The sequence below is a fragment of the Myxococcales bacterium genome, assembly GCA_012517325.1.
Classification (GTDB): Bacteria; Lernaellota; Lernaellaia; order Lernaellales; family Lernaellaceae; genus JAAYVF01.
Genome location: JAAYVF010000122.1, coordinates 1 through 57,671, shown reverse-complemented (window position 1 = coordinate 57,671; position 57,671 = coordinate 1). Strand labels below are relative to the sequence as shown.

The 57,671-nt window shown below is 64.0% G+C and carries 40 protein-coding genes (1 of these 40 running past the window's edge); 15 read left to right on the top strand and 25 right to left on the bottom strand.

Features of this window, described 5'->3' with window-relative positions; translation table 11 throughout:
- The 3 genes from GX444_20075 to GX444_20065 form a co-directional block, all read right to left on the bottom strand.
- Positions 1-1,516: the 5' portion of a hypothetical protein gene (locus GX444_20075; GenBank protein NLH50880.1), read on the bottom strand. It extends 170 nt beyond the left edge of the window; the window shows 1,516 of its 1,686 coding nt (coding positions 1-1,516); the start codon lies at positions 1,514-1,516; the stop codon falls past the left edge of the window.
- Between the two features lie 166 nt (positions 1,517-1,682).
- Entirely contained in the window at positions 1,683-2,585 is a 903-nt protein-coding gene (locus GX444_20070) for a hypothetical protein (protein ID NLH50879.1), read from the bottom strand.
- A gap of 24 nt (positions 2,586-2,609) precedes the next feature.
- Positions 2,610-3,332, bottom strand: coding sequence for a rhodanese-like domain-containing protein (locus GX444_20065; protein NLH50878.1), 723 nt, complete (start codon positions 3,330-3,332; stop codon positions 2,610-2,612).
- 121 nt (positions 3,333-3,453) lie between these two features.
- Here GX444_20065 and GX444_20060 point away from each other — a divergent pair, with 121 nt between their 5' ends.
- Positions 3,454-3,747 (top strand): hypothetical protein, encoded by a 294-nt coding sequence (locus tag GX444_20060; protein NLH50877.1) that lies wholly within the window; start codon positions 3,454-3,456, stop codon positions 3,745-3,747.
- Between the two features lie 215 nt (positions 3,748-3,962).
- Here the strand turns inward: GX444_20060 and GX444_20055 are convergent, their stop codons facing one another.
- The gene (locus GX444_20055) at positions 3,963-7,322 is read right to left on the bottom strand and encodes a hypothetical protein (protein NLH50876.1); all 3,360 of its coding nucleotides are present in this window, start codon (positions 7,320-7,322) and stop codon (positions 3,963-3,965) included.
- A 233-nt stretch (positions 7,323-7,555) separates the two neighbouring features.
- On the opposite strand from GX444_20055, the gene GX444_20050 reads away from it, so the two are divergent.
- The 8 genes from GX444_20050 (at position 7,556) to GX444_20015 (ending at position 20,069) form a co-directional block, all read left to right on the top strand.
- The gene (locus tag GX444_20050; protein NLH50875.1) at positions 7,556-8,590 is read left to right on the top strand and encodes an HlyC/CorC family transporter; all 1,035 of its coding nucleotides are present in this window, start codon (positions 7,556-7,558) and stop codon (positions 8,588-8,590) included.
- A gap of 92 nt (positions 8,591-8,682) precedes the next feature.
- Positions 8,683-9,465 (top strand): DUF2225 domain-containing protein, encoded by a 783-nt coding sequence (locus GX444_20045; protein ID NLH50874.1) that lies wholly within the window; start codon positions 8,683-8,685, stop codon positions 9,463-9,465.
- Positions 9,466-9,593: 128 nt separating this feature from the next.
- Positions 9,594-12,371 (top strand): hypothetical protein, encoded by a 2,778-nt coding sequence (locus GX444_20040; GenBank protein ID NLH50873.1) that lies wholly within the window; start codon positions 9,594-9,596, stop codon positions 12,369-12,371.
- Between the two features lie 137 nt (positions 12,372-12,508).
- Positions 12,509-12,742, top strand: coding sequence for a zinc ribbon domain-containing protein (locus GX444_20035; protein ID NLH50872.1), 234 nt, complete (start codon positions 12,509-12,511; stop codon positions 12,740-12,742).
- Positions 12,743-12,912: 170 nt separating this feature from the next.
- Positions 12,913-15,540 carry a penicillin-binding protein gene (locus GX444_20030; protein ID NLH50871.1) on the top strand — a complete coding sequence of 876 codons (2,628 nt, stop codon included), beginning with the start codon at positions 12,913-12,915 and terminating at the stop codon, positions 15,538-15,540.
- A 3-nt stretch (positions 15,541-15,543) separates the two neighbouring features.
- On the top strand, positions 15,544-17,103 hold the full coding sequence (locus GX444_20025; protein ID NLH50870.1) for a hypothetical protein: 1,560 nt from the start codon (positions 15,544-15,546) through the stop codon (positions 17,101-17,103).
- Between the two features lie 54 nt (positions 17,104-17,157).
- A complete protein-coding gene (locus GX444_20020) occupies positions 17,158-19,014 on the top strand; it encodes a glycosyltransferase (GenBank protein NLH50869.1) in 1,857 nt (618 codons plus the stop codon).
- Complete coding sequence (locus GX444_20015; protein ID NLH50868.1) at positions 19,011-20,069, top strand: hypothetical protein; 1,059 nt, start codon at positions 19,011-19,013, stop codon at positions 20,067-20,069. Before GX444_20020 ends, GX444_20015 begins: the two co-directional genes overlap by 4 nt.
- Here the strand turns inward: GX444_20015 and GX444_20010 are convergent.
- The 7 genes from GX444_20010 to GX444_19980 all read right to left on the bottom strand — a co-directional run bounded on the left by GX444_20010 (position 20,066) and on the right by GX444_19980 (position 28,895).
- Positions 20,066-20,758 (bottom strand): spermidine synthase, encoded by a 693-nt coding sequence (locus tag GX444_20010; protein NLH50867.1) that lies wholly within the window; start codon positions 20,756-20,758, stop codon positions 20,066-20,068. The two genes, GX444_20015 and GX444_20010, sit on opposite strands and share 4 nt — an antisense overlap.
- Positions 20,759-20,761: 3 nt before the next feature.
- Positions 20,762-22,519, bottom strand: coding sequence for a response regulator (locus tag GX444_20005; GenBank protein NLH50866.1), 1,758 nt, complete (start codon positions 22,517-22,519; stop codon positions 20,762-20,764).
- Between the two features lie 15 nt (positions 22,520-22,534).
- Entirely contained in the window at positions 22,535-23,461 is a 927-nt protein-coding gene (locus GX444_20000; GenBank protein NLH50865.1) for a radical SAM protein, read from the bottom strand.
- Positions 23,462-23,557: 96 nt separating this feature from the next.
- Positions 23,558-25,081 carry a hypothetical protein gene (locus GX444_19995; GenBank protein ID NLH50864.1) on the bottom strand — a complete coding sequence of 508 codons (1,524 nt, stop codon included), beginning with the start codon at positions 25,079-25,081 and terminating at the stop codon, positions 23,558-23,560.
- A 9-nt stretch (positions 25,082-25,090) separates the two neighbouring features.
- Entirely contained in the window at positions 25,091-25,900 is an 810-nt protein-coding gene (locus GX444_19990) for an ABC transporter permease (protein ID NLH50863.1), read from the bottom strand.
- The gene (locus tag GX444_19985) at positions 25,897-26,823 is read right to left on the bottom strand and encodes an ABC transporter permease (protein ID NLH50862.1); all 927 of its coding nucleotides are present in this window, start codon (positions 26,821-26,823) and stop codon (positions 25,897-25,899) included. The genes GX444_19990 and GX444_19985 overlap by 4 nt, the downstream gene beginning before the upstream one ends.
- Positions 26,820-28,895 (bottom strand): hypothetical protein, encoded by a 2,076-nt coding sequence (locus tag GX444_19980; protein ID NLH50861.1) that lies wholly within the window; start codon positions 28,893-28,895, stop codon positions 26,820-26,822. The genes GX444_19985 and GX444_19980 overlap by 4 nt, the downstream gene beginning before the upstream one ends.
- A gap of 118 nt (positions 28,896-29,013) precedes the next feature.
- On the opposite strand from GX444_19980, the gene GX444_19975 reads away from it, so the two are divergent.
- Positions 29,014-29,835 carry a hypothetical protein gene (locus GX444_19975; GenBank protein ID NLH50860.1) on the top strand — a complete coding sequence of 274 codons (822 nt, stop codon included), beginning with the start codon at positions 29,014-29,016 and terminating at the stop codon, positions 29,833-29,835.
- A 112-nt stretch (positions 29,836-29,947) separates the two neighbouring features.
- Here the strand turns inward: GX444_19975 and GX444_19970 are convergent, their stop codons facing one another.
- The 5 genes from GX444_19970 to GX444_19950 form a co-directional block, all read right to left on the bottom strand.
- Entirely contained in the window at positions 29,948-32,161 is a 2,214-nt protein-coding gene (locus GX444_19970) for a 4Fe-4S dicluster domain-containing protein (protein NLH50859.1), read from the bottom strand.
- Between the two features lie 82 nt (positions 32,162-32,243).
- On the bottom strand, positions 32,244-33,212 hold the full coding sequence (locus tag GX444_19965) for an electron transfer flavoprotein subunit alpha/FixB family protein (GenBank protein ID NLH50858.1): 969 nt from the start codon (positions 33,210-33,212) through the stop codon (positions 32,244-32,246).
- A gap of 46 nt (positions 33,213-33,258) precedes the next feature.
- Positions 33,259-34,044: an electron transfer flavoprotein subunit beta/FixA family protein gene (locus tag GX444_19960; GenBank protein NLH50857.1), complete on the bottom strand. Its 786-nt coding sequence runs from the start codon at positions 34,042-34,044 to the stop codon at positions 33,259-33,261.
- Between the two features lie 61 nt (positions 34,045-34,105).
- On the bottom strand, positions 34,106-34,708 hold the full coding sequence (locus tag GX444_19955; protein NLH50856.1) for a TetR/AcrR family transcriptional regulator: 603 nt from the start codon (positions 34,706-34,708) through the stop codon (positions 34,106-34,108).
- Positions 34,709-35,002: 294 nt separating this feature from the next.
- On the bottom strand, positions 35,003-36,205 hold the full coding sequence (locus GX444_19950; protein ID NLH50855.1) for a glycosyltransferase family 4 protein: 1,203 nt from the start codon (positions 36,203-36,205) through the stop codon (positions 35,003-35,005).
- A gap of 210 nt (positions 36,206-36,415) precedes the next feature.
- Here GX444_19950 and GX444_19945 point away from each other — a divergent pair, with 210 nt between their 5' ends.
- Genes GX444_19945 through GX444_19925 form a run of 5 tightly spaced genes read left to right on the top strand, consistent with a single transcriptional unit; the run spans position 36,416 to position 43,686 of the window.
- The gene (locus tag GX444_19945; GenBank protein ID NLH50854.1) at positions 36,416-37,831 is read left to right on the top strand and encodes a radical SAM protein; all 1,416 of its coding nucleotides are present in this window, start codon (positions 36,416-36,418) and stop codon (positions 37,829-37,831) included.
- A gap of 3 nt (positions 37,832-37,834) precedes the next feature.
- The gene (locus GX444_19940; GenBank protein ID NLH50853.1) at positions 37,835-39,271 is read left to right on the top strand and encodes a B12-binding domain-containing radical SAM protein; all 1,437 of its coding nucleotides are present in this window, start codon (positions 37,835-37,837) and stop codon (positions 39,269-39,271) included.
- Positions 39,268-40,848: a B12-binding domain-containing radical SAM protein gene (locus GX444_19935; protein NLH50852.1), complete on the top strand. Its 1,581-nt coding sequence runs from the start codon at positions 39,268-39,270 to the stop codon at positions 40,846-40,848. Before GX444_19940 ends, GX444_19935 begins: the two co-directional genes overlap by 4 nt.
- Positions 40,849-40,852: 4 nt before the next feature.
- Complete coding sequence (locus GX444_19930) at positions 40,853-41,830, top strand: radical SAM protein (protein ID NLH50851.1); 978 nt, start codon at positions 40,853-40,855, stop codon at positions 41,828-41,830.
- Entirely contained in the window at positions 41,827-43,686 is a 1,860-nt protein-coding gene (locus GX444_19925; protein ID NLH50850.1) for a YgiQ family radical SAM protein, read from the top strand. Before GX444_19930 ends, GX444_19925 begins: the two co-directional genes overlap by 4 nt.
- Before the next feature lie 3 nt (positions 43,687-43,689).
- Here the strand turns inward: GX444_19925 and GX444_19920 are convergent, their stop codons facing one another.
- The 9 genes from GX444_19920 to GX444_19880 all read right to left on the bottom strand — a co-directional run bounded on the left by GX444_19920 (position 43,690) and on the right by GX444_19880 (position 56,954).
- Positions 43,690-45,096 carry a hypothetical protein gene (locus GX444_19920; GenBank protein NLH50849.1) on the bottom strand — a complete coding sequence of 469 codons (1,407 nt, stop codon included), beginning with the start codon at positions 45,094-45,096 and terminating at the stop codon, positions 43,690-43,692.
- Positions 45,097-45,112: 16 nt separating this feature from the next.
- Positions 45,113-47,251 carry a PAS domain-containing protein gene (locus tag GX444_19915; protein ID NLH50848.1) on the bottom strand — a complete coding sequence of 713 codons (2,139 nt, stop codon included), beginning with the start codon at positions 47,249-47,251 and terminating at the stop codon, positions 45,113-45,115.
- A gap of 169 nt (positions 47,252-47,420) precedes the next feature.
- Positions 47,421-48,173: an ABC transporter ATP-binding protein gene (locus GX444_19910; protein NLH50847.1), complete on the bottom strand. Its 753-nt coding sequence runs from the start codon at positions 48,171-48,173 to the stop codon at positions 47,421-47,423.
- Positions 48,174-48,175: 2 nt separating this feature from the next.
- Entirely contained in the window at positions 48,176-48,949 is a 774-nt protein-coding gene (cbiQ, locus tag GX444_19905; GenBank protein ID NLH50846.1) for a cobalt ECF transporter T component CbiQ, read from the bottom strand.
- Complete coding sequence (locus GX444_19900; protein ID NLH50845.1) at positions 48,946-49,269, bottom strand: hypothetical protein; 324 nt, start codon at positions 49,267-49,269, stop codon at positions 48,946-48,948. Before GX444_19900 ends, cbiQ begins: the two co-directional genes overlap by 4 nt.
- Positions 49,266-49,916 (bottom strand): energy-coupling factor ABC transporter permease, encoded by a 651-nt coding sequence (locus tag GX444_19895; protein NLH50844.1) that lies wholly within the window; start codon positions 49,914-49,916, stop codon positions 49,266-49,268. The genes GX444_19900 and GX444_19895 overlap by 4 nt, the downstream gene beginning before the upstream one ends.
- A gap of 148 nt (positions 49,917-50,064) precedes the next feature.
- Complete coding sequence (locus GX444_19890; GenBank protein NLH50843.1) at positions 50,065-51,525, bottom strand: radical SAM protein; 1,461 nt, start codon at positions 51,523-51,525, stop codon at positions 50,065-50,067.
- A gap of 757 nt (positions 51,526-52,282) precedes the next feature.
- Positions 52,283-52,951 (bottom strand): transposase, encoded by a 669-nt coding sequence (locus GX444_19885; protein ID NLH50842.1) that lies wholly within the window; start codon positions 52,949-52,951, stop codon positions 52,283-52,285.
- Positions 52,952-53,492: 541 nt separating this feature from the next.
- Positions 53,493-56,954 carry an RHS repeat protein gene (locus GX444_19880; protein ID NLH50841.1) on the bottom strand — a complete coding sequence of 1,154 codons (3,462 nt, stop codon included), beginning with the start codon at positions 56,952-56,954 and terminating at the stop codon, positions 53,493-53,495.
- Positions 56,955-57,671: the final 717 nt, after the last annotated feature.

The window sequence follows — 57,671 nt, the reverse complement described above, 5'->3', positions numbered from 1 at the left end:
ATAAGTTGATGAAAATCGCCAGATTGTTCACCCCCGGCCGAAAGGCGGCGAAGAAGCCCAGGGAATCGCGGTAGAGCCAATCCATCGTCTGATCGAGGCGCAGGAAAAACGCGTCACGGGACGAGGCCGGGAACCAGACCGCGGGCGAGGCGGCGTCGCCCAGTTCGAGCGGCGGTTGCGGCGGCGGCAAGGGCAGGAGATCGGACATCACGCGCGGTTTCGCGGCCAGGTGAACCGCGGCGCCCTCGTACCAGGCGTTGCCGAATGAAGCCAGCAGGGCGACGACAAAGAGGACGCGCAGAACGTTTTTCCAGAGCTGGCCCTTCATGTCCCACAGGTGATACCCGAGGAAAAACGCCAGCCCGATCAGGTACGGAAACCAGAACGGCAGCGTGGCGCCGGCGTCGAGTTGCGCGGGGTCGAGAAAATTGCGGGCGACCGCGCGCAGGCCGACGGCCAGCCAGAAAAACAGGCCGAACAGGCGCAGGGGATATTTGGCTTCGCTGTCGCCGCGCATGACGAACGCCCCGAGGATGCCGAAAAACAGGGGCGGAAACCAGCCGAAGACGCCGTAGAAAGGCAACGTCCGCAAGGTCTCGGGCAGCGCGCGGGTCAGGATCAGCGTTTCGGAAATGCGGCCGGCGTTGAACAGCCAGAAGCCCAGGCCGCGCAACAGGTACTTGAAAAGAAAGGTCTCGGTCGAAACGGCGGGCGAGTAATACTCGAAGCGAAAATGTCGCCAAAGCGGCAGGCCGTCGGGCGCATTCAGCGGGCCGCCCCAGGCGGCGGTGTTGATCAGCAGAAACGCGGCCACGCCCAGCGTCAGCGGCAGCAGAAAGGCCAGGGCATAGCTGGGCCGATGGAGAATCCGGCGGACCCGCGTCAACACCCAGAGCAGGAAAAGCGGCCAGATCAGCAGAAACGGATCGTCCAGCAGCGGCATCAGTCCCAGGCCGGCGCCGAGCATCAGGCGCAGAACCAGCCGGTCGTCCTGGACGGTCAGTCGGAGAAGAGGATAGATCGTCAGTCCCATGGCCAGCAGTCCGAAGACGGGCGGGGCCAGGCGGGAGGCGTACACGGTAAGCGGTGAGGCAACGGCGATCAGCAGCACCGCGAGCACCGCCGGACGCGGGCGCAAGCCGATCAGCAGGCCGCTCAAACCGACCAAAAGCAACGCCGTGGCCGCCGCGATCGGCGCGGCCAGGGCGGTGATTTGCGCGGTGAAGCCGAACGGATCGGCGGGGTTGTCGGCGAAAATCGCGCCGATGATCCGGCCCGCCCAATAGAAAGGCAAGGCCGCCAAGGCCGCACCCGGACGTTGGCGAAAAGCCGGCGGGAGGCCGCCCGGCGTCGCGGGAAGCAGATCGGCGGCCGTGGGCTCGACCGAAAAACGCGCCAAGGCGCGCACCTGCGCGTAGGTTTCGCGCTCCAGCGGCGTGGTCAGGCCGCCGATGCCGGCGGCAAACCAGATCGCCAGGGCAAACCACAGCAGAATGCGGGTCTGGGGACGGATCATCTGGCCTCGGCAAGTTCGCTGCGGCCGACACCAAGCCGCCGATTTTCGGTTTAATCAAATCATCCTAGCAAATTTGGATTCGTTTGCGGAAGCAATTCCCCGCGGCACGCGTAAGAATTGTTTGTTTTGCCGCGACGGATGGCAGGCGGTGAAGTAATGATCGCGGCTACCGCTCGCGTCGCCGTTCGATGAACCGCCGCCGTTCGCCGCCGGCGCGGCGGTCGGGCATGACGGTCGGGTCGTAGGCTTCGCTTTCGTAGGGGATCATCCAGCGGGCTTGGTCCTTCTTGCGGAAATACAGCTTCAGGTGGTTGAGGATCACGCCGCGCGAGGTGCCGACCGTGCGGGAGTATTTGAAGCGGGTGTCGGAGCCCACCTTGATGCGGCTTTTGAGCAGGCCGTGGATTTCCGCGAAATTCAGATTCTGCCCGAAGCTCAGGTAGGCCGAGCCGACCTCCATGACGCGGTGCGCGTCCGAACCCGCGCTGACGGACTTGTCGAGAATTTCGCTGAGCATGAACGCCTTGAAATTGCGGCTGTCGGCGATGTGGCTGTTGATGACCTCGACCAGATCGAGGTGCTTGAGAAAATCGGGGTCCATCAGCAGTTGTTTGCGGCTTTTGTTGAAATTGAAGTTCTTCCAGCCCGGCGCGAACGGATGGGGCAGGCAGACGATCGCCCCGTATTCCTTGGCGGACGGCACCAGCGTGGTGAACGACCGGTCGAGCACGGCGAAGAACCGGCTGCGCTTGTGCGGTTCGACCTGGTGAACGTAATAATCCTCGAGCTGCTCGGGCGAATCGAAATAGAGCAGAAATTCCATCCGTTCGCGGCTACCGATTTCAATGGCCGGGATGGTGACGGCGCGGCCGGTTTCCCAGAGGGCGATGGAGCCGCGGATCTCGTTGTGGTCGCAAACGCTGATGCCGTAGCGGCGGCGTTCGGCCACTTCGACCAGTTGGGGGACGGTGATCTGGGCGTCGGAGAAATTCGTGTGGACGTGCATGTCCATCGCGGGAACGCGCGGTCCGTCCACGACCGGTTGGTGACTTTCCTCCCCTTCGGACATTTTTTTCTTCTCCTTACGAGCGTTTTATTTCGCCGGCCAGCCGTTCAGGCCGGCCGCAAAAACCCGCACGTCGCGCCGGCCCCAGGCGCGCAGGCAATCGGCCACGCGATAGGGTCGGCCGTCCCAAAGGCCCTGGCCGAACACGACGACGGTTTCGTCGGCGGCGGGCGGCCAATTCGGCGCGCCCGGCTTGCAGGCGGCCAGGGTCAGGTTGACGGCCTGGGGCAGGGTGCGGCCGGCGAATTCGGCGGCCGGGCGGGCGTCGATCAATCGCAGGTTGGCGCCGGTCGCCAGCAACGCCGCCAAGTCTGGCTGGGCGATCCGCGGCACTTGCTCCTGCTTTGTGCCCACGATCTCCTGACCCCGCTTTTTCCAGCCGTCGATGCCTTCCTCGTAAACGTAGACCCGCGAGTAGCCGAAATCGAGCAATCGCTCGGCGACATAGGAGCCGATGCCGCAGTGACCGCCGTTGCAATAGGTGACGATCGGCAAATCGCGGTTGGCGGGCAATCCGGCCGGCTCGGCTTTGTCGAACTGATAGCCGGGCAGATTGACGGCGGTCGGAATGTGTCCGGCGGCGTAGGGTTCCTCGGCGCGCGTGTCGACCACCAGCAGCGGCCCCCCCGCGTCGATCATCGCCGTCAGCCGGGCGAAGTCGATCCGTTCGTAGGAATCGCTCGCCACGGCCAGGAGCGGCAGCAGCGACAGCAGGAGGATCAGAAACGAAAAACGGGTGACTCCGTTCACCTTGCCTCTCCAGGTTAGTTCCGGTATAAACATGACCGTTTGCGGCAAACTTGACAAGATGGGCGGGCGAACCCTAGAATCCGCCCCCGGCTCGAAAAATTTCGTTATGCAAGGAGAGGCGATGGATAAGCAAGCGTTGTTGAAATTGACGGTGGTCAAGCTGCGCGAGGAAGCGCTGAAAATTCCGAATATCTCCGGCGTGCACGGAATGAACAAGCAAACGCTGCTCGACGTGTTGTTCGATCACTTCGGCATTCCGAAGGACGTCAAGGAAAGAAAAGACCACGGCGAATTGAAGAAACAGATCGTGGATCTGCGCGCCAAAAAAGCGGAAGTTCGGGCCACCGGCGATAAAAAGCAACTGAAAAAGGTGGCGAAGCGGCTGCACAATCTGAAGCGTCGGACCCGCGACTAACCGCCGATTCGCTCGAGCCGGTTGACGAAACAGACCAAATGAGAGGGCCTGCCTCCCTCTCATTTCTATTTAATCGGCGCGTTACCGCCGCTCGAATTTTCTCATCCCGGATCGTTTTCAGACGGCAAAAAGTTAAAAATAAAACCCCGTCTCGCGAGACGGGGTTTTGCGTGTCCGAAGCGGGCGTGGTCGCCCGCTTTTTTTAAGCGGAACGATCAGCAGCCGCAGCCGCTGTCGTCGTCATCGTCGTCGTCATCGGTCGCCACATCGTTGTCGTCATTGTCGTCATCGTCGACCGAACCGGTATCGTCGTCATCGGGACTGACGTCGTCGTCCGGGGTGGTATCGTCATCGTCGTCGTCATCGTCCGGGCTGGAATCGTCGTTGTCGTCGTTGTCGTCGTTATCATCGTTATCGTCGTTGTCATCGTTATCGTCGTCGTCGTCGTCGTCGACCGGCGTGCCGCCCTCGTAGCCGAGCACTTCGATATCGTCCACTCCCCAATACCAGTCGTATTGACCGTAGTAAGAGAATTGGATGCGCACATCGCTGTGGTTATCGGCGTAATCGCTCAGATCGACCTCGGAAATTTCCTCCAGGTCGTCGGTGTAACTGGCGACTTCGACCCAGGCGCCCTGGTTGACGCTGACCAGAACCTTGGAGAGCTGCTCGCCCATGAAGAGGTTGAAATTGGCGAAGCGCAGGAACACGCCCTGGTAGTAGCCGCAATCGATGCTCGGGCTGTTCAATTGTTCGTTGAGAATGGGCAGGCTGCCGGCGCAATCGGAGTCGGCGATCATGAAGGCGCCGCTCATCACCGACGAACTCCGTTCGCACTCGTTGGCGACATTCCAGGTCTTGTTGTTGCTGCCGCCGTTGACGATTTCCCAATCGCCGATGCTCTTGCTTTCCCAATCCTCGAAGAAAATGGTATTGGGACCGATCGGCGTTTCGGCGATTTCCACCACGTTCGTTTCCTGGTTGCCCAGGCCGTCGGTGGCGCGCACGACGTAGAAATATTCGGTGTTGTTGACGACGGTGTCGTCGTTGTAGGTCAGCGCGGAGGTCGTGCCGATCGGCGAGCCGAACTCCTGGCCGCCCGAGGTTTCGGCGCGATAAATCCGATAGGTGATCGGACCGTGATCGTCCGTGGCCGCGTCCCAGCTCAGAACGATCAGGTTGTCCATGCCCGTCGAATCGGTGACGCCCGCGAAGTCGGGCGGCGTCAGATCGACCGCGACGTCGGCGGTTTTGTCTTCCGGATCGCCGCTGCCGGTGTCGGCGTCATGGTACAACACGGTGACGGTGTCGTTTTCCTCGATTTGAATCTGGCCGTCGCTCTTACGGGCATCCGCGGCGGTGTCGATGGTGCCGCCGAACGCGCCAGTGTCGGGAGCCAATTCGGTCAGGGTGACGGTTTCGCCGGAGGGTTCGGCGTCGCTGGTCACCGAAACGGTCATCGTTCCGTCGCCGGACAGGTCGGCGTCGGCCACCATGATGTGGATGGTGTAACCATCGCCCACGAGGGCCGGGGTGACGTTCAGCACGCCGTCGGAACTGGCGGAAGTGACCACCACTTCGTCCTGGTTGGGCAGGTAATTTTGCGCGGTGACGGTCAGCAGGTAATCGCCGGGGGAGGCGATCGGGGTGTCCCAGGTCAGGTTGACGGCGCCGGAGGCGTCGGTGAGCGCCGCGGCGATCACGTTGCTGTCAACGCTCAACGCGACCAAGGCGCCTTCCACCGGGCCCTTGGCGCTGGTGACGCCGGCGCTGTAGGTCGTCGAACCGTAGAACAGCACACCGGTGTCGGCAACCGTCAGTTCGCTGGGCTGATCGGTCCACAGCGGCACCGTGGCGTCGCCGAGGATGATGTACTTTTCGAAGTATTCCTGCGACAGGCCGCCGCCGCTCAGGTAGGTCCACAGTTCCATCATGCCGTAGGTGGTGAACTCGCCGAGCGTGTAATAGTGCCGGGCCAGCGAGGTGTCGAAGAGGCCGTCGAAGTAACGGCGCTCGAGGATGTCGTCCTCGGTCCACTGCGTGTAGGTCGAGGCGCCGTAGAAGGCGAAGCCGCCGGCGGCGATGCGCACCCAGGTCTCGCCGAAGCATTCGTCCATTTCGTAGCTGTTCGTCAGGCAGGCGTGGCTGGCGACGAACGGATAAACCGTATTGGTCAGGCTGCGTACTTGCGTTTGGCTGACCGGCGGACCATCGGCCCAACTGGTTTCGGAACCATGGCCGCTGTAAATCAGGTAATCGAGGTTGGCGTTGATGTCGGCCAACACCTGGGCGGTCGTGGCGCCGCTGTGGGTGTAGCGCTTGGTGGAGACGAAAGGCACGTCGTCCAGATAGGTGCTGATCACGTAATTGTGGGTGCCTTCCGAGATGGAATAGTTGTCGTTCGAAGCCATGAAGGTGGCGTCGAGGAAGTCGGCCGGATTGGTCCAATCGCCCCATTCGTAAGCGAGGGTTTTGTTGACCATGTTGGCCAACTGGTCGGCGGTGCGGACCGGGAAGCGGCTGTAAAACATTTCGGGGAAGTAGTCCGTGTCGTCCACGGTGACGTAATAAAGGTCGGAAACCTCCAGCACCTGCCAATAAGGAATGGTGTTGGTATCGCCGATGAACAGCACGAAGGCGGGCGGAATCGTCCAGTTTTCGTAGGCATCGACGATGTAGGCTTTGATCGCTTCCTTGGTCGTGCCGGTTTCGTCGGTGGAAACCAGCGTGACGTCGAAGCCCTTCTGACCCTTCCAGGCCAGCAGGTCTAAAAGGTCGCCGTTGGCTTCAAAGGCCGGCGCGGTGATGACGAGCAAGCCGCCGGGCACCGTCATCGGCGGCACGGTCGGTTTGGCGCCCGCGGCGCGGATGGCCAGGTGATTGATGAAGAGGCCTGCGGCCAGGCCGTCGAACGCCGGCTGCGCCAACGCGGTGTCGGTCAGATCGCCGGCTTTCTGGGCCGACGAGGCGAAGTCGACCCGGACCACCATTTCAACCGCGACTTTCAGCAGATTGTCCGCCGGGTTGTATTGGAACGGCGAAATGGTCAGCGGCATGAACCGCATGCCGCGCATCGTACCGACTTTGCCGAGCTGGGTCGCCGGGCCGGTAAAGGTGGAAATCGCGTAGGTGTCCGGATTGTAGGCGAAGGGGGCGTTTTCCAGCGCGCCGGGGATTTTGTCGACCGGGGCCTGGGTCGGCCAGATCGAATAACCGTCGTAGTCGTTCAGGTCGACGGTTTCATACTTGGCCGAAACCACGCTCAGTTTCGCGCCGCCCGTGGCGGGAAGCTGAACCAGTCGGGTGATGACCGGCAACGAAGGGTCGCCGACCACCGGCACGACATCGGTGTCGGGCAACACGATATTCCAGTAATAATCGCCGTCTTGGGTCTTCATCGGTTCCAGGGTGAGGGAACCGATTTCCACGGCCATGGTGACATGCTGACCGTCGGCTTCCACCATGCGGAATTCCAGCGGTTGATTGCCGCCGAGGTCAATGAATGCCGCCATGGCCGGCAAAGTCCAAAACAGGACAGCCAGGGCAGCCAGCACAGTACTAGTTGGGTGTTTCATGGATAGTAGTCCTTTCGCCCGCGGATTGAAGGCAGAGTCCTCATGTTAGCCGAACCGACGATCAGGAACCGGGATTCCCAATCGACCTACCAGCTTATCCCAACTCACATTTTTATGCAAGTTACGGAAATCGGAAACGATTGTCCATGAACCCGGAAGGTTGCGGCATTTGGAAAGCCTCCGGCCGCGTGTTAAAGTAAATCCAGACATTATTTCGGTTGACGAGGAAAACCATGGTTGCGCTGATTGTGACGATTATCCTGATGCTGGCGGTTTCGTTCTTGTGTTCGCTGAGCGAAGCCGCCCTGTACGCGGTGCCGGCGGTGCACGTCGAAACGCTCCGCCAGGATGGCTCATCCCTGGGTCGACGGCTGGGAAGGTTGCGCGAGCGGATCGAGCAACCGATCACCGCCATCCTGTTTTTGAATACCTTCGCCAACACGATGGGCGCCGCCATCGCCGGCGGTTTGTACGGCGAACATTACAATCCCCAAGACGTTTGGCTGTTTTCCCTGGCACTGACCCTGGCCGTGCTGCTGGTCGGCGAGATCGTGCCGAAATCGTTCGGGGTCGGCTACGCCCGGCGGCTGATCGGCCTCTTGACCTGGCCGATCCAGGCCATGGTCTGGATGCTTTATCCGCTGGTCCGCGGCGGCGAGGCGATGATGCGTTTTCTGATGCCCCGCCAACGGGCGGCGGGCCCGAGCGAGGAAGACATCCTGACGGCGACGCGGATGGGCGTGCGCGGCGGCACGATCCTGCCGCGGGAAGCTCACTGGGTGGCGCACGTGCTCAAGCTCAACGACGTGACCGCGGCCGACATCATGACGCCCCGGCCGGTGATGACGACCTTGACCGACAACCTGACGGTAGGCGAGTTGCGCGAACGAATTTCGTCGATCGTTTTCAGCCGCATTCCGGTGACTTCGGAGGACGGTCCCGATCACATCACGGGCATCGTGTTGCGCCGGCGGATCGTCAACGATCTGCTGGCCGGCAAGCTGTCGACCCGTCTCAGCGAATTGCAGATACCGGCGAAATTCGTGCCGGCCACGATGCACGGCCATCAATTGCTGCATTTTTTCATCACCGAACGGATGCACCTGGCGATCGTCGTCGACGAATACGGCGGCACGATGGGGCTGGTGACGCTGGAGGACGTGTTGGAAGCGATGATCGGCGAGGAGATCGTCGGCGAATTCGATCCGCACCCCGACTTGCGGCAATACGCCCGCGAAAAAGCCCTGGCCGGCATGAAGGATTCCTGAGCCGCCCTCTGGCATTGCCGGCCCCGGCGGTGCAAAATGGCGGCAACCCGCAGGTCTTGGCCGGCCGCGAATCGCGCTTGGGAGTGAAACGAATGCGGAAAACGATTTTCTTGTTGGTCTGTTTGAGCTGGTTGTGGATGGTCAACGCCTGGGCGGAGGATGATGCCGCGGCGCCGACTCCCGAAGCATCGCCCGCGCCGCCGGTCGAGCAGGTTCAAGTGCCGGCCGAAAAGGTGGCCCTGGTCAGCCCGATCGACAACGGACCGGTGGAAGGTTGGCGGATCGAGGCGTTTTCGACCTTGGGCGTCGATACCGATTTCTGCTACCTGAATGCTTCCGAAACCTATTACCAGAAACTGATCGCCACCGATCCGCGCACCGGCTATACCGGCTATCTCGACGATTTTCCGCCGAACCTGAAACAGCCGCTGCCGCTCAAAGTGGTGGAGAAGATCAAAAAAAAGCTCCCGAAAATGTTCGATCTGAAAAAGCTCGAACCCTGGGACCGTTACGAAATCCTGGCGCAGATCTACCTCTGGCGCGGCCTGCCGGATAAGGACATCGGCAACGCCTATCTGCGGGCGACCTACACGATGCGCGGCCTGTATTACGGCGAAGCCGAGCGCGATCGCGAGCGGGCGTTGCGCAAGCAGGCCATCAAGTACCTGGATCGCGCGTTGGAAAAGGCGCAGTTCCCGCTTTCCGAGTCCTCGCAGGTGAAGTATTTGATCGGCGATCTGTACCGCCGCAACGGCAAATTCAGCGCGGCCATCCGCAACTTCGAGGACGCGGCCAAAATGAAAAACAAGCCGGAATGGCTGGACGAGATGATCATCCGCCAGAAGGCCCGGGCGTACGCCTACGACGACAACTGAGCGGCGGCTTTCTTTTTCGTGAAAAACAGCGTTTTTCTCCGCCCCGGTTGGATTTTTGTAACGATTTGTGTTTCCGGCCGGTGATCCATACATTTAATTGGATTTCGGCAATCGAGGAGCGCTGGCAGATGAGATTCACTCGAATCGTCTGGATCTTGGGGTTGTTGGCGGCGGTCGTGTTAACAAATGCGCCGTCCGCCTGGCCGTGCGGCATGTCCACCCACTGCGAAACGACGGTCCGCGCCGTTCACTATTTCGCCGCCGCGGATCATCCGGAATACGCGCAATACCTGAGCGATCACCCGGAAGCCTATCAGGCCGGATCGCCGTTCCCGGATTGGGGCTACTCGTTCGGCTATCCGGACGAATCCGAAGCCGCCCACTGGGCGCCGTTTCTCGAGGCTTTCGCCCAACACATTCACGATACCTATCCGCAACCCTGGAACGAGGAAACCAAGCGGACCGTGGCCTTTCTGTTCGGCGCGATTTCGCACTCGATCGCCGATATCGACTGGCACGGCATGAGCGGCGTCGCGGAGGGCTTCATCGACGAGATCAGCAACCAGGAAACCCACGGCGATTGGAGCGCGGCGCATTCGATCGCCGACGCGGGCGGCGAGTTCGTCGACAGCCACGAGCGCGACCTCGATTGGCTGGTGCTCGACTGGTATTTCCCGCTCGAGGATATCGTCGCGGTTTATGAAAACCAGGGTTTCGACACCGTAACCGTCGAGGTGTTGCGGCAGCGGGTTTACATTCTGTTGCTCGGCGCGCTGGGCAACAAAATCGGCGGCCGCTTCCTGTTTCCGCAATACGCCAAGGATTCGCCGTTCCTGGTGGAGGAATACCAGGATTATTTCGTCAGCGGGCTCGACGGCATGGCGATTCAAGTGGAGCGCGAGTGGCAAAAGTACATCGGGTATCTCGAAAACGGTGTCCCCGACCGGGAACGCGAAACCGCGGCGATGCATTCCGGCGACGCCGGCCCGACGCCGGCCGACGTGGAAGCCGGCCTTTGGCTGTTGCGCCAGGGGCTGCTGACGATTCGCGCCGAAAAGACGCCGCGCGGCGTGCTCTTTCAAGCCGAAGTGTTGCCGGCGATGTTGGAAAAAACCGCCGGTCCGGGGCGCGAAAAGGAAACGCCCGACCTCGAATTCACGACCGATCGACCCTACAGCTACCTGGGTAAAAGTTTCGCCGACGGCGATTTCGACGGTGACGGCAGAGGCGATCTGGCCATCGGCGCTCCCGGTTACGGCGAGGCCGGGCAGCCGCAGCTCGGCGCGGTTTATCTTTACAACGGTCGGAAAAGCTGGTCGGGCGATTTGGCAACGGCCGATGCCGATTTGATATTGACCGGCGCCGATCCGATCGGCCGCTTCGGCTGGGCGCTGGCCGTCGTCGACCTCAACGCCGACGGACGCGACGACCTGGCCGTTTCGGCGCCGACCGTGGGCGGCGAGGACCTGGGCTTCGAGGGCCGCGTGCTGGTTTATTTCGGCGGCGCCGGCGGCTTGTCCGCCCAGCCGGATCTGACTATCGACGGCACGGCCTTTCATCACAATCTCGGCTATTCGCTGGCGAGCGGCGATCTCGACGGCGACGGGTTCGCCGACTTGCTGATCGGCTCGCCGTACGGCGAGTTCACCGACCGGCAACGCGGCCAGGCGATTGTCTTTTTCGCCGATGCGTCGTGGCCGATGACGAACCTCACCGCCGACAACGCCGATTGGCAGGCGGTCGGCGCGGCCGGTTACGATTGGTTCGGGTATGCGATCGGCTTCGTCGATCGCGGGGCCGGCGGCCGGTGGCTGCTGGTCGGCGCGCCCGGCGCGGACAACGGTGAAGACCAGGCGGTCGGAAAATTGTACGGCTACGATTTCACCGGCGGGTTGCCGGATACGCCCGGCTTCACGCTGACGGGCGAGGCGCAATTCGACAAAGCCGGCTCGGCGATGGCGGCCGGGCCTTTCGCGGGCGACGAACGCGATCTGCTGGCCGTGGCCGCGCCGACGCGCGCGGTCGGCAATCTGCTCCAGGCGGGAACGGTTTACGTGCTCGACATGGATTGGCTGGCCGGCGAACAATCGCTCGGCGATTTTGCCGATGCGGGTTTGATCCAAGGCGACGAAAAATTCGCGCGCCTCGGCTGGCGGCTCGCCGCGGGCGAGGTCAACCAGAGCGGTCGACTGGACCTGCTGGTTACCCAACCCTGGGCGCGCACCGACGCGGGCGACGTCGCAGGCAAGGCATATCTGTTTTTCGGATCGCCCAACTGGCCCCAAAGTCTCGACCCGGAGGTCGATGCCGTTTGGCGGTTTGAGGGGGCCCGGCAATGGATGATGCTCGGTCGGCAGGCGATGTTGATCGATCTCGACGGGGACGATATCGCCGATCCGCTGTTCGGGGCCGAGCGTGATGGCCTGGTGGCGCGCCACGGCGGCACGGCCCTGCTGTTCCTCACGCCGATTCCCCGGCCCCTCTCCCTGACCCCGTCCGTGGCGGCGCCGGGCGAAACGGTTTCGTTCACGATCCAGGGAAGCGGGTTTGCCGGCAGCGGCCTGTTTTGGACGTTGAACCAGAATGAATTCTCGTTGGAAACGGACGACTTCACCACGCCCGATGCGGAGACCATCGCCTTCGATCTGACGATCCCGGCCGACGCCCCGCTGGGAAAATACGATCTGACGGTCGGCAATGATTTCGGCGACGGTTCCCTGGCCGGCGCGCTGACGGTGCAGGAGTCCGCGGACGACGACACCGCCGACGACGATACGAGCGCCGACGATGACAACGATGACAACGACGATAACGACGATAACAACGATAACGACGACAACGACGATTCCGCCGGGAGCGGAACCGGCGACGATGACGACGACAACGATTCCGGTTGCGGGTGTTGAGGCGGCGGAAACGAGGATCGCGGCGAGGTCTCGCTTGACGTTCCGCCGGGCGAGGCATGAAATAAAAAACGGTTCTGCGGATTCGCTATAAACGGCGGGAAAGCCTTTCATCAACTCAGCGGGAAACGGAGGAAACCATGCCACTGGTGAAGTGTCCCGATTGCGGCAAGGAAGTGAGCGACCAGGCGCCGACCTGTCCTCAATGCGGGCGGCCGCTCAAGGCGCAGCCCAAGCCGGCGGATAGCCAATCCGGCATGTCGTCCATGGAAAAATGGTGGCGCCTGAGCGCGATTCTGTCCGTCTTTTCCATGGTTTTCTCCATGATTTTTTCGTTCTTCGGCTGGTTTGGCCGATTGTTCCGGCGCGACTGACCGCCATCCCGGCGGCAGGCCGAGAGCAGCCGGTCGATTTCGTTTGTCCATTGACACCGCGGCGACTTCAACGCCGGATTTGCCAGCGTTTTCTTTACCTTGAACCCGTTTCAACGCCCTGCTAGTCTTTGCCTGGAATAACGGCGCCCAGGGCGCCGAAGGAGAGGTTTGTGCCGCCGCAGCGAAAACGGGTATGGATCCAGGATCCCGGTCCGCGCCATTGGTCGCGCGTGCTGCTCAATATCGTCGTCACCAGCGCGGCGGGCGGCCTGTTGGCGACGGTCATCGCTTCGTTTTTCATGTACCACATTCTCAGCTTGGGCTTGCCGAAGATCGACAAACTGGCCGATTACCGGCCGAATCTGGTCAGCGAGGTCTACGATCGCAACGGCGTTCTGATCGGCGAATTCATGTGGGAAAACCAACGCCGCTACCTGGTGAAGGTGGAGGAAGTGCCGCTGAAGGTCATCCAGGCTTTCATCTCGGCCGAGGACAAGGGCTTTTTCTCGCACCAGGGCTTGGATTACTGGAGCATCTTCCGCGCCGCCTGGGCCAACCTGGCTTCCGGCGAAATCAAGCAGGGAGGTTCGACCATCACCCAACAGGTCGTCAAAAGCCTCCTGCTGACTCCCGAAAAGACCTATACGCGCAAGATGCGCGAAATCATCCTCGCCAAGCGAATCGAGGACCGGCTGACGAAAACCGAAATCCTTTACCTCTACCTGAACCAGATTTATTTCGGCTCGGGTTCTTACGGTATCCAGGCCGCGGCGAACGACTATTTCGGGAAAAACGTCGGCGAGTTGAAGGTCGAGGAAGCCGCCTTGCTGGCGGGGCTGGTGCAGGCGCCCGGCCGCTACAATCCGCGCGCCTACCCGGATCGCGCCCTGGGCCGCCGCCGTTACGTCCTGCAGCGTATGTACGAGGACGGCCACCTGACCGACGCGGAATACAAACAGGCCGACGCCACGCCGCTACGCATCCACGAATCGAACGATCTGAACCGCGAAAAGGCGCCGCATTTCGTCGAACACGTCCGCCGATACCTGATGAAAAAATACGGCGTCGACCGCGTGCTGAAGGACGGCCTGCGCATCACCACGACCTGCGACCTCAAGTTGCAGCGCGTGGCGCACGAGGCGGCGGTGAAGGGCCTGCGCAACCACGCCAAGCGGCAGGGCCTGCTGGTGGTTCCCGAAACCGTGGCGCGGACCGATTGGCCGAAGGCGACCGAGCAGTTGAAGCGGCGCAACGATTTGAAAGGCCCGACCGAAGTCCGCGAGGGCCTGGTGGCGCTGGTGGACGACGTGGCCGGGGTGGTCAAGGTGGATCTGGGCGGTCCCCTGGTGCGGATTCCGTTCGCCGAGATGAAATGGGTGACGAAGGTCGAACGCGGCGGGCAGACGAAAGCCGTCGCGGGCCTGACCCGTCCCGGCCAATTGCTGCGGCCCGGCGATCGCGTCGCGACCTACCGGGCGAACGCCGAGGGCGATTACGTGCTGGCCGCCTGGCCCGCCGCCGAAACCGCGTTTCTGGCGATGGATATCGCTACCCGGCAAGTGCTGGCGATGGTCGGCGGCAAGAATTTCGACGACAGCGAGTTCAACCGCATGGTCCAGGCGAAACGACAGCCGGGCAGCGCCTTCAAGCCGATCGTCTACGGCGCGGCCGTCAACGCCGGCATGACCACCGCCACCGTGTTCGCCGATACGGCGCTGGTGTTCGCCGACAACTGGCGGCCGGCCAACTACGACCGGAAGTTCCGCGGTTACATGTCGCTGCGCGAGGCCCTGACCAAATCGATCAACACCGTGACCATCCGCGTCGCGCAGGCGATCGGCGTCGACTACCTGGTGCGCTTCGCCAACCGGCTGGGCATCCGCAGCATCCGGACCGGCGATCTGTCGATGGCCATCGGCACCTACGAGGTGACGCCGCTCGAGTTGATCAACGCCTACGCGGTGTATGCCTCGGGCGGTCTGTTGATGGATCCGGTTTTCGTGAAAAAGGTGACCGATCGCGACGGCCAGGTGATCGAGGAGGCGGCGATCGACAATTACATCCAACCCGCGCCGCCGCTCGCCGGCGTGCCCGACCTGCGCAATTACAACGACGCCAAGTTCCAGGCGGCGGAAAATCCCGAAACGGCCGCGCCCGACCGCGATCACCGGCTGGCGGAAATCCTGAAAAATTTCGGCCTGGCCAAGGACCAGTCGCCGACGCCCGCGCCGACGCCGCCCGAGGTCACGCCGACCGAGGAGGAACCCGACCACCGCACTGTCCAAGCGCGCGAGGAAGGCAAGATCATCCGCCGCCAGGTGTTGTCGCCGCAGGTTTCCTACATTGTGACCAGCATGATGCACAGCGTGGCCACCGAGGGCACGGGCGCCCGGAGCAATGCGCTGGACCGGATGGTGGCGGGCAAGACCGGCACGACCAACGATTACGCCGACGCCTGGTTCATCGGTTTTTCGCCGCACATCCTGGCGGGCGTCTGGATCGGTTACGACCAGGGCGGCAAGACGCTCGGCGGCGGCGAATCGGGCAGCACGACGGCGCTGCCGGTCTGGATCGACTTCATGCAGACCGCGTTGACCGGCGAAACCAAGGAACCCTTCGCCGCGCCGGCGGGCATCGTGTTCGCGCGGATCGATCCGGATACGGGCTTGTTGGCCCGGCCGGATTCGCCGGGCCGCGAGGAAGTCTTCATCGCCGGCACCGAACCCACCGAGTACGCGCCCAGCGCCAGCGCCCCGCGCCCGGCCGATTTCTTCGACATCGAATACGACGAGGAATGAGCGATGCCGCCCCGCGCCTCCGCCCGGATGTTGTGGGTGCCCGCCATTTTGATTTTGGGTTTGGTGCTGCAAATCGTCGGACTCCACGACCGCTGCCTCAACACCGATGAAGTCTTCACCGCGCTGCTCGCCCGTTCCGGCGACTACCGGGCGCTGGCGGCCGACGTGCATCCGCCGTTGTACCCGGCGCTGCTGGCGTTGCTGATCCGCGCCGGCGTTCCGGAAATCGGTTGGCGATTCCTGTCGGCCCTGTGGTGGCTCGGCGCGGCTCTCGGCGCCTATTTTCTCGGCCGCCGGCTGGCCGGCGAGCGGGTCGGCCTGATCGCGTTGGCGTTGTTGGCGACGTCGCCGCAAGGCCTGCTGGTGGGGTCGTTGGTGCGGTCGTACGCCTTGGCCGCCTGCCTCGGTTCCTGGATTCTCTACCTGGTTGTGCGGGTGTTCGAAGAACCGACGCGCCGGCGGATGCTCGGCCTAACGGTGTTGGCGGCCCTGGGCGGTTACACGTTTTACTATTTCTTTTCTTTGATCGCGGCGATCGCCGTCGGGTCGATATTGTTCCGGCGGACGCGGCGGCCGGGAGCCACGGCGCTCGGCAAGGCGATGATGGCGGCCGTCGGGTTGTTGATTCCCGGCCTGGCGCTGGCGTACTTCCAGGCGCGCGCCGGATTGGGGCAGGGTTGGGAAATCTGGTCGCCGGCGCCGGATCGCCTGATCCGCCGGGTGGCGCAGATTCTCGCGGCGGCGGGCGGGGCGGATGGCATCGATCCGGCGATTCGCGCGATCGGGCCGGCGATCGCGGGCGCGGCGGCGACGGCGGCGGTTTATCTTTTGTTCGCGGTCGGCGTCTGGCGCTTGCGTCGCGAAACGGAGCGGGCGCCGGCGGCCATGCTGTTGGTCGCCGTGATCGGGGGAACGATTGCCCTGGCGTTGACGGCGCATTTTGCGTTGGGCTCGTTCATCGCCATTCACTATTTCGCGATTTTGTCGGGCGGGGTCGCGGTCGTGCTGGCGGCGGCCTTCGCTCCGGCGCGGCGTCAATGGGCGGTCGGGCTGGCGTTGGCGGTCGTGGTGGCCAATCTGTTCGGCGCGCCGGCCGCCTGGCGCGAGGGCCGCGAGGATTTGTGCGCGGCCAGCCGGTGGATCGACGGCCGGCTCGGCGAGGCGGGCGTAGTGCTGGGCGTGGCGTGGTTCGCGGTGGACGGCTATCGCTGGTACGGCCGGGGCCGCCCCTCGCTGGGCGTGCCGGACGATGTGCGGCCGCCGGCCGCGACGGCGATGGTCCGTGCCCGGCCGGGTATCGCCGGCGAAAAGGACATGGCGGCGCTGTTGCCTCGGCTGACGAATTGCCGCGCGGCGGCGTTGCTGTTGACGCACACCGGCTGGCGCGGCGTCGACCGCGGCGCGGCGCTGGTCGCGCAAACCCTGCGACAAGCCGGTTTCGCGGCGGTCGAGGACCGGTCCTGGCCGCCCGGCGATGAACCGGCGCCGGTGCGCGTGGTCCTCTACCGCCGGCCGGAAACGACGGTGATCGAAAACGGGGCTTCTTGTGGTTTCGTTCCCTGAAAAAGTGTATTCTTTGCCGGTAAACTCAAGCGAATTGCCGGATCAAGGGTCGCCATGAAGCGCACGGTACTGGTCATTACGTCCGAATTGCCGCCGTTGCCCGGCGCGCCGGTGGCGGGCGGCGGACTGCGCGTTCGCGGGCTCGTCGAAGCCTTGCGCGGCGCGGGCCACCAGGTGCTGATCTCGCTGCCGGCGGCGCTGGCCGACAAGCACCCGGACCTGCCCGAGGAATATCGCCCCTACCTGCACGAACCCGAAACCCTGAGCCGGATCGTGTACGAGGCGATGCCGCAAGTGGTGCTGGTCGAGCAATGGGGATTGGCCAGCTACCTCGACCCCGGCCTGCCCATGCCGCTGGCGATCGACCTGCACGGGCCGCTCACGCTGGAAAACGCTTTCAAGACCGGCTCGAACTACTTGTCGGACGCGCTGACCAAGATCGAAACCCTCGGCCGCGCCGACCTGCTCCTGTGTCCGGGTCGTGTGCAGAAGGCTTACTTCCTGGCGTGGTTTCTCATGGCGGGCGCGTCGCCGCAATGTCCGCCGCTGGCGCTGGTGCCGCTGGGCATGCCGCCGGCGCTGCCGGCGCGGCAACCCGGCGAACGGGTGCGGGTCGTCTTCGGCGGCCTGACCTGGCCGTGGATCGATCCCTTTCCCGGGTTGCGCGCCGCGGCGGAAGCGCTGGCCGAGCGCGGCGGCGAACTGGCTCTGTTCGTCGGTCCACCGCCGGTCGTCGCCGATCATCCGCTTTACGGCGGCAACCGCGGGCAAGGCAAGGATTACGCGGCGGAGTTGGCCGGGCTGGCGAGCGTCGCCTGGCCCGGGCTCAAGCCGCACGGCGAGTTGCTCGAAAATTACGCGGCGGCGACGGCGGCCTTCGACCTTTACGCGCCCAACGCCGAGCGCGAATTGGCCATCACCACGCGGACGCTCGAATACCTGTGGTGCGGCCTGCCGGTGATTTACGGCGATTACGGCGAACTGGCCGGCCCGATCCGCGAGGCGGGCGCCGGCTGGGTGCTCGATCCGCGGGACGTCGCGGGTGTGCGCGCCGCGGTCGCTTCCCTCTTCGACGACCCCGAGGAAACGGCCCGCAAGAGCCAGGCCGCGCAAAGGCTGGTCCGCGAGCGATACACGTGGGATCGTGTCGCCGGCCCGCTGCTGGCGTTCGTCGATAACCCGGTGAAGCGATCGCCCGCGCCGGCGTTGATCGCGGGGTTCCGCGATTACTACCGTAGCGAGTCCGATCGAAAAATCCGCGAGGGCAAGGAAAAGATCGGCGAGTTGCACGAGGAAATGCGGCGTAAAGCCGAGATCTGGGAAGCACAACGCCGCGAGCGTGAAACCTGGTTCGAGAACGAACTGCGCAAGAAGGAAACGCTGCTCGAAAGCTGGCGCGACAAGGCCGAAAGCCTGCAAAGCGAGGTGGCCGCGAAACTGGCCGACCAGGAAAAGCTGGCCGCCGAACAGACCGCCTTGCTGGCGCAGGCCGAAACCCGCTTCGCCGCGCTGGAGAACGCGGCCGAGGAACGCCGGCTGCACGGGCTCGATCTGGAGCGCGAAAACGACCGGCTGCGCGAGCGGCTTGCCCAAACCGAAAGCGATCTGGTCGAACGCGCCGCCGCGGGCGAGGCGGCGCGCGGCGAGGCCGAGCGGCAAGCCAGGCACCTCGGCGAGCTGTCGGTCGAAATCAACCGGCTCCGCTTCGAAAACGAAAAGCTGACGCGCGAACTGGCCGACGCGCGGGCGATCCCCTTCGCCAAGTTTCGCGGCAAATGGGCGCGTCGCGCCGAGGTGGTACTCGTCAAACTGCCCAAGCTGGTCTGGCTCTTTTCGGTCAACCTGCTGACCAACGGCAAGCAACGGCTGCGTTCCGGCCGCGCCGCCGGCGAGCCGACGGACCGGACGTGACCTCCCCCCGCGAACCGCGGGAACGTCTCCGCGAACTGCAACAACAAGCGCCGGAAATCGCCGCGCGCGCGCGGGAACTGCTGCGCCGCCAGGACGAGCTGCTGAGCGGCTGCGTCCGACCGTCCGGCCCGCTGGCCGACGCGGTGCTGCTGGTTCACGTGCCGCCGGCCGACCGTGATCTGCCGCCGCTGGAACTGGCCTACGAACTGGAATTTCTGCGCCACGCCGGTTATCGGCCCCGGCTGCTCGACGCGGCGGCGCTGACTCCCGCGGCGACGGACGAGGCGTTGGCCGAGGAAATCGACCGGGCCGAGAAAGCGATCGTCGGGCTGTATGTCGTTTCCGAGAATCGCGCGGCGGCGATCCGCCTGTCCGGCCGCTTGAAAAAGAACGCCGCGCGCTTCCTTTTTTTATTCGGCCCGGGCCTGGCCGAACCGCCGGCCGCCGCGACGTCGGCCGAAATCGCGGCCGACGCCCTGGTGATCGGTCCGCCGGAAATCACCGTCGTCGCGTTGCTCGAGGCGATCGCCGCGCGGCGCGATCCGGCCGCGCTGCCGGGTGTGCTCTGTCCGGGCGCGACCGGACGTACGCCGTATCGCCCGCGCCCGCCGTTGGCCGAGGCCGATCAAATGCCCGCGCCGACCTACGAGGACTTTGATCCGGCCGCTTACCGGGCCCGGGCGCTGCCGTTGGCCTTCAATCCCGGCGGCGCGGCGGCTCGACCCCGTTCGGCGGCGCGGCTGGTGGCGGAAATGCGCGATCACCTGACACGGTGGGGTGTGCGCCACTTCGTTTTTCTGGATGCGGCCGGAACGGTCGATCATCGGCGCCTGGACGAGTTCGCGACGTTGCTCGCCGCAGCCGATCTGGCGGTGCGGTTCCGGCTCGATCTGGGCTACGCGCCCGAGCCGTCACGGCTGCTGGCACATCGACTGGCGCGGGCCGGTTGCTTCGAGTGGCGGCTACCGCGGCCGGCGGACGAAATCCAGCGCGCGGCGCTCGCGCGGGCGTGCCTCGTCGCCGCGGAAGCGGGGATTACCGTCACGAATGATTAATGAGGGCGGACCGCCAGGTAGATCGTATCGCCCGGCTCGTTCAGCTTTTTGCCGATTTCGGTGGTGTCGAATTCCTCGACGGCCGGGAAAACCAACCGTAGGGCTTCCAGAAAAACGGGATTGGGTTGCGGGCTCCAGACGGCCAGCACGCCGCCGGGGCGCAGCGCGTCGCGGCAGGTCTCCACGCCGGCGCGGTCGTACAATCCCGCGTTGCCCGGCGCGGCCAGCCAGCCCGGCCCGTTGTCCACGTCCAGCAGCAGCAGATCAAACGCCGCCGGACTGTCGCGCAGCACGTCGGCCAGGTCGGCGATGCGCATCTCGACGCGCGGATCGTCCACCGCGCCGCCGGTGACCTCGCGGAAATAGAGCCGGTTCCACTCGACCACCTTGGCGCCGATCTCGGCGACCACCACTCGGGTGACGCCCGGCAAGGCCAGGATGGCGCGCAAGGTGTGCCCGGCGCCGAGGCCGCCGACCAGCACGGCGAGCGATTCGACCGGTCGTTGCAGGCGTTCGTGGGCCAGGGGCGCCATGGCCTGTTCGCTGTGCGCGCCGTGCGAGGCCATGAGAAAATTGCCGCCCAGGCGGATTTCGTAGCCGACGTCGCCGTTCTCGGCGTCGTAGCGGCGGAGGGTCAACAGACCGAGGGGTGTTTCCTCGGAATCGATATCCGTATAACCGACGTACATGTTTCAGTTCCCCGGGTCGGCGCCGTCCACCCGCTCGACGCGGCGCAGGATATTGCGCATCTCGCGTTGGACATCCTGGTTGGCGGGATCGATTTCCTGCGCTTTTTCCAGTTCGGAAACCGCCAGATCGGGCTCGCCGGCCTCGTTGAAAATCCGCGCCAGCTCGAGGCGGGCATCGAGGTAATTCGGGTCCATTTCGAGCGTGCGGCGCAGGGCATCGACGCTGTCGAACAGCCGCTCCGACGAATCCATGAACCGATTGCGCGAGGTCGCCTGCGCGTAGTTGAGCAGCACGATTTTATCGTCGCCGCGCCGGACGAGCAGTTCCTCGAAGCATTTTTGCGCCTTGCTGTAGGTCTTGCTTTTGAGCAACTGGCGGCCCAGCCGCAACAACCGCTTGTCGGAAAGCGGGCCGGCCGCCGATTCCTCTTCTTCCGGCTTGTCCGCATCGGCCTCGGAATCGGCCGGGGCCGTCGGCCGGGCGAAAGTCGCGGTCGTCGGCGGGCCCGCCGGCCGGGCGAAAGTCGCGGTCGTCGGCGGGGCCGCCGGTCGGGCGGAAGTCGCGGTCGTTGGCGGGGCCGGACGCGGCGGTTCGGCTTTCGGCGGTTCCACCTTTGGCGGTCGGGCCGCGGATTTCCATTCCTCTTCCGGATTGAACGTGATGACTTTCAGGATGCCCAGCGCGTATACCGCCCAGGTGATTTTTTCCTGGTCGTTGTCGGCCATCGACAGGACATCGCCGAGCACCCGGTGCCGTTGCGCCGCCTCCACCGCTTTTTGGATCATCGGGCGCTTGGCCAGGTCGGGCAGTCGTTCGGGATCGTCGCCGAGGTACATGGCTTTGAGCGCGCGGCCCTTGCCTTCCAGCGAGTCGGTGATTTTTTCGGGCGAGAAATGCCGCTTGGCGGCCAGTTCGATGATGACAGCCGGGTCGAGCGGTTCGCCGCCGGAAACCGGATGCGCCAGCCAGGAAAACCGGGAACCGCTGGGCCGGCAGAGGTCGCGCAGAATGGCGTAACCGAAGCCGCGGACGGCGTCGCGCAATTGCTCGGGCGGCAGCAATTCCATCCGTTCCACCGCCTCTTGTTCGGTGATGCCTTCCTGCAGCGCGCGATTACGGATTTCACGGGCGACCTCGCCGTCGATTTTATCGTCGCGCACCAACCGGCGGGCGAAGCCTTCCGAATCGACGAAAACGGGCAAACCCTGTTCGAAGGAAATTTCGATCTCGCCGAACTCATCCTTCACCGAGAGCACGCCGCTGGTCTTGAGGTGGAAGATCCGGCCGAGCAACAGATGAAACGGCATTTGCTTGAAAGTGCTTTCCGCCGGGATGCCTTCTTCCTGGATTTTCCGCTGCTGGACGCGCGCCGCGCGGTCGTCACCGCCGCCGGAATCGGCCTTGCCGATCAGCCGTTCGACGATTTCCAGCAGGCGCGCCGCGTCGATCGGCTTGGTGATTTGATCGTTGGCGCCCATCCGGCGGATGAGGAACGGGCTCGCGGCGGTCAACTGGTTGATCGCGACGATCGGCACCTTGACGTCGCGGGCGCGGATGCGGCGGATCAGCTCGGTTCCCTGCAAATCCGGCATCAGCAGGTTCAAAACGACCAGATCGGGGAATTCGTCGAGAACCAGCCGCACCCCTTCGGCGCCCGTCGACGCCAGCAGGGTCTGGTAGCCCGGCTTTTGCAGCGCCGTTTCCAGAAGCGCCGCGTCGCCGGCGTTGAACTCGATGATCAGCACTTTCTTTGTCGCCATGATCGCTCACCCGGTTTAGTAGAATTCGCGAAAGTAGATGACGCCGCCGTGCACGACTCGCTTGATGTTTTTCTCCGCGATCAATTTTTCGACGATTTTCGTGGCCACGATTTTATGCAAACCCAGACTCTTGGTGATGTCTTCCAACGTCACGCTGCGGCGCCGGATCATCTCGAGCACCCGCGTCTCCAGATCGTCGTCGTCCGGCGAGCGGTTGGCGGTCGGCGGCGGGCCGGCGACCGACGCCGCCGGGCCGAACATCTGCGCGATGCGCTCCAGTTCCGCCGGACTCAGAGCCTGCGCGTATTCCTCCGCCGGCGGGCGCACCACGGTGTTCAAATGGATTTTATCGGGACGCAGGCGATCCATCGCCCGCCGCAGGGCCATCAGTTCGGCCGGGTCGTCGTTGTAACCCTTGACCAGCATGATTTCGAGAAAGATCTTGCCCGGGTATTCGCGGCGGAATTCCTCGAGGCCGTCGATGATCCGGTCGACCCGCAGGCCGGCGTGCGGGCGGTCGAGTTTTTCGAACATCGTCTGCGTGGCGGCGTCGAGGCTCGGCACGACGATGTCGGCCTTGGCCAGATCGTGGCGCACATCGGGCCGGTCGATCAACGTCGCGTTGGTGATCACCACGACCGGGGTCCGGCAGCGGTTTTTGACGCGGTCGATGAACTGGCCGAGATCGCGGTGCAGTGTCGGCTCGCCGGAGCCGGAAAACGAAACGACGTCGATGCCGTTTTTGGGCAGGTTTTCGTCGATGGCCCGGTTCACCTCGGCGGTCGGCACCGGCAACCCGCGCTTGAGCGATTTGGCATAGGTGCAACCGACCTGGCAATAGATGCAATCCAGGGTGCATAGCTTGTGATCGGGCGGCAGCAAATCGATGCCCAGGCTGTAACCTAACCGGCGGCTGGGAACGGGGCCGAAAACGATGCTCAAAATACTCCTCTCGTTCTTCTTTCTCTGATTGTTTGCGCGAAGCAATGATATTCAGGGGGATGGGGAAAGTCAAAGACCGTCGCGGAAAAGAGGCGGTTACCGATGCTCGTAAACGAGCAACGAATCCTCCTGGTGGGCGAGGCGGTAGTCGCTCTGGAAAAGCGGATGCTCCAGCAGGCTGCGGCCGTAGGCGAAATCGCTGCTCAGGCCCGATGCCGTCCGCCGCGCGCCGCCGATGATGATGAACCGCGGCCGCCGGCCGAGGATGTACGCCGGGTCGACCTTCTCGTGCCGTTTGCCCGGCACGCGCGCGAGGTGGGCGTCGGTCAACCCGAAGCAGTCGATGGTCGGCAGATTGGTCAGGTAGGGGATCAGGCCGGCTTCGCCGGTCGCCAGCCAGTCGGAGCCCGGGGTTTGCCCTTGCAGCCAATCGACCACCTTCGCGTAAGGCGCGGCGAAGAACTCGGCGTCGCGATAGCCGGTCCAGCCGCTCGGCGCGCGGCTGGTTTGTCGGACCGCGTAGAGGTGCGCGGCGAGGGCCGGCAGCACGAGCAGGGCGATCGCCACGCGACGCCAACCGGCGGTCCAGTCGGCGACCCGCTTGTGGTGCAACGCCTGTTCGAGGCGCGCGGCGACCGTCGGCGCCAGCAGGCAGAGGATCGCCATCGCCGGCACCGCGAAGCGCCAGCCCGGCATCCAATCGCCGCCGCCGACGACGATGAACGCGGCCTGGGCGGCCAGCGCGGCCAGCAGCACGAGCGACCGCGCCGTGGTTTTGCGCCAGGGCGCGAGGTCCGCCGCGAACAGCGGCAGGAGCAGCGCGTTGCCCCAGAGCGCCGGCCCCAGGGCGCCCAGCAGGTAGCGCCCGCCGTCGGCCCAGGTGCTCAAACCGCCGCCGGCCTTGGCGTAGAACGTGTTCGGCCACCACAGGCCGTAATAGGCGTGCCGCCAGAGGAAATAACCGCCCAGCGGCAATAGCGCCAGCAATGTGAAAATCGCGTCGGCCGCGTCCGGCCGCGCCCCGTCGCGCCGCAACAAAAGCGCCCGCGCCGCCAGGGCGGCGACCAGGAAAATGACGCCCTCGGGCCGCGACAGCGCCAGCAGGCCGAAGAGCAGGCCGGCCAGCGCGCGCCAGGCCCGGCGTCCGGTTTCCAGCGCGCGGATGTAACCGCCGAGCGCCAGGACCAGCAGCAGCAGGTGCAGCCCCGTTTCCATGCCGGAAGCCGCCCAGAAGGCGGGATAGCCGGCCAGGCCGAAGAGCAACGGCGTCAGGCCCCAGTATGGAGACCCGACGGGGTCGCGGCGCGCCAGCGCCGCGCCGAGCAGCAAGGCCAGCAGCCCGGCGACGAGGCCGATGCCTTTCGCCGCCGCCGTCAGGCGCGCGGGGGTCGCCAGGAGCGGTTGCAGCGCGGTCAACAGCGCCAGCAGGACCGGGTTGGAAAACCCCTCGACGCGTTCGCCGGGGTTGTAGACCGCTCCCTGGCCGGCGGCGATGTTTTTTGCGTAGCGCAGCGTGATGTAGATGTCGTCGGGCGCGTAGTTGAGGAAATGCACCGCCACCAGCAGGTAGAGCGCCGCGCCGATCAGCAATAGCGCGAGGGGCGTCCGGCCGGATTTCACGCGGGCCTCCTACAGCCAGGGTTGCGCCTTCGGATCGAGCCGGTCGCGCAACGCGTCGCCGAGAAAATTGAACGACAGCACCGTCAGCATAATGGCCAGTCCCGGCACGATCGACAAGTACGGCGCGAACAACAGATAGTCGACGCCGCCCGCCAGCATGGCTCCCCAGGTCGGGATGTTCTGCGGGCCCAGCCCCAGGAAAGACAGGCTGGCCTCGCCCAGGATCACCCCGGCCATGCCGAATGTCGCCTGGACGAGCACCGGCGGCAACACGTTGGGCAAAATGTGCCGCCAGAGAATGCGCGTCGTCGAGGCGCCGTAGCCGCGCGCCGCCAGCACGAACTCGCGCTCGCGCAGCGACAGCACCTGGCCGCGCACCAGCCGCGCGAAGCCGGTCCAGCCCAGGATCGACAGCGCGAAGATGACGTTGCCCAGCGAGGGCCCGAGGATGCCGGTGACGGCGATGGCCAGCAGGATGCCGGGAAAGGCCAGCAGGATGTCGACCAGCCGCATGACGAGTTGATCGACCGCCCCGCCCAGGTAGCCGGCCAGCAGGCCGATCAGGGTGCCCACCGTCAGCGAGATGGAAATCACCACGAGGCCGACCAGGGCGCTGGCGCGCGCCCCCACCAGCAGGCGCGAGGCCAAATCGCGGCCCAGTTCGTCCTGGCCGAACCAGTGCGCGCGGCTCGGTCCGGCCAGCGCGCCCGGCAGGTCGAGGGCCTCGGGGTCGTGCGGGGCCAGCGCGCCGCCGAAAACCGCGGCCGTCGCCAACAGCGCGACCAGCACCAACCCGATCGCGGCGGCCGGCGACTTCATGAGTTGCCGTACCGGATGCGCGGGTCGATCGCCGCGTAGAGCAGATCGACCAGCAGGTTGATCAGCACGTAGCCGAAGCTGATGTACAGCACGCAGCCCTGTACCAGCGGATAATCGCGGCTCTGGATCGCCTCGATGAACAGGGTGCCCAGCCCCGGCCAGGAAAACACGTTTTCGGTGATGACCGCGCCCGACAGCAGCGCGCCGAACTGCAGGCCCACCACCGTCACCACCGGGATCAGCGCATTGCGCAGCACGTGCTTAAACAACACCGTGCGCGGCGGCAGACCCTTGGCGCGCGCCGTCCGCACGAAATCCTCCGACAACACCTCCAACACGCTGGCCCGCGTCATCCGCGACAGAATCGCCGCCATGCCCGCGCCCAGCGTCACCGCCGGCAGCACCAGGCTGACCAGCCCCTCGCGGCCGCCGACCGGCAGCCAGCCGGCGTGCAGCGAAAAGAGCCAGATGAGCAGCGGCCCCAGCCAGAAGTTGGGCATCGAAACGCCAAACATCGCCACCAGCATGCTGAGGTTGTCGAACGCGCCGTATTGCTTGACGGCCGCCACCACGCCGATCGGAATGGAAATGAGCAGCGCGACCGTCAGCGCGGCGACCGCCAGCTCCAGCGTGGCCGGCAGGCGCTCCAGCAGCACCTCGGCGACCGGTTTGCGGTAAAAAAAGCTCTGGCCGACCTCGCCTCGCGCCAGCCCCGCCAGAAAATGCCCGTACTGCGCCGGTAGCGGCTCGTTCAGGCCCAGGCTGTCGCGTAGCGCGTCCTTGTCGGCCTGCTCGGCCGTCTCGCCGAGCATCACCTCCACCGGATCGCCCGGGATCAAATGGAGGAAGAAGAACACCAGGGTCGCGACGCCCAGCATCGTGGGTAAAAGCAGCAACAGGCGGCGGCCGATGTAGCGGATCATGTCGCCCGCTTGCGGAAACGCGCGTCGAGCGCGAGCACGCCGTCGGGGCCGGCGACGATGGGGTTGAGGTCCGCTTCGCCCAGACCGGGGGTCCAGGCGAGCCTACCCAACCGCACGAGCAGATCGGCGAGGGCGCCGCGCCGGATGCCCGGCCGGCCGCGGAAACCGGCGAGCAGTTTTTGTCCCGGCAGTTCCGCGATCATTTCCAGGGCTTCGCTCCGGGTGATCGGGGCCAGGCGCAGGCTGACCTTTTCCATCGCCTCGGCGGCGACGCCGCCCCAGCCGAGCAGCAGCACCGGGCCGAAGCTGGGATCGAATTTGACGCCGCCGATCAGTTCGAGGCCCGGCGGCGCCATCGGCATGAGCAGGGCGCCGGTGAAACGCGCGCCGGGTTGCCGGGCCGCCAGGTTTTCCCGCAGTTGCGCGAACGCGGCGCGCACCTCGCGGGCGGAGCCGAGATCGAGCCGGACCCCGCCGACTTCGCTTTTGTGCACCACGTCGGGGCTTTCCAGCTTCAGGGCGACCCGGCCGCCCAGGCGCCGGTAGGCCGCGACCGCCGCCGCGGCGGTGGCCGCGAAGGCCACCGGCGGATGCGCGATGCCGCAAGTATCCAGCAGGGCGAAGGCCTGTTCCGCGGGCAGCCAGCCGCCGGGCGGCGCCGCGGCCAATAAAGCCGCGGCGGCCGCGTTCGGCCGCGGCCGGGGCATCGCTCGGGGTTTTCGCTGCTGCGCCCGCCGCCAGTCGCGGCCGGCCGCCAGGGCCGCCACCGCCTCCTCGGCCGACGTGAAAATCGGGAAGTCGCTGTAGGCCTTCAGGCGCGCCAGCTCCTCGGGGTAGGTGTAGAGCACCAAGGCCAGCGGTTTGTCGTGTTGCCGGCAAAGCTCCCGGGCGCGGTCGACCAGCCGTTCGGGAACGCGCGGGTTGTAGTTGGACAGCATCATGAAGAGGAAAATCACGCCGTCGATTTCCGGCAGCGCCATGACCCCTTCCATGATGGTCACGAAGGCGTCCATTTCGTAGAGGTCGCCGACGTCGAGCGGATTGCCCAGGCGGATGACGTCGGCGCGCACGGCCCGGCGCACCAGTTCGAGAAATTCCGCCGGTAACTCGGGAAAGACCAGGCCCGCCTTGCCGCACTCGTCGGCGGCGATGATGGCGTGGCCGCCCGAGCGGCTGACCACGACCGTGCGATCGCCCTTCATCGGCGGCAGCAAAAAGGCCTTCACCTTGGCGACGGTGTCGCCCAGGTTCGAGGTGCGCCGCGCGCCGGCCTGGGCCAGGGCGGCGTCGACCACGGCGTCGTCGTTGGCCAGCGCGGCGGTGTGGCTGCCGGCGATCGCGCGGCTGGCCTCGCCGATGTTGGCCTTGTGGACGAGGACGGGTTTCGGGCAGGCGCGGATCGCCGCGCAGAGGGCGCGGCCGTCGGCGATCGATTCGAGATAGGCCATGACGATGCCGGTGGAATCGTCGGCGGCCAGAAAGGGCAGGAGGTCGGTTTCGTCGACGTCGATCTTGTTGCCCAGCGACACGAACTTGGCCAGGCCGATGCCTTCGGCCAGGAATTGGCTGGCGTACAGCAGGCCCACGCCGCCCGATTGCGCCAGCACGCTCACCGGCCCTTGCGGCGGCCGCGGCATCGCGGTGAACGGCACCGCCAGCCCCGAATGATTGTCCACCAGGCCGATGCCGTTGGGCCCGATGAACCGCAGCCCGTGCCGGCGGGCCAATTCTTTTAATTCCGCCTGCAACGCGGCGCCGCGTTCGCCCAGTTCGGCGAAGCCGCCCGATTCGACGATCAACCGCTTGACGCCGCCGGCCGCGCACTCCGCGAAAATCCCCGGCACCGTTGCCGCCGGGGTGAGGATCACCGCGAGGTCGACGCCGTCGCCGGCATCCCGCAGCGTCGGCACGATGGGCAGGCCGGCAAGTTCGCCGCCGCCGCGGCCGATCGGCGAAACGCGGCCGGGGTAGCCGAACTTGAGCAGGTTTTGCACGATGCGCGCCCCGAGGTTTCCCGGGCGGGTCGAAACGCCGAAAACCGCCACGTGCCGGGCGCTGAAAAACTCCCGCATGATTGGGCTCCCGAATGCCGGATGCCTCAAGCTAGCCGGACCCTCCGATGGCGTCAAGGCAAATCCCGGCGCCGTCCCTGGTCAAATGCCCGGAAACGCTTTATATATCGAGCCGATGATGACCGCCTCCCGAACATTCCGCTGCCTGATCCTGGCGCTGGTCGCCGGCTTGCTGGCCGGTTGCTGGGCGCTGCCGCAACTCGACAGTTTCACGCTGGAGGCGCGGGTGGGGCCGTCGGGTTCGCTGCTCGCCTACGGCAATTGCGACGTTCCCGACGGGGTGCTGGTGCTGGTGCGGGCCGTGGGCGGCAAGACGTACGGCGCGCAGGTGGAGTCGGCGATTCTGACGCCGGTCGTGAAGAAGCGCTATTACGTCGACCTCGGCCTGTCGCTGCCGCTGACCTACCGCGTGGAGGCGATCCTGTCGCCGGATTTCAACGCGCCCAAGGCCCTGCCGGAAAAGGCTTACCAGTTCGGCGATCCCGACCTGATTTTGCGCGAAAAAGACGGACGCTGGTCGATCCGGCGCGCGGCCGAAAGCCGTATCGGTTCGGCCGAGGATCAAAAACTGCTGGTCGGCCGCCACCTGTCGCGGCTGGAAGCCGCCGCGCGGATGCTCGAGCGCCACGCGGCGGCCTTGCGCGAAATCGAAACCGGCAACCGGCCCGGCGACCTGGCGCGCTGGTACCGGATGTACCTGGAAGCCCGGCGCGTCGCGCTGCCCGCGGCCACGGGCATCGATCCGCTCTATCCGACCCTCTACGGGCAAATCAAGGAAGCCGACGAGACGCTGCAGCGGCGTTTTCACGACACGCTCGCCAAGCTGACCGGCGCCAAGGATGAGGAAGACAAGATGGAAGCCGGCTGGAACCTCGTCGACGAGCGGATTGCCCGCGTGAAGCAAGAAGTCGAGGCGCTGCAAGCCAAAGCCGCCCCGTAAGCAAGTCCGGAAAGTCCACGGAGCGGCGACGGGCGTTTCGCGGGCGACGATCCGAAAAAAAACGCCCCCGGAAACCGCGGTTCCCGGGGGCGTTCGTTTGACCAGCGACGAACTATTCGGCCTTGGGTTCCTTAACCACCATGTTTTCGGCCAGCAATTCGGCCAGGTCCACCAGCCGCTGCGATTCCATCGCTTTTTCCAGCGACGACCGCTTGCAGGCTTCGTCGAACATCATGCCGCAGAACGGGCACGCGGTGACGATGTTCTGCGCGCCCACGCCGACGACCTCGTCGGCCCGGACGTTGTTGATGCGGTAGATGCCGTTGGCTTCGTCGATGTGCTCCTCGAGCCACACGCGACCGCCGCCCGCGCCGCAGCAGAACGTCTTGAGCTCGCGGCGCTCGGGTTCCATCACGCGGTAGCCCGCGGCGGCCAGCAGCTCGCGCGGCTCGGCCGTGAGGTCGTTGTAGCGCGACAGGAAGCACGAGTCGTGGTAGACCGCCGTCTTGCCGTTGCCGCCCTTCAGCTTGATCTTGCCGCTCTTCACGAGTTGGTTCAGCAGTTCGGTGTAGTGGAAGACCTGCCACTCGAAACCGAAGTCGGGATACTCGTGCTTCAGGCAGTTGTAGCCGTGCGGGCAGAGGGTGACGACCTTCTTGCCCTTGAACGTCGGATCGAGGCCCGCGTCGGTGCAGGTCGACTTGAACATGGCGATGATCGCCTGGAAGGACGCTTCGTTGCCGAGCCGGCGCATGCTGTCGCCGCAGCAGAATTCCATTTCGCCGAGGATGGCGAAGTTGACGCCGGCTTCCTTCAGGATTTTCGCGAAGGCCCGGTTGGCCTTGATCGCCTTGGCGTCGAACGCGCCCATGCAGCCGATGAAGAACAGGTATTCGTATTCGGGGTTGTCGAACACCGTGGGCAGGCCGTCTTCCGCCGCCCACTTGGCGCGGTCGCCCGGGTTCATGCCCCACGGGTTGCAGTTGGTGTCCATGTTCTTGAAGAAGGTTTTGCAGGCGGCCTCGGAGTCGTCGAACTCCATGGCCAGCTCGCGCCGCATGGCGGTGATGAGGGGCACGTGCTCGATCATCACCGGGCAGGCGTTCATGCAGGCCATGCAGTTGGTGCAATCCCACAGGACCTTCGAATCGACGTAACCGACAACCGCCGGCTCCTCGCCGTTCATCGCCGCCTCGACCTTCAGCAGGAACTTCCCGCCCTCGGGCACGGCTTCCGCGGCGCCCTCGGCGGGCTTGCCGGACAGTTCCACCTGCGCGTCGCGCTTGGCGGCCCACTTGGCCTGCCAATAATTCTTGGTGGCCTGGATGAATTCCTTCGGCGAGAGGTGCTTGCCGGTGTTGTAGGCCGGGCACTGGTCCTGGCAGCGGCCGCATCGGGTGCAGGCGTCGAGCTGCAGGATTTCACGCCAGGTGAGGTTTTCGAGGCGCTTGTAGCCCAGTTCGACTTCCTCGCCCTTTTCCATCCGCTCCATCATGTCGGGGATCGGTTCGATGATCTTGCCCTTGGGCTTCAGGCTGTGGGTGAAAATGCTGCCCGCGGTCGAGAAGATGTGCAATGCCTTGGTGTAGGGAATCAGCGCGACGAAGGCCAGCGAGATCAGAATGTGCACGGTCCAGAACAGCTTGTGCAGGGCCGGGCTGTCGCCGAATAGCTTGCCGAGCCCGAAGCCGACGAAACTCGAGGCCTCGTAGCCGACGTTGTTCAGGCCCTTGGCGCCCATCACCACGCCGATGCGCGCGCCCTCGGTCAGGAAGCCGGTGACGAGAATCGCCAGGATGAACAACAGCAGCGTCGCGTCCTCGGATTTGTTGTCCAGGCCCTTGGGCTTGGTCACGTAACGGCGGAACATGGCCAGGACGATGCCGACGATCGCCAGCAGGCCGAACAAATCCAGCAGGAAGCTGAAAATGACGTAGAAATTGCCGTGGATGAACTTGTTGCCGGTCAGCAGCCGCCAGAAGTCTTCATCGAGCACCGTCAGCGCGGTCCCGATGAACAGCACGACGAAGCCCCAGAAAATCAACAGGTGGAAAGTCCCCTGATAGGTTTCCTTGATGACTTTGAGTTGGGCGATCCAGTAGCGCAGCAGTTCGCCGGCGCGGGCGCCCTTGGCGTCGAGTGCCCCTTCCGCCTTCCGCCCGAGGCGGTAGGCCTGGATGCGTTGCCACCAGCCATAAACGAACACGGCAACCACGACCACGGCGATGGCGTAAATGATCCACCGCGTGTACGCCCAGAACCCGGGGTACATTTCCCACATGGGCAGGCGTTCGACGCCGCTTTTCACGATTTCTTCGGTTGGCATCGCTTGATACTCCTCGTTATGAAAAGATCGTCAGGGCGAGGCGACGCCCCACGCGCCGCCTCGCCCGTTCAGGCAAAAACGCTTAGCTGGCCAGCATCTTCTTGACTTCTTGAGTCAGAATCGGCACGGCCTCGAAGAGGTCGCCGACGATGCCGTAATCGGCGATCTGGAAGATCGGCGCTTCCTCGTCTTTGTTGATCGCCACGATCACCTTGGAGGTGCGCATCCCGGCCAGGTGCTGAATGGCGCCGGAAATGCCGCAGGCGATGTACAGGCTCGGGTTGACGACCTTGCCGGTCTGCCCGACCTGCATCGGCTGATCGGCGTAACCCGCGTCCACCGCGGCGCGCGACGCGCCCACCGTGGCGCCCAGGACGTCGGCCAGTTCCTCGAGGATCTTGAAGTTGGCGCGGTCTTTGATGCCGCGGCCGCCGGAGACGATGCGCTCGGCCTCGGTGAGGTCCGGGCGGCTGCTCGCCGCCGCCATGATTTCGACGATCTGGGCCTTCGGGGCGCCCAGGTCGGCCGCGATCGCGGCTTCCGCGCCGGCCGCCGCGCCGCCTTCTTCCACTGGAATGGTGTTCGGGCGAACGGTGGCGATGGCCGGAGCGCCGGGGAACGCGACTTCGATGAACGCCTTGCCGGCGAAGACGGGCCGCTTGGCGATGAAGTTGGCGCCGTCCATCCGGTAGCCGACGATGTCGCTGGCCAGGCCGCCGCCGACTTTCACGGCGAGGCGCGGGGCCAGGTCTTTACCCATCGCGGTGGCGCCCAACAGCACCACGCCCGGGTTTTCCGCTTTGATCAGGCCGGCCAAAATGTTGGCGTAGCCTTCGGTGTTGTATTTTTCGACGCCGTCGGCCAGGAAGACCTTGGCGGCGCCGTAAGCGCCCAATTTCGCGCCCAAGCCGGCCAGGCCCTTGCCCACGGCTGCGGCCAGAACCTGACCGCCCAGGCCCGCGGCGATTTTCTTGGCGGCGCTGAGCATTTCAAAGGTGATCTTTTTCGGCTCCGCTCCCCGGAGCTCCGCGATGACCAGTACGTTCGACATTGTTCCTTCTCCTGTTCGAACCCGGTTTCGCCGGGAAGTAGTTGGATTAGATGACCTTCGCTTCTTCGCGGAGGAGCTTCACCACGTTGGCGATCCGCGCCGCGAGGTCGTCCGCGGTGCCCTTGAACACCTTGCCGGCCTGGCGTTGCGGCGGCAGCGACCAGCCGACGATCTTGGTTTTCGCGTCACCGGCGGAAGTGCCGGCGTCGGCGGCGGTTTTCTTCGCCAGCGGCTTGCGCTTGGCCTTCATGATGCCCGGCAGGCTGGCGTAACGCGGTTCGTTGAGGCCCTTGGTGGCGGCGAGGATGATCGGCATCTTGCCCTGCACGACTTCCTTCGCGCCGCCTTCGATGTCGCGGTAGGCCTTCACGTCGTCGGCGCCCACTTCCACCTTGCTCACGACGGTCACCTGGCCGATGCCCAGCATTTCGGCCAGCATCTGCGGCACGGCGGCCGCGTCGTCATCGACGGCTTGCTTGCCGCTGAGGATGATGCCGTAGTCCAGGCCCTTGAGCAGCCCGGCCAGGCCTTTGGCGACGACGTACGGATCGACGCCGTAGAGCGAATCGTCCTCGAGGTGGATCGCGTCGTCGGCGCCCATCGCCAACGCCGTGCGCAGCGCTTCTTCGCAGCGCTTCGGGCCGATCGAGACGACGGTCACCTTCTGGGCTTTCCCGGCTTCCTTGATCTTCAGGGCTTCTTCAACGGCGAACTCATCGTAAACGTTGAGCACCCACTTGATCCCCTCTTGATCGATGTTGCTGTTGTCACCGAGCAACTTGATCTTGGTCTCGGTGTCCGGCACCTGCTTGCACAAGACGACGATATTCACGGTACCCCTCCTTTGAATAAAAAGCAGATGGTTGTCGCTTATCGCAACCGCCGACCGGCGGTCAGTTTTTCAACCCCCGAATGAACAGGTCGGTCGCCTGCTGTGCCAAGGTTTTGAATTCGTACTTCGGCGAGGGCGACAAGACCGAATACAACACCAGTTCGTCCAAGGCCCCGAACAACATGCGCTTGACCACTCCCGGATGGGCATCGGCGCGGAACACGCCCCGATCCTTGCCCTCGCGGATGATACGGCTGATGACGTTCAGGTACTCGGCGAACTTGCGCGGCACGTATTCCTTCATGAATTTATGGCTTTGCCGGAGTTCGACGCTGATCACCTCGGCCAGGTGCCGGTTCTGGTCCATCAATTCGATGTGCATCGCGATGAAGGTGCGCAGTTTTTCCTCGGGATCGGCGATGCCGTCCAGCACTTCCTGGAACCGGTTGTTCACGTCGTCGAGCCGTTCCTCGAACAGCTTGATCAGGATGTCGTCCTTGTTCTTGAAATAGAGATAGATCGTGCCGTCGGCGACGCCGGCTTCCTTGGCGATCTGGCTGATTTTCGAGTTGTGAAAGCCGTTTTTGGCAAAGACTTTAATGGCGGCCCGCAAGATGCGTTCGTGCTTATCCTTGGTGGAGTTGCGTCCCTTACTTAAATTCAGGTTATACGATTGCACCCCGTGCTCCCGTCAATCCGACCACGACCCCCCCTCGTGGGAGGTCGACTGGCTTCCAGTTCTAATGGGTTCGGATGAAGATGGCCTTTCCCCTGCTTGGAACGCCATCGCCCGTGGTTTGTCACGGACACTGAATGAATCTTCACTCATTGACGAAACTACCAGACCCCACCGAAGCCTGTCAAGGCGGAAAACGGCGGTTTTGCACCGTTCGGACGGGCGTCGGCTCGGCGGCGGCCGGGGATCAGCGCTCGCGCGAAATTTTGTTATTCTATGTTTTTATGGAAGGGTTTTACCAATGGATTCGGCGGCTTCGCGATAGGCCGCGAGAAATTGTTCGGCCATCCGGTCCAGGGTGAACCGGGCGGCGCGACGGCGGCCGGCGGCCCCTGCGGCGCGCGCGGCTTCCGGGTTCTCCAGGTAACCTAAGACCGCGGCCGCCATCGCCGCGGCGTCGCCCGGCGTTACCAGCCGGCCGGTTTCGCCGTCCGCGACCAGTTCCGGCGGCCCGCCGGCCGCGGTCGCGATCACCGGCCGCCCGGCGGCCATCGCTTCCATCACGACCAGGCCCAGCGCCTCCACCGTGCCCTGTTCGGGCTGGGCGTAGCAGGACGCATGAATGACCAGATCGCAGGCGGCCAGGACACGCGGCACATCGCCGCGGTGACCGACGAAATGGACGCGGTCGGCCACGCCGTTTTCCTGCGCCAACCGCCGGCATTCCGCCAGGTATTCGGCGTCGCCGGTGCCGACGATCGCCAACACGGCCTGCGGCAACCGGGCCGTGACCTCCCGCCAGGCGGCGATCGCCACGTGCTGGCCTTTCCAGCGCGAAATCCGCCCCAACAGGCAGGCCACCGGCGCGTCGGGCGGCCAGCCCAGTTCGGCCCGCGTCGACGGGTCGGGCGGCGGCGCATAGGCGGCGGCGTCGATGCCGGGATAGACCACGCAGGTCCGTTCGGCCGGCACGCCGTTCTGGTCGACCAGGAACCGGCGCACCGCCTCGCTGATGCAGATCACCCGTTGCGCGGCGGCCGCCAGGCGTTTTTCCCGCCCGCCGAAAACGCGGATCATCTGCGCGTAAAACGCGACCGGCAGGCCGGCGGCGCGGCAGGTTTCCAGCACCGGAATCTGCGGCAGATTGAGGTTGTTCAGATGCACCAGATCGGGCCGGAAGCGGTCCAGCACGGCGCGGATTTCCGGCGCGAGGCGGTTGGTGAAGCGGCGCATCGCCAGCCAGCCGCTCAGCCGGGGAATCGGCCCCCCCATCAGCCCCAGCGCCGGATCGAAGACGTTGCGAAAGCCTTCCCATTCCGCGGTGAGGACTTCGACGCCCGCCGCGAGGTGCGGCCGGAACAGGTCGGGGCGCGAGGCCAGGACGCCCACCGGCGTTTGCCGGCGGATCAGTTCGTTGGCCAATTCGGCGCTATCGCGGATGCTGCCGCCCATGGAAGGGCTGTTGTCGATGATCAACAGGCGCATGATGGCTCGTTCGCCTCGCTGTTTTCAGGGTTGAGGCATCATAGGAAAGCGGGATCGTCCTGGCAAGAAAGAAGGCGGCGGCCTGGCCGATTGTTTCACGATCGCCCCGCCGCGCGGCGCGACATTTCGTGGTATCATGAAGGTTTAGAACCTCATTCCGGCCGACTTCGGGTCGAAAAAAATTGGGAGTGAGGAACAGAGGGGTTTAACATGTCCTTGCAGGTGGTCTTGCACCGGTTGACGCCGTCCGGCGGGCAGAATTTCCCCGTTTGCGTCGATCTGGGATTGGCTTACCTGCTCAAGGCGTTAGAGCAAAACGGGGTGGAAGCCGCCTACCACGACGGCGTGCTGCATCCCACCGCCGCCGACGACCTGCTGGCCCGCTACGGCCGCGACGAACCGTGGCTGCTGGGGCTCAAGCTCTATTCGCACCAGATCGGCCCGGCCCGCGCCCTGCTGCGCCGCCTGAAAGACCGCAACCCGCGGATCGTGGCGGTCCTGGGCGGGCCGCATCCGTCGGGTCTGGTCGAGCAGGTTTTCGCCACGGTGCCCGAAGCCGATTACGCCTTCGTCGGCGAGGGCGAACCGGGCCTGCCGCGGCTGGCTCGCGAAGGCGCGTCGCCGGGCGACTGGCGCGGCGAGGTACCGGGGCTGATCTGGCGGGACGGCGAAACCGTGCGCGCCAACCCGCCGGACTACGTCGCCGATCTCGACGCTTTCGGCGAGGCGCCGTGGGACCGGGTCGGCCTGGCCGAATACCTGCCGTACCGCACCCCGATCCGCAACGCCGCCCTCGTGCCGATTCACACCTCGCGCGGCTGCGCTTTCCATTGCACCTATTGCATGGGCCACCGCCTGACGGGCCACCGCGTGCGCTACCGCTCGCCGGAACGGGTCGTCGCGGAAATCGCCCGGCTGCGGCGCGACTACGGCGTCGAATCGGTCTCGATCCAGGACGACAATTTCACCTCGCGGCGCGAACACGTCGTAGGCTTTTGCGAGGCGCTGCTGCGGGCCGGGCTCGGCGTGCGCTGGGATTGCCTGTCGACCGGCGTGCGCCTCGATGCGCTGGACGCCGACCTGCTGCGGCTGATGGAACGCAGCGGCTGCCACGCGCTGAGCCTCGCGGTCGAATCGGCCAACCAGGAAGTGCTCGACGACATGCGCAAGGGCACGAAACTGACCGCGGTGGCCGAAACGATCCGGCTGATCAAGCGCGAAACGCGGCTGACGACCAACGGCTACTTCATTCTGGGCTATCCGACCGAGACGCGGCGGACGGTCGCCAACAGCATCCGCTTCGCGCGGCGCGCGGGCCTGGATTACGCGCTGTTCTTTTTGTTTTCGCCGCTGCCGGGTACCGAGATCACCGCGCGGCTGCAACGCGCCGGCCGACTCGGCGACATCGATTGGGAAAGCTTCCAGTACGACGCGCCCAGCGTGCCGCTGCCGGATTTGTCGCGCGGCGGGTTGAAGCGGCGGCAGCTTTGGGCCTACCTGAGTTTTTACCTGCGCCCACGGGCCTTTTGGCGCCTTTTGCGCACCGCGGCCGGTGCCGGCCAACGGGGCGATCTGCGGCGGCGGCTGGCTTCGCTGCTGGGGCGGCGCGCGTCGAGGGAGAGTTGACGAGTGGTCGCGGAACACCACATCGCTGGGCCGGCCAAAGGAACGGGGCTGTTCCTGTACCTCAATCTGTTTCCGGACGGTTCCCGCCGGGCCGTGCGCGGCCACAACCTCACGGTGCAGGGCATCAACGCCAACGCGCCGCTCGGCCTGCTGTACCTGGCGGCCGTCGCGCACCGGCGCGGCTACGACGCGGACCTGCTCGACCAGCAGGTGGAAGCCTTCGACGCCGCGACGGTGGTGGAACGCATCCGGCGCGAACGGACGCGCTTCGTCGGCCTTTATTGCTGCCATTACGATCCGCTGATCGCCAAGGTGGCCGCGTACGTCCGGCGCATCAAAAGCGAAACCGACGCCGCGGTGATCGTCGGCGGGCCGTCGTTCGATCCCCTGCCGGTGCTGCAGGCCGGGGCGGACGCGGTCTGCCTGGGCGAAGGCGAAGCGACCTTCGCGGAGTTCCTCGATCACCTCGAGGGCCAACTGCCGCTCGACCGTGTGCGCGGCATCGCCTATCTGCCCGGCGGCCAGGTGCATCAAACCGCGCCGATGCCGCTCGTCGAGGATCTCGACGCGCTGCCGTTCCCCTGGCGGAAATACGTCGACCGCTATTTCATCACCGGCAATCCCAACTGCCGCCGGCCGATGCTGGAACTGGTCGGCTCGCGCGGCTGCCCGATGCGCTGCTCGTTCTGCGGCTCGCCCGGCTTCTGGGGGCGCAGTTGGCGGCTGCGCAGCCCCGGCAACCTGCTGGACGAGGCGCGCGAGCTGATCGACCGCCACGGCGCGCGGTATCTGCACTTCCGCGACGACCTGTTCGGGGCCGACCCGCGCTGGCTCGACCGGTTTCTCGACCTGTACGAGGCGATCCCGAACCGGCCCAACTGGTCGTGCTACCTGCATCCGGCGTCCTTCGGCGAACGGCGCGAATCCTACCTGCGCCGCCTGGCCGCGAGCGGGCTGAACATGGTGGTCTACGGCCTGCAATCGACCGACGCCGGCATCCTGCAGGGCATCCACCGCCGCGCCGAGGAGCCGGCGATGCTGGCCGAGCAGTTGCGGCTGGCGCGCCGCCTGGGCATCCTGACTTTTGTGGGCATCATTTTCGGCCTGCCGGGCGAAACGCGGGAAACCATGCGCGCCACCGAACGCTGGGTGAAAAAACACCGGCCCGACATTCTGACGATCATGCCGCTGGGCCTGCTGCGCAACTCCGAGTTCGGCGAGCGGTACCAAAGCACGGACGAGGTGACGCCGCTGCCCCCGGCGTTGATCAACCGCGAAATCCGCCGCGTGACGCGTTCGTTTTACGCGCACCCGCGCCATTTGCCGCGCCTGTTGTGGTACGTGCTGCGCAAGAATCCGGGCTGGCTCCGCCAGGCGCTGCCGCGCCTGCGTTACGGCCTGCAATTTTTCCAATTTTCGCGGAGGGACACGAATTGGTGAGCGCCGTCGACCGTCCCGTCGCGTTCGCCGCCCGATTGCGGCGCGACGGCGTCCTGTTTCTGATGCCGCGCAACCTCTATCAGGGCTGGCCGTTTTCGAACGATTTCACGCGGCACATCCTGGCGGCGCCCTCGAGTTGTTTTCCGCAGTTGGCGGCGATGATTCCCGAGCTGCCGGTGCGCTACCTCGACGCCGGGCTCGACCGCCGGCTCGACTACACCGATTACCTGGCGCAGCTCGGCAGCGCGCCGGTCGTCTGCCTGAGCGCCGTTTCGCCCCTCGTCGCGCTCAACACCGAACTGACGGTGCGGCTGATCCGGAAGCATTTTCCCAATACGCTGATCGTGCTCGGCGGCCACCACGCGACCTTCTACGCCGACCAGTGGCTGGCGCGCGGCGTCCACGTGGTCGTGCGGCGCGAGGGCGAGCCGCCGTTTCAAAACCTGTTGCGCGCGTTGCGGGACGGCCGCCCGCTCGACGACATTCCCGGCCTGTCGTACCGCGACCGCGACGGGCGGGCGCGCCACAATCCCGAGGCGCCGTTCCTGCCCGACCTGGACGCGCTGCCCCTGCCGAATTGGGACATCGTCGACCTGGCGCAATACCGCTTCCGCCTGCAACCGCATGGCCACCCGGCGACGATCGAATCGGCGCGGGGCTGTCCGCACGGCTGCGCGTTCTGTTGCGCGGCCTCGATGTGGAACCATACGCAGCGATTCAAGAGCGCGGCACGCATCATCGGTGAAATGGAAAACCTCGTCGGCCGCGGCGTCGGGTCGATCCTATTCGCCGACGACAATTTCGCGGCGCGGCGCGACCGCGATTTACGGGTGTTCGACGAGATTTTAAAGCGCGGCTGGCGACTGGGCCTCTGGTGTTTCCTGCGCGCCGACCTCGCGCTGAACGATCCGGAATACCTGGACGTGGCGACGCGCGCCGGCCTGCGCATGGTGTACATCGGTTACGAAACGGTCTGCGACGAGACGCTCGACAAGTACGAGAAGAATCCGGCTCAGGGCGTCGGCCCCGCCGCGTACCCGCAAATCTACCGGCTGCTCAAATCGCGGGGCGTTTTCGTCTACGGGCTGTTCGTGCGCGACTTTGACGCCGAGCAGGAGGACAAGGTGCGCTGGCCGGTCTGGCGACAGGTGCGGCGGATCAGCGACATCACCGCGCAAACCCGTTTCATTCCGATGCGCGGCGTGCCCGGCAGCGAGGACCTGGCGGCCCGGGGCTACGAACTGAAAGACCTTTTTTACCACGACCGGTTCATGCCCGCGTTCCGCTACCGCGGTCGGCCGCAGGGCTCGCGCTACGTTCTCACCGCCGCTTACGACCTGCTGAAACCGGCCAACTTCTACAAAATGCTGGCCGGTTCGTTCGTCGAGCGATCGTTTTTCCGTTCGCTGTACCGCGGCTTGCTGGCCGACCTGTGCCGCCTGCGCTGGCTCAACCTGCGCGCCTTCGCCGTGACGATGCGGCCCAACCTGCCGCTCGACGAGCGGCAGCGGCGCATTTCGACGATGTTTCGAAGGGCGTTCGGCGTGGCCGATTCGCCGCCGGATGGGGAGGACTAGGCCGATGAGCCGGTGGCGCAACCGAGTGAAGCTGGCGGCCGATTACTGGGCCGGGCGGCCGGAGGCGCGCGGTTACCCGATCTCGGTCACCGCCGAAACCACCACGCGCTGCAACCTGAACTGTCCGATGTGCCTACGGGTGCGGGACGATCTGCCGCCGCGGGACATGCCGCTGGATTTGTTCGCGCGCCTGTGGAACACGGGGCGGCCCGCCTTCGACCACCTGATCCTGTACGGCCTGGGCGAACCGCTGTGCGATCCCGCGTTTTTCGCCAAGGCCGCGCTCGCCGCGCGCCGCTGCGCGGCCGTGCAGGTGTCCACCAACGCTTTGTTGCTCGACGAAGACCGATCCCGGGAGTTGCTCGAAACCGGCGTCAGCCAGGTCATTTTTTCGCTCGACGCGGCGCGGCCCGAAACCTACGCACGCCTGCGGCCGGGCGGCGACTATGCCGCGACCGTGGGTCATATCGAGGCCTTCCTGCGCCTCAACGAGGAGCGCGGCCGGCCGGTGTTCACCGTGGTGCAATTGGTCGTGCTGCCGGAAAACCGCGCCGAAATCGACGAATTCCGGCGCCGCTGGGATCGCCCCGCGGTCGGCGCGGTGCGCCTGAAGCGCGACGAGGTGCGGCCGCACGATCCGGCGGCGAAGCCGGCCCGCCGCGCCCCCTGTCCGGTGCTCTGGCGCGGGCCGTTTTTCGTGCGGGCGGACGGGGCCGTGCACCCTTGCTGTCACCATCACCGAGCGGAACCGCTCGGCAATCTGCGCACCGACAAACTGGCCGACCTGTGGAACCATCCGCGGCTGCGGGAATTGCGGCGGGCGCACGCCGTCGGGCAGGGCAACGCGGTGCCGCACTGCGATCGTTGTTTTCTGGAGACGCCGTCGCGCGTCCTGACCGCGCTGTCCTTCCTGCCGAGCATCGACCTGGCGCAACGCCTGCTGCCGTGGGCCGAACGCCGGCTTGTACCGGCGGCGCCATGAAGCGGCCGCCTCCGCCGGATTTGCGCCACCTGCCCGCGACGCGCGCGGAAATGGCGGCGCGCGGCTGGGAAGAGCTGGACGTCGTGCTGGTGACCGGCGACGCCCACGTCGATCATCCGTCGTTTCCGGCGGCGCTGCTCGGCCGCTGGCTGGAGGCGCGGGGTTTCCGCGTCGGGGTCATCGCGCGGCCCGATCCGCAAGACCCGGCGGCCGTCGCCGCGCTGGGGCGGCCGCGGTTGTTTTTCGGCGTGACGTCCGGGGCGCTGGATTCGCTGGTGGCCAATTACACCGCGCTGAAAAAGCCGCGCTCCGACGACGCCTTCGCGCCCGGCGGCCGCGCCGGGGGGCGGCCCGACCGCGCCTTGACCGCCTACTGCAACCTGGTGCGACGCGCCTTCGGCAAAAGCGCGTTCGTGGTCGCCGGCGGCCTCGAGGCCGGGCTGCGCCGCTTCGCGCATTACGATTACTGGTCCGACCGCGTCCGCCGGCCGATTCTGATGGATTGCGGCGCGGATATCCTCGTGCACGGCATGGGCGAGGGGCCGCTTCTGGAAATCGCCCGCCGCCTCGATCGGCTCGGCGCTCCCGGCGCGGCCGAGAAGGATTTCACCGCCCGGCGCCTGCAGGCGGTGCACGATATTCCGGGCGTGGTCTACCGCGAACCGAAGAGCCGGCCGGCGCCCGCGGAGGGCGTCGCCCTGCCGCCGGCGGAAGAGGTGGCGGCCGATCCGGCGGCGCACGCGCGCGCCTGGCTATTGCACGAGCGGCACCGTCGCGTTCGTCAGTGGCAGGAAAGCGGTGGGATGCGGGTGATCGCCAATCCGCCCTGGCCGCCGGTGACGACCGCCGAGTTGGACGCGTTGCACGAATTGCCGTTCACGCGCGACCCTCACCCCATGTACGGCGACCAGCGGATTCCGGCCTTGGAGCAGGTGCGCTTTTCGCTGACCTCGCATCGCGGCTGCGGCGGCGGTTGCGCGTTTTGCGCCATCAACGCGCACCAGGGCAAGCTGGTGTCGAGCCGTTCCCCCGAATCGCTGCGCCGCGAGGCCGCGCGGATCGTCGCGCACCCGCGATTCCGCGGCACGATCCAGGACCTCGGCGGGCCGACCGCCAACATGTACCGCGTCACCTGCGCGCGGCGCGAACCGTGCGACCACCCCTCGTGCCTGTGGCCCCGGCGTTGCCCGCATCTGAACGCCGACCAGCAGCCGTACCTCGAACTGCTGCGGCTGATCCGGCAGCTTCCCGGCGTCAAGCACCTGTTCGTCACCACCGGTTTGCGCACGGATCTGGCCGTCTCGTCGCCGGACCTGGTGCGCGAGCTGGCGCTCGTCCACACCAGCGGCCTGATGAAGGTCGCGCCGGAACACAGCGTGCCGGCGGTGCTGGAGATTATGCGCAAGCCCCGGGTGGAGAGCTTCGAGAAATTTCTCGAGATGCACCGGCTTTTTTCGCGCGCGGCCGGGCGCGAGCAGTACGTGCTGCCCTACCTGCTGGCGGCGCATCCCGGCTGCACGCTGGCCGATATGGCGGCGGTGCGCGAGTGGCTGATCCGGTGGGACTTAAAGGCGGAACAGTGTCAGATTTTCACGCCGACGCCGGGCACGGCCGCGACGGTGATGTACGCCACGGGCCTGGACCCGGCGACGTTGCGGCCGGTGTTCGTCGAGCGCGACCTCGAGCGCAAGCAATTGCAGAAGGCGCTGATCCTCCACCACCTGCCCGAAAACGCCAGCCGCGTCCGGCGCGCCCTGCAGATCGTCGCGCGGGAAAACGCCGACGCCGTAGCGGCCAAAGAAAAACGCACCGGCCTAAAGCGACCGGTGCGTCCCCGCTTCCCGAAAAAAAGCTGACGGCTACTCGAACTGCGCCGGCTCGCAGGCCTCGGCGTCGGGCAACTCGAGCAACTCGCCGAGCGAGAAGCCGACGAACGGCTGCTGCGGCACTGGAATGGCGCCCGTCGCGACCCAGAAGCACAGCCGCTCCGGATCGAAGACGATCTGGTAGATCGCGCCGTTCGTGGCGATGCTCTCGTTGTTGTCGAATTCGTCGACCGAACTTTCTTCGCCCGTGTACGGATTGACCCGGTCGCGCAACAGCGAAACCATCGCCGCCGGATCGAGTTGCCCCCACATCGTGTCCGCGCCGTCGGGCGCGACGAGTTGCTGCACGCGGTCGAAGCGTAGCGTGCTCGAGCTGCTCGGCGGCTCGGCGTCGTAGTCCCGCGTTTCGGGGGCGACGAAATGGTTGGTGCCCCAGACCACCGCGTCGCTCAACTCGCGAATGCCGATGTGCTGGGCGGTCATTTCGAAAATGCCGGCGCGGTGTTCCTGGCCGCTGGCCACGCCGAAGATTTCGACGGTCATGTGGTCGGAATCGAGCACCGTCTGCCGGACCTCGTCGAAGTCGTGCGAGTTCTTGAGCAACTGGCCGAGCATCTGCACGTGGCTGCGGCCGACGCGGTCGTGCTGCGTGTTGTCGAGCGGATCGGCCTCGTCCGAGGCGATCGAAATACCCGCCGCGTTCATCCCGGAATAGGGGCTGAGGTTGCCGGGGAAGCCGATGTAAACGTGGGGCACGCCGCCGTCCGGCTGCCGCACGTGGATCACCGGGTAGTCGAGCAGATAGTCGATCTTGTCCCAATCGAGGCTGCGCGCGTGGTAGATCCCGCCGTCGGCGGTCGCCGCGTCGGCCGCGATCGCCTGCGTGCAACCGGGCGCCAGGGCTTTCGCCGGGGGAAAGCCGTTGCTCAGAAACTCGACGAGCACGTCGCCGAAATTGAGCAGCAGGCAGACCTCCATCGTCCAGCCCACGTCGCCGGCCGTGTCGACCAGGCCCTGGCATTCCTGCAAAACGTCGGGGTACGAGTTGTCGACCGCCAGGTCGATCAGCCCGAGCAGGCGGGCGAGCGGGATCAGCAGGTCGATCAGGTGGTAGGTGTTGAGCCAGTCGATGCCGGCCGCCAACTCCTCGTGCAGCAGCGTGCCTTGTTGCTGGCCCATTTCGTAGGGCGTGCCGGCCAGCCAGACGATCGTGAAGCGCCCCACGTCCTCGCGATGCGGTTCGACCGGCGTCCAGGTGGTGTCGTCGTCATCCGCGGGGGACTGGTCGTTGTCGTCGTTGTCGTCGTCGGGCGCGGCGGAATCGTCGTCGGCCGGCGCGCCGTCGTCGTCGTTGTCGTCGTCGTCGCCACAGGACGCCGACAGGCAAAGCGCGACGGCCAGCAGCGCCGCGAAGAGCAGCGCGTAAATTCGTTGATTCATGAGCGGCCTCGTTCGGTTAGTGGTCCAGGACCTGACGTACCTTCTGCACCAGCGCCTCGATGGCGAACGGCTTGGAAATGAAATTCGCGTCGGCCTCCAGGATCCCCGAATGGACGATCACGTTTTCCGTATAACCGGACATGTAAAGGACCTTGAGGTTCGGCCGCCGTTCCCGCAATTGCCGGTACAACTCCTTGCCGTTGATATTGGGCATGACGACGTCGGTAAGCAAGAGGTCGATCGGCTCGTTGTTGCGCTGCGCTTGCAACAAGGCGCTGCCGCCGCCGTCGGCCACCAGTATCCGATACCCGTAGCGCGCGAGGATTTTTTCCGCCAGGTCGCGAACCGTCTGCTCGTCTTCGACCAGCAGGATCGTCTCCTTGCCGGTGACCTCGCCCCGCGCGGGCGCGGGCGGCGCGGGCGCCAGCGGTTCATCGCAACTCGGCAGGTAAATCTTGAAGGAGGTTCCCACGCCCTTTTCCGAATAGACCCCGATGGTGCCCTGGTGCTGGCGGACCATGCCGTAGGTCGTGCTGAGGCCCAGGCCGGTGCCGCGGCCCTTTTCCTTGGTGGTGAAAAACGGCTCGAACAACCGCGCCTTGGTGTTTTCGTCCATGCCCTGGCCGGTGTCGCTCACGGCGAGCATCGCGTAACGGCCCGGCACGGCGTCCGGGTGCTGCCGGCAATATTTCTCGTCGAGTTCCACGTTGGCCGTCTCGATCATCAGCTTGCCGCCGCCGGGCATGGCGTCGCGGGCGTTGACGGCCAGATTGACGAGCATCTGCTCGATCTGGTGCCGGTCGACCTTCACGTGCGCCAGGTCGGGCGCGGGCACGAACACCAACTCGATATCCTCGCCGATCAGGCGCCGCAGCATCCGTTGCGCCTCGTTGGCGATTTCGTTGAGGTCGGCGACCTGCAGCGAAATGATCTGCTTGCGGCTGAACGTCAGCAGTTGGCGGGTCAGCCCGGCGGCGCGCTCGGCGGCGCGGTGGATTTCCTCGATGTCCGAGCGCAGCGGATCGCCCGGGCGGAGCGATTGCAGGATCATCTCGGTGTAGCCGAGGATGCCGGTCAACTGGTTGTTGAAATCGTGGGCCACGCCGCCGGCCAGGCGGCCGATGGCCTCCATTTTCTGCGATTGGAAGAGCTGGTTTTCGAGCAGCAGCCGTTCTTTTTCGGACTGCTTTTTCTGGCTGATGTTCTGCGTCATCGCCATGCCGGCCACGACGTCGCCGCGCTCGTCGTAGACCGGCAGCGTGTGAACCTCGTAGAGGAAATCGCCGAAGGCCACCTCGGCGACCCGTTTTTCGCCGGCCAGCGCGGCGCGGTACTGCGGTTCGACCGCTTCGCGGACCGCGGGCGGGAACAAATCGGCCAGCGTCCGGCCCTCCATTTCCTGCTTGGTCATCCGCAATTCCTGCAGGCCGGTCCCGTCGACCAGGAGATAGCGCAGGTCGTGATCGAACAGCAGGATCATGCCGTTAGGGAAATTGGCGGCCAGCGTGCGGTACCGTTCCTCGCTTTTCTTCAATTGCGTTTCCGCGCCGTGGCGCGCGGTGATGTCGGTCAGGATGCCGCACAACGCATAAACCCGCCGTTCCTCGTCGAACAACGGGAATTTCGTCGCCAGGTAGCGACGCAGGCCGCCCGGCGAAATCATGATTTCCTCGAACTCCATGGGCTTTTCGGAATTGAGCACCTCGATGTCGTGGGCGCGATACTGGCGGGCCTGCTCGTCGGGAAACAGATCCTGGTCGGTCTTGGATAGGATCGAGCCTTCCGACGAACCGATGATTTCGCGCAGCAGCCGGTTGGCCAGTAGATAGTGGCCGCGCGTATCCTTGATGAAAATCGCGGCCGGCGCGTTGTCCAGCACCGCCTGCAGCCGGCTTTCGCTCAGGCGGCGGCTGCCCTCCAGTTGCGTCTCGCGACGCAAGTGCTGCGAAACCAGGTAGTAGACCAGGCCGGCCGTCACCAGAACGTAGAACCACCCCTTGAAGGTCTGCAACCGGGTGAGCAGATGGGCATTGGCGACAAAAAGCGCCAACAACCGGTCCGAGAAAAGGATCCACAGGCCGCCGAAAACGGCATAGATCAACGCGATCCGCAAGGCGGGCCGCAGTTGCAGCATACGCCGACTGCTGGTTTTCACGCTCCGATCCCCTAGGCTTATTTTCTTTTTGTTAGCACGATGAAGATGCTCAATCCTCCGTGAGCGAGGGGAGTATAAACATAGGCGGCGTTATCTGGCAAGCACCCGCGCGGCGCGCGGCGGGGTTTTTGCTGGTTCGCCCGGACGAGCGGCGCGCGCGCGGCCGCGCTCAGCGGGAAAACTCTTTGCTTTTCTCGCAGATGCGGCATTGGCGGCCGAATTCGAGGTCGTATTCTTCCAGGCGCGCCGGTTGGCCGAGAATTTCTCCGGTTGGACCGTCCAATTTCACCCGGCCCTCGGCGAGCACCACCAGGCGGTCGCAGGTCTCGGCGGCGAAGTACAAATCCTGCGTCACGACCACCACCGTTTGCCTCAACCCGCCGATGAACCGCGCCAACATCAACTGGGTCTTCGGATCGAGATTCGCCGACGGTTCGTCGAACACCCAGATGTCCGGCCGCATCGAAATCACCGTCGCCGTCGCGATGCGCTTGCGCTGCCCGAACGACAGGTGGTGCGCGCTGCGTTCGCCCAGGCTCGCCAAATTGACCGCGGCCAGCGCTTCGTCCACCCGCGCCTGCACCTCCGCCGCCGGCAGGCCCATGGCACGCGGACCGAACGCCACGTCCTCGAGCACGGTCGGGCAGAAAAGCTGGTCGTCGGGATTCTGAAAAACGATGCCTACCCGCCGGCGCACTTCCTTCAGGTTGGCGCGGACCACCGGCGTCCCGAAAATCCGCACCTCGCCGGCCTGGGGCGTCAGCAGGCCGTTCAATTGCAGCAGCAAGGTCGATTTGCCCGCGCCGTTCGGCCCGACGATCCCCACCTTCTCGCCTGGCTCCAGGGTCAGCGAAACCCCGGCCAGCGCGGCGGTGCCGTCCGGATAGGTATAGTGCAGGTCGCGAATTTCGATCGCGGGCATCGTCATCCTTTCAGGGCCAGACGCGCCGTCAGCATCAGGCCGATCACCGCCGCGGCGAAAACGGTGTCGCGGCCGGCCAATCGCGCCGCCGGCAGATAGGCGTATCGCCCGTCGTACCCGCGCGAGATCATCGCCAGGTAGATGCGTTCCGCCCGCGCGTAACTGCGCAGGAAGAAAACCGCGATCATCTGGCCGATGGTGCGGGCTTGCCACAACCACCGGCCCCGATAGCCGCGCGCGTCGCGGGCGATTTTGAGGCGGAGCACCTCGTCGGTCAACACGAAAAGATAACGATAGGTGAACGACAGGATCATCACCACCACGTCCGGGCAGCGCAGCCGCCGCAATCCCTGCAACAACTGGGGAAAGGGCGTCGTGCCCGACAGCAGCACGATCATCAGAATGCCGAAGCTCGCCTTGGCCGCCGTGTTCCAAAACACCAGCAACCCGCCGCGCGACACTGCCAGCCCGCCGAGGCCCAGGCTGTAACCGCCGCCCACCGCGTCCGCCTTGAGAAACGGCAGAAACGCGGCCACCAGCAGCACGAACGGCACGATCATCAGCAGCCGGCGCAGCACGAACCCGGCCGGCAACCGCGACAGCGCCAGCAGCGCCGCCGCCAGGGCGAAATAGGCCCCGAACGCGGCATAGGCCGTCGGCGGCGTGCTGACGCAGATCACCACCGCCGCCAACACGGCGACGATTTTCGCGCGCGCCTCGAGGCGGTGGATCGGGCTGTCCAGCCCGCTGGTGGAATCGAGAAAGCCGTGCTTCACTTCGCGGCGGCTGGGGCGCTGTTGCGTCTGGTTACGAGCAAACCGACGCCGGTGCCCAGGGCGAAAACCGCCAGTGTGCCGATGATGCCCGCCAGGCCGGTCGATAAACCCTCGGATTGGACGCCCGGCAGCGCGTAATCCGGCATGGGCGAATTTTTCCACGCCGGCGGCTGCTCCTCGGCCTTGCCCAAAAAGCCGTGATCCTCCGCCACGCGCTCCAACCCGTCGGGCGACGACGACGCGTGCGGCGAAACGACCAGCGCCAGAAACAAGGCCACGCCCAGCCCGATCAGGGCGAATCCCCAATTTTTGCGCGTCATTTGTTCGCCTCCTGCAATTGCCACAGCAGATCGCGCCGCGACGCCAGCACGGCCGAAACCACCGCGACCGTGATCGTGGCCTCGCCCAATCCGATCAGCATGTGCACGCCGACCATCACCGGCAAAACGACGCCCAGCGGCGACGTGCCGGAAATCGCCAACTCCAGCGAGCAGGCCGTCGAGGCCAACACCACCGACAGCCAGGAAGCGGCCGCGACCCGCGCCAGATAGAACTTTTTATGATCGATCGCCTGGTCCTGGGCGCCCCGCAGCAATAGAAAATACGGCACGATGCCGCCGATGACGCCCATGTTGAAGACATTGGTGCCCAGGGCCGTCAGACCGCCGTCGGCGAACCCCAAACATTGAATGACCAGCACGATCGCCATGATCAGGCAGGCGTTCCACGGCCCCAGCAACAGCGCCGCCAACACCGCCCCCAGAAAATGCCCGCTTGTCCCCCCCGCGATCGGGAAGTTGAGCATCTGCGCCGCGAAGATGAACGCCGCCGTCACGCCCAGCAACGGCACCTGCCGCTCGCCCAGTTCCTGCCGCGCCCGCCGCACCGCATACGCGCAGGCGCCGCCCGCCGCGACGAACGTCGCGAGATTCACCGGCAGGCTGACGAATCCGTCCGGAACATGCATGGTTCTTCTCCATTTGCTGTTGTGATGAATCGAAGCCTTCCAGAGCGGCGGCGATAGTAACACACTTTTTATAATCGTGTCACGGGGGGTGGGGCAAATTGTTTTTTTTTCGGGTACCGGCCGGCGCGTTTCGGCGCGGCCGATCGATTCAATGGGTGGGCAGGCGGAAAAAGGAGTAGGCGGCCTTGAGGTAATATTTCAGCCCGCTCCAGCCGTTCCTGCCGCGCCCGATGTGGCGGAGAAAAGTGAAACTGAAATAGTGGCGAAAGAGCAACCGCTTCTGGATGCGGGTCAACTCCCGCAACGAAAAGTTTTCGGTTCTCCAGGAAGGTTTCGCCCCCAGCAGCACGAATTCGTCCCAGGGGGTGTCGTCGCCGAGCAGGCCGCGCTCGCGCATCAGCGCATTGAGCGGCGTGCCGGGGTAGGGCACCGCGATGCTGACGATCAGCAGGTGCGGGCGCAGGCGCTTGATCAACGCGACGCTTTGGGCGATGTCCTCCCGGGTTTCACTCGGATGCGCCCCGAGAATGAAATCTGCCTCCAACTGCGGAATCCCCGCCGCGTGCGCCGCGTCGAAGGCGGCCGTCGCCTGCTCAACGGTGATCCCCTTGCGGATCTGGCGGAGCAGGCGCGGACTGCCGCTTTCGATCCCGAAAACGATTCCGTGGCAGCCGCTTTGTTTCATCTCCCGCAGCAGCGCGGGCGTGACCTCGTTGACCCGCGTGGTGCAGTGCCAGACCATCCGCTGATCGCGCAGGTAGCGGAAAATCTCCGGCAGCCGGTCCGGATTGGAAGTGAAGGTGTCGTCCAGAAACAGGATGTGGTCGGCGCGGTATTTTTCCCGGCAGAGCCGCAGTTCGGTGAGCACGTGCGCGGCCGAACGGTAGACGACCCGGCGGTCCTGCGAGACGCAGAAAAGGCAGTTGCCGACGCAGCCCCGCGCGGTGAACACGTCGCAGCTCGTCCGGTTCTTGCCGGCAAAGCCGCGAAAGCCCGGCGCGGTGTAGCGCCCGCGGGGCAGCAACTCTCGGTTCGCCGGGGGCAGCGCGTCCAGATTCTCGATCCGCGGCGGCGGCGGATTGGTGCGAATCGCGGCGCCCTCCCGCCAGGACAGGCCGGGAACATCGGAGGAGCGGCCCGCCGGTAGCGCCTCGAGCAGCGCTTTCAGCGGCAGCTCGCCCTCGCCGCGAATGATGTAGTCGAAGCCGGGAAATTCCGCCAGCGACCGTTCGGGCAGGGCGCTGACGTGCGGCCCGCCGGCGACGATTGGCAGGCGCGGCGCGTGGGCTTTGATCCGCGCGGCCAACCGCGCCGCTTGCAGGATCGTCGGGGTCATCGCGGTGAAACCCAGCAGGTCGGGCCGGAAGCGGTCGAGCCAGGGTTCCAGGTCGACCTCGGGCTCGACGTCCAGGTCGCGGATCTCGACCTTGGCGCCGTGGCTTTCCAGCCAGGCCCCGAGCATCGCCAGATTGAGCGGCGGTTTGGAAAGGAAGAACGTGGCGCGGCGCCGCGCCGACGGCGGCCGGATCAGCCCGACCCGTTTGCCTTGCAGCGAACGCGCTTCATCCCCGCTTACCGCGCCGCCTGGTCGTTGAAGTTCCTCAGTCACGAACGAATCGTTTCCTCCCTGCTATCGTCGGATAATCGCCGTCGAATCTTACCCGACCGGTCAACCCGCCGCCAGCGTGACAGCGATCTCGGATTTGCCTAACAGGGGTTTTCGCTCCTTCGTGCATTTCGGATAAGGGGACACAGCGATGCAAGGAAAGAAAATGGGGGCGCTTTTGACTCGCGTGATTATTGCCTCAGAAAGGGTGGAAGTTCCTAATTAACGTTCCAATATTTAATCAATTCTTTAATTCCAATATAAAAATTAAACATTGCAAGTAAAATCATGATAACGGCAAGCAGATAATAGAAAACCATATATTCATAACAGTTCACTGCCATTTGCACACATATGAGATAGTGTGAAAGGAGTAACCCTTGCAAACACTCTTCCCTTTTTTCATTCTTGAAATATAGATAAAAGGAGGCGAAGAGCAATAAAATTGCAAGAAAAGAAAATATTATTGAAAAAAAAGAAAAATTAATAATTGATCCAGATTTGAATAAATACAGTAACCACAATGGAAAAGTATAGTAACAAATGTATGATATCAGTGAAAATGTTTGGTATTTTCTTGTTCCCTTGTTGATATACATTAATTTAATACCTACCTGTGGGCAACATATCAAGATAATCATTCGCAATATTGTTGCAACCCGGACATTTACTTGGGGAATTCCGGGAATTCCGGGGGGCCGAATTCCGTCCGGAATTCCGGGGACACATTACCTATCTGGGAATTCCGGGGACACATTACCTATCTCCTCTCGATTTTTGGCTTAGGTCCCGGTTTTTTCCGGCGCAGCAGGCGGTCTATTTTCCGCTCGATGCTTTCGATGAACCTCTCGTCGCCGAGCGGGCGGCCGGTGTGTTCGTGGCGGCGCAAATCGGCTAGTTCCTCATCGGACAAGGCGCTTTGCAGGAAGGCGCGCCAATCGCTCACCATCTCCAACAGCGGCCGGGTTCGCACCAGAAGATCGTCGCGCCCGCTCAGGTGCGCCGCCGCACTGCTCCAGCGGTAGTCCTCGGGGCGCGCAACCAACCCCGCCCGCACCGGATTGAGTTCGACGTACCGCGCCGCCGCCAGCAGGTGCCGCTCATCCAGCGGAAACGACGCGAACCGCCCTTGCCACAAATAGCCGCGCCAGCCCTCGCGAAAGTTGATCCGCCGCGTATAGCGACGGTGCGCCTCGCCGATGCCGCGTCGCAAGCCGTCCGCCTCGTCGGGCGTCGCGATCAGGTGCACGTGATTGGGCATCAGACAGTACGACCAGATCGACACGCCGCACCGCGCGCACCACTCGGCCATCAGTTCGAGGTAACTCTCGTAGTCGCTTTCGTTGAAAAACGTTATCTGCCGCCGAACGCCCCGCTGGGTGACGTGGTGCGGCAACCCAGGAACCACTACTCGTGCTATTCGTGCCATGGATCGATGCTACCAAAACCGAAAATGGAAGGCAAGAGATGAGTATTGTGTCCCAGGAATTGTGAAAGATGAGTATTGTGTCCCCGGAATTGCCGGAATTGCCCGGGAAGTCCCAGGAATATCCTGAAATATTTGACAATGTCTATTTGTTTTTTGACCTGTCAACAATCATCTTAATGACTTTTGGAAGTAAGATGAGTGATAATGTGACACAATAATAAAATAAAATATTACCAAATACTGATATTGCTTGCCCTTGCTCTCGATGTAAAAGTAAAAAGGGTAGAATCAGTTGAAGCGAAAGAAGTAAAAGCCATGTTCCAATTATATTCGTCTTTCTGTTTATCATTATTAATGACGAAAATATAAATATAAATAATCCATATATAAAGTATTTTTCGATTTGCTCATCATATTCTCTGGAGTTGCTGATATTTATCGAGTAATAGTATATTGCATTTATCGCAATTACGAGAATTATAAGTGTAATCAATATAAATATCATTACCCATTTTGTTGTTTTCATCATAACTCCAACTTGTTAATTTATTAATGCATTACTCAACCAATCAAAACTTCCTTCGCAATTGCATTTGGTTTTAGCATATTCTCCAATATCCACTCCAGCTTGAATATCATTTGCTTTCCTACACATCGGATTAAAACCAGATGACCCCATTTCCCGCATGCATACGTCATCATATTCTGAAAAAGCTTTAGCCCTACATTGTATACATTGGATAGTTAGAGGTAAACCTGTTAAAATATCAGTCGCTAGAACTAAAATCGCCACGGCACCTCCACCAACGGCGAAGCCGTATGCTAATTCCCCCGTCAATGACACGCCAAGAACACCCCCACCAACGCCGGCAAGCATTGTAAAGAAAAACATTGCACATCCTTCATTACCATTCAAATCATATACCTTTAGAGGATTGTTGGTTGCATATTTATAATTGTTATAGGCCAATTCAATAATCTTATTTTTCATTTTCATGGTAACTTCATCCGCCTGCAGATACCTCCCCGCAATCGGATCGTAATAGCGGTGCCAGTTGTAGTGCAGGCCGGTTTCCGAATCATAGTACTGGCCGGGGAAGCGGAAGTTCATCGTCACGGTTTCGCCGTCGCCGTCGGGGTCCTCGTCGAGCGACACGGTCTTGCCGAAGGGCTCGTACTCCGCCGCCCAGACCACCGCGCCGTCGGCGTCGGTCAGGCGCACCGGCGCCCCGATCTGATTCAAATGCGCCCAATACGGCTTGTACACCAGCACTTCCTCGTCGTCGCCCATCGCCCGGCCGCTCCGGGCCGTCAGCAACACGAAGCTTCCCGCGATCATCCCGCCCGCCAGCAGCGCCGCCAGCGACAACCGAATCTTACCCGAACGGTCCGCCCGCCGCCAGCGCGGCAACGCCAACGCCACCGCCATCGGCAGCAGCAGCCAGGCCACCTCGTACGGCGATTGGAACCCGTTCTTCTTCGCCGCGCAACCGAACGGCGAGGGCTCCACCAACTGCGTTTCGAGGTCGGCCGCGCCCAGCAGCAGCTTGCCGGCGTAATAGTACTCGCGCGTCGCCGTCGCCTCGGTGGCGCCGTCGGCCTGCGTATACTCGGCGATCAGGTTGTCGAGCGCGTCGTAAATGTAATAAAGGGTGTCGCCGCCCTGTTTGACCTTCCGCACCCGGCGCTGTTTGGTGTCGTACTGGTATTGGTACGCGCCGCCGTTCACCTTCGAAATCATCCCCTGGTGATCGTAGGCGAAGGTCAGGTTGCCGCCGGCGTTCTCGAGCTGAAGGCCCGTCACCCGGCCGTAGGCGTCGTAGGTGTAGGCGCGCGATGCCGAATAGCCGTTGATTTCCGCCAGGCGGTTGCCGTTGTAGGTGAAGCCGTGGGTGACGCCGCCGTCCACCAACGCGGCGCGGTTGCCCAGGCCGTGCGGATCGTAGGAATACGCCTGATCGTTGTAGATCCCGCTCCCGGCCTGATAGGCGGTCGCGGTTTTCAGTTGATTCAGCGAATCGTAGGTGAAGGTCATGCCCTGGTCGGCCGTCTGGTCGATCAGCGCGGCGATGTTCAAGTTGGCGTCGGGTTCGTAATGGTAATCGACGATCTTGTCGCCCAGGCTGGAATTGCCGGTTTCCAGATCGGTCAGGAAATAGCGCTGGTTGTAGGTGAAGTTGGTTTTGCGGCCGTTGCCGTGCGTGATCGACGACCAGGGGCCGAACGGCAGGTAGGTCGCCGCCGTCAAGAACTGGTGGCTGATCGCATCCTGATCCTCGGGCACCGCGACATCGACCTTCAACGAGTTGACCTTGAAGTCGGCGTAATCGTAGGTGACCACGTTGCCCGACGGGTAGGTGATCGTCCGCAGGTTGCGGTTGGCGTCGTAGGCGTAAACGATCTCAAAGGTCTTGTCTTGAATGACGATGGTGTCCTTGATCGGTTTGCCGTCGAAGGCGTAGGCATGAGTGATGGAGTAATCGTCGCCGTCGCCGTTTTCCTTTTCATCGATGGTTTCGGCCTTGACGCGGCCCACGCTGTGCGCCTGGCTGTCGCCGGGTTGGCCCCAGGTGTACTGATGAATGGCCAAGGCATCGCCGCCGCCTTCCGGAAAATATTCGCGGGAATAGAGCTGGCCCAGGCCCATCGCATCGTAGGTAAAGGTGCTGTGAACCCCGGCGAAGCGGTTATATAGCGGCTGATTCAGGGCATTGTACGCCTGCCGCCAGACGCCGAAATCGGGCGAATCGACTTTGACCAGACGGCCGAAATCGTCGTACACGAAGCCGTATTCGACGTTCGTTCCATCGACGGCAATCGCGGTCAGATTTTTTTCGGTGTCGTACGAAAAGAGCCAATCGCCCCAGTCGGGCCCGTGAACGGCGGCGATGTTGCGGAAATTGTCGTATTCGTAGGTCGTCTCCTGCCCCTTGTAATCGCGGACCGAAACGAGATTGCCGTCCTCGTCGTAGCCGTATTGCAGGTAGCAAGTCGAACTGGAATCGCCGTCGCAGAACTGTTTGATCAGCCGATCATTGCCGTCGTATTCGAAGGCTTTTTCAAACGTCACGGATTCGCCGTCGGTGGCTGAAATCGCCGTCGGGTTGTGATAGAGGTCCCAGGTGATATTCAGGACGTTGCCGGCGGTATCGGTGATGCTCCGGATGTTTTCCTGGAAATCGTAGGCCAGCGAATAGAGCCATTCGCCGTTCAGCGCCACGACGCGCAGCAGATCGTTGTCGTAATAGGTTTTGGCCAGGGTGTATTGCAGCGTTTCGCCGTCATACACTTGAATGGAAGTCGGCGAACCGAAGCCGTTTAAGGTCGACTGCACGGTGACTCCGTTTTCGTCGGTTACCTTGGTCGGCTTGCCGCTGGTGACATCGTAATCGGTATAGGTCGTGGTGTCGCCGTTGGCCAGCACCACGCTTTCCTTCATGCCCGGCGCCGCCGCGCTCTCATCGTAATAGGTATAGGACGTCTGGTAGCCCGTACCGCTTTGTAGCGGATTCATCACGGCCGTCATTTGCAGATCGTCGTTATAGACGTAGCTCGATTCGTGGGATTGCTGTTCGATTTCGTCGTTGGCGGCGGTCACGAAGGTGTACCCGGTCTCGGTGTAATACTCGATGAGCCCGGTGCCGTCGAGGTAATCGTAGTTTTTGTATATTTCATCGGCGGCGTCCAACACCGACGGCCGGCTGATCGCGGAGATTTTACCGGTGCCGGATTCATCGCTGGCGCTGGATTCCAAGGGGTCGCGGTAATCGTATTCGTAATTGGTTACAATGCATTCTTCGGAATTGGAACCTTCCCCCAGGCAGAGAGGATTGCTGTTTGGCAACGGACATTCGCGTACTTGCTTGACGAATTTATTGCGGCTGTCATACCAATATTCGCCGGTCGCCGGTGGATTGGCGTAGTTTTCCGTCTGCGTATTGGTTCCATATCGCATGCAGTAGCCGTGTTGGCCGCTTTCGTCGATCACGGTCATCGGACGCAAGGTATCGCGCCATTCGATTCGCGAAGCCGTCGAGCCGTTTTTGCAGCTTGAGCAATCGGAATAACCGGAGGAATGTGTTGGTAAATGATTGAACAAATCTTTTCCGAGGTAGGAGTCGCCGGTCATTTCAATGGTTTCAACGGCCGCGCCGTTCGGCATGGACGATTTTTCGACCTCGACCTGGGTAACGAATTTATAGAGGTATGAATAGGACCGCGTTTCGTCGTAATTGTACCTGAATATGAAAGTTTGAAAGACATTGTTATTTGCGTCGATAATGCTTTCGGAGGTTACTCCATTGTTATCATTGTAAGTGACAACCGTCGTTTTTTCCGGCAGATCCGGTGTCTGGTAGTTGGCACTTCGCAGTAAAAATTCGGTATCGCAACCCATGACTCCACATTGATTATCGACGATTTTATAGCCATAGGATATTGCCCGCTGGTAGCTGCCGTCATAGTACGCCTTGATCAAGACGCCTTTTTCCGAATATTCGTAATTCACTCTGGCCGAGCCGCCCAGTGGACTTTGTGCGTACACAGGGCCGCGAATTTCAGTGATCGGCGATTCGCTGTCATTACGAATTAAGGCAATGGTGTAGCCGCGATAGCTGTCCGGATTCAGAAAATTTCCTTGTGGATAAAAGAAATAGTAGATCACGCTGGGGTCGGTATAGCGCACCCAACAAAACTCCCGGCCGTCCTTGGTGATTTTTCG

Bases quoted from the DNA above. Each gene is read 5' to 3' on its own strand.
- GX444_20070 (NLH50879.1), bottom strand. From the start codon at position 2,585: ATGTCCGAAGGGGAGGAAAGTCACCAACCGGTCGTGGACGGACCGCGC.
- GX444_20060 (NLH50877.1), top strand. From the start codon at position 3,454: ATGGATAAGCAAGCGTTGTTGAAATTGACGGTGGTCAAGCTGCGCGAG.
- GX444_20055 (NLH50876.1), bottom strand. From the start codon at position 7,322: ATGAAACACCCAACTAGTACTGTGCTGGCTGCCCTGGCTGTCCTGTTT.
- GX444_20050 (NLH50875.1), top strand. From the start codon at position 7,556: ATGGTTGCGCTGATTGTGACGATTATCCTGATGCTGGCGGTTTCGTTC.
- GX444_20045 (NLH50874.1), top strand. From the start codon at position 8,683: ATGCGGAAAACGATTTTCTTGTTGGTCTGTTTGAGCTGGTTGTGGATG.
- GX444_20040 (NLH50873.1), top strand. From the start codon at position 9,594: ATGAGATTCACTCGAATCGTCTGGATCTTGGGGTTGTTGGCGGCGGTC.
- GX444_20035 (NLH50872.1), top strand. From the start codon at position 12,509: ATGCCACTGGTGAAGTGTCCCGATTGCGGCAAGGAAGTGAGCGACCAG.
- GX444_20025 (NLH50870.1), top strand. From the start codon at position 15,544: ATGCCGCCCCGCGCCTCCGCCCGGATGTTGTGGGTGCCCGCCATTTTG.
- GX444_20020 (NLH50869.1), top strand. From the start codon at position 17,158: ATGAAGCGCACGGTACTGGTCATTACGTCCGAATTGCCGCCGTTGCCC.
- GX444_20010 (NLH50867.1), bottom strand. From the start codon at position 20,758: ATGTACGTCGGTTATACGGATATCGATTCCGAGGAAACACCCCTCGGT.
- GX444_20005 (NLH50866.1), bottom strand. From the start codon at position 22,519: ATGGCGACAAAGAAAGTGCTGATCATCGAGTTCAACGCCGGCGACGCG.
- GX444_19990 (NLH50863.1), bottom strand. From the start codon at position 25,900: ATGAAGTCGCCGGCCGCCGCGATCGGGTTGGTGCTGGTCGCGCTGTTG.
- GX444_19985 (NLH50862.1), bottom strand. From the start codon at position 26,823: ATGATCCGCTACATCGGCCGCCGCCTGTTGCTGCTTTTACCCACGATG.
- GX444_19980 (NLH50861.1), bottom strand. From the start codon at position 28,895: ATGCGGGAGTTTTTCAGCGCCCGGCACGTGGCGGTTTTCGGCGTTTCG.
- GX444_19975 (NLH50860.1), top strand. From the start codon at position 29,014: ATGACCGCCTCCCGAACATTCCGCTGCCTGATCCTGGCGCTGGTCGCC.
- GX444_19970 (NLH50859.1), bottom strand. From the start codon at position 32,161: ATGCCAACCGAAGAAATCGTGAAAAGCGGCGTCGAACGCCTGCCCATG.
- GX444_19965 (NLH50858.1), bottom strand. From the start codon at position 33,212: ATGTCGAACGTACTGGTCATCGCGGAGCTCCGGGGAGCGGAGCCGAAA.
- GX444_19950 (NLH50855.1), bottom strand. From the start codon at position 36,205: ATGCGCCTGTTGATCATCGACAACAGCCCTTCCATGGGCGGCAGCATC.
- GX444_19945 (NLH50854.1), top strand. From the start codon at position 36,416: ATGTCCTTGCAGGTGGTCTTGCACCGGTTGACGCCGTCCGGCGGGCAG.
- GX444_19930 (NLH50851.1), top strand. From the start codon at position 40,853: ATGAGCCGGTGGCGCAACCGAGTGAAGCTGGCGGCCGATTACTGGGCC.
- GX444_19925 (NLH50850.1), top strand. From the start codon at position 41,827: ATGAAGCGGCCGCCTCCGCCGGATTTGCGCCACCTGCCCGCGACGCGC.
- GX444_19920 (NLH50849.1), bottom strand. From the start codon at position 45,096: ATGAATCAACGAATTTACGCGCTGCTCTTCGCGGCGCTGCTGGCCGTC.
- GX444_19910 (NLH50847.1), bottom strand. From the start codon at position 48,173: ATGCCCGCGATCGAAATTCGCGACCTGCACTATACCTATCCGGACGGC.
- GX444_19900 (NLH50845.1), bottom strand. From the start codon at position 49,269: ATGACGCGCAAAAATTGGGGATTCGCCCTGATCGGGCTGGGCGTGGCC.
- GX444_19895 (NLH50844.1), bottom strand. From the start codon at position 49,916: ATGCATGTTCCGGACGGATTCGTCAGCCTGCCGGTGAATCTCGCGACG.
- GX444_19885 (NLH50842.1), bottom strand. From the start codon at position 52,951: ATGGCACGAATAGCACGAGTAGTGGTTCCTGGGTTGCCGCACCACGTC.